The sequence below is a fragment of the Citrobacter braakii genome (genome assembly GCF_009648935.1).
GTDB lineage: Bacteria > Pseudomonadota > Gammaproteobacteria > Enterobacterales > Enterobacteriaceae > Citrobacter > Citrobacter braakii.
Genome location: NZ_CP045771.1, coordinates 3456160 through 3513032 on the forward strand (window position 1 = coordinate 3456160; position 56873 = coordinate 3513032).

General features: G+C 51.5%; 60 protein-coding genes (2 of these 60 only partly in view). 32 read left to right on the forward strand and 28 right to left on the reverse strand.

Annotated features, from left to right (window positions below; all coding sequences use genetic code 11):
* Window positions 1-1165, forward strand: the 3' portion of a protein-coding gene (locus tag GFC06_RS16115) for a sugar transporter (protein WP_153690372.1). It extends 32 nt beyond the left edge of the window; only the last 1165 of its 1197 coding nucleotides appear in the window; the start codon falls outside the window, past its left edge; its stop codon occupies window positions 1163-1165.
* A gap of 35 nt (window positions 1166-1200) precedes the next feature.
* On the opposite strand, the gene GFC06_RS16120 is transcribed toward GFC06_RS16115, so the two are convergent.
* Window positions 1201-1866: a MarC family NAAT transporter gene (locus GFC06_RS16120; RefSeq protein WP_016153073.1), complete on the reverse strand. Its 666-nt coding sequence runs from the start codon at window positions 1864-1866 to the stop codon at window positions 1201-1203.
* 257 nt (window positions 1867-2123) lie between these two features.
* Between GFC06_RS16120 and marR the strand changes: the two genes are divergently transcribed.
* Genes marR through marB form a run of 3 tightly spaced genes read left to right on the forward strand, consistent with a single transcriptional unit; the run spans window position 2124 to window position 3209 of the window.
* Window positions 2124-2558 (forward strand): multiple antibiotic resistance transcriptional regulator MarR, encoded by a 435-nt coding sequence (marR, locus tag GFC06_RS16125; RefSeq protein ID WP_016156485.1) that lies wholly within the window; start codon window positions 2124-2126, stop codon window positions 2556-2558.
* An 18-nt stretch (window positions 2559-2576) separates the two neighbouring features.
* Entirely contained in the window at window positions 2577-2960 is a 384-nt protein-coding gene (marA, locus tag GFC06_RS16130; RefSeq protein ID WP_003032424.1) for an MDR efflux pump AcrAB transcriptional activator MarA, read from the forward strand.
* A gap of 30 nt (window positions 2961-2990) precedes the next feature.
* Window positions 2991-3209, forward strand: a complete 219-nt coding sequence (gene marB / locus GFC06_RS16135) for a multiple antibiotic resistance protein MarB (protein ID WP_016153071.1) — start codon at window positions 2991-2993, stop codon at window positions 3207-3209.
* A 30-nt stretch (window positions 3210-3239) separates the two neighbouring features.
* On the opposite strand, the gene eamA is transcribed toward marB, so the two are convergent.
* A complete protein-coding gene (gene eamA / locus GFC06_RS16140) occupies window positions 3240-4139 on the reverse strand; it encodes an O-acetylserine/cysteine exporter (RefSeq protein WP_019076776.1) in 900 nt (299 codons plus the stop codon).
* A gap of 198 nt (window positions 4140-4337) precedes the next feature.
* Here eamA and ydeE point away from each other — a divergent pair, with 198 nt between their 5' ends.
* Complete coding sequence (ydeE, locus tag GFC06_RS16145) at window positions 4338-5525, forward strand: efflux MFS transporter YdeE (RefSeq protein WP_047359042.1); 1188 nt, start codon at window positions 4338-4340, stop codon at window positions 5523-5525.
* A gap of 40 nt (window positions 5526-5565) precedes the next feature.
* Here the strand turns inward: ydeE and urtE are convergent, their stop codons facing one another.
* Genes urtE through urtA form a run of 5 tightly spaced genes read right to left on the reverse strand, consistent with a single transcriptional unit; the run spans window position 5566 to window position 11033 of the window.
* Window positions 5566-6264 carry an urea ABC transporter ATP-binding subunit UrtE gene (gene urtE, locus GFC06_RS16150; protein WP_131405910.1) on the reverse strand — a complete coding sequence of 233 codons (699 nt, stop codon included), beginning with the start codon at window positions 6262-6264 and terminating at the stop codon, window positions 5566-5568.
* Window positions 6265-6273: 9 nt separating this feature from the next.
* Window positions 6274-7071, reverse strand: coding sequence for an urea ABC transporter ATP-binding protein UrtD (gene urtD / locus GFC06_RS16155; RefSeq protein ID WP_153690373.1), 798 nt, complete (start codon window positions 7069-7071; stop codon window positions 6274-6276).
* On the reverse strand, window positions 7071-8144 hold the full coding sequence (gene urtC / locus GFC06_RS16160; protein WP_016153066.1) for an urea ABC transporter permease subunit UrtC: 1074 nt from the start codon (window positions 8142-8144) through the stop codon (window positions 7071-7073). Before urtC ends, urtD begins: the two co-directional genes overlap by 1 nt.
* Window positions 8144-9718 (reverse strand): urea ABC transporter permease subunit UrtB, encoded by a 1575-nt coding sequence (gene urtB, locus GFC06_RS16165; RefSeq protein ID WP_153690374.1) that lies wholly within the window; start codon window positions 9716-9718, stop codon window positions 8144-8146. The genes urtC and urtB overlap by 1 nt, the downstream gene beginning before the upstream one ends.
* A gap of 43 nt (window positions 9719-9761) precedes the next feature.
* Entirely contained in the window at window positions 9762-11033 is a 1272-nt protein-coding gene (gene urtA, locus GFC06_RS16170; protein WP_016156478.1) for an urea ABC transporter substrate-binding protein, read from the reverse strand.
* Between the two features lie 486 nt (window positions 11034-11519).
* Between urtA and mgtS the strand changes: the two genes are divergently transcribed.
* On the forward strand, window positions 11520-11615 hold the full coding sequence (mgtS, locus tag GFC06_RS16175; protein WP_003032406.1) for a protein MgtS: 96 nt from the start codon (window positions 11520-11522) through the stop codon (window positions 11613-11615).
* A gap of 399 nt (window positions 11616-12014) precedes the next feature.
* Entirely contained in the window at window positions 12015-12188 is a 174-nt protein-coding gene (locus GFC06_RS23560; protein WP_213083734.1) for a YnfU family zinc-binding protein, read from the forward strand.
* A gap of 166 nt (window positions 12189-12354) precedes the next feature.
* Here GFC06_RS23560 and dcp read toward each other — a convergent pair whose 3' ends face one another.
* Window positions 12355-14400: a peptidyl-dipeptidase Dcp gene (dcp, locus tag GFC06_RS16180; RefSeq protein WP_049281789.1), complete on the reverse strand. Its 2046-nt coding sequence runs from the start codon at window positions 14398-14400 to the stop codon at window positions 12355-12357.
* A gap of 137 nt (window positions 14401-14537) precedes the next feature.
* Here dcp and ydfG point away from each other — a divergent pair, with 137 nt between their 5' ends.
* The 3 genes from ydfG (at window position 14538) to ydfZ (ending at window position 16450) form a co-directional block, all read left to right on the forward strand.
* On the forward strand, window positions 14538-15284 hold the full coding sequence (ydfG, locus tag GFC06_RS16185) for a bifunctional NADP-dependent 3-hydroxy acid dehydrogenase/3-hydroxypropionate dehydrogenase YdfG (RefSeq protein ID WP_016153061.1): 747 nt from the start codon (window positions 14538-14540) through the stop codon (window positions 15282-15284).
* A gap of 86 nt (window positions 15285-15370) precedes the next feature.
* Complete coding sequence (locus tag GFC06_RS16190; protein ID WP_016153060.1) at window positions 15371-16057, forward strand: GntR family transcriptional regulator; 687 nt, start codon at window positions 15371-15373, stop codon at window positions 16055-16057.
* A 189-nt stretch (window positions 16058-16246) separates the two neighbouring features.
* Window positions 16247-16450, forward strand: a complete 204-nt coding sequence (gene ydfZ / locus GFC06_RS16195) for a putative selenium delivery protein YdfZ (protein WP_003032393.1) — start codon at window positions 16247-16249, stop codon at window positions 16448-16450.
* 74 nt (window positions 16451-16524) lie between these two features.
* Here ydfZ and GFC06_RS16200 read toward each other — a convergent pair whose 3' ends face one another.
* The 4 genes from GFC06_RS16200 to GFC06_RS16215 all read right to left on the reverse strand — a co-directional run bounded on the left by GFC06_RS16200 (window position 16525) and on the right by GFC06_RS16215 (window position 21194).
* A complete protein-coding gene (locus GFC06_RS16200) occupies window positions 16525-17991 on the reverse strand; it encodes a mannitol dehydrogenase family protein (RefSeq protein ID WP_153690375.1) in 1467 nt (488 codons plus the stop codon).
* A gap of 159 nt (window positions 17992-18150) precedes the next feature.
* A complete protein-coding gene (locus tag GFC06_RS16205) occupies window positions 18151-19485 on the reverse strand; it encodes an MFS transporter (RefSeq protein ID WP_049041486.1) in 1335 nt (444 codons plus the stop codon).
* 60 nt (window positions 19486-19545) lie between these two features.
* A complete protein-coding gene (gene rspA, locus GFC06_RS16210; RefSeq protein WP_016153056.1) occupies window positions 19546-20760 on the reverse strand; it encodes a starvation-sensing protein RspA in 1215 nt (404 codons plus the stop codon).
* A 107-nt stretch (window positions 20761-20867) separates the two neighbouring features.
* Window positions 20868-21194, reverse strand: a complete 327-nt coding sequence (locus GFC06_RS16215; protein WP_016153055.1) for a YnfA family protein — start codon at window positions 21192-21194, stop codon at window positions 20868-20870.
* Between the two features lie 153 nt (window positions 21195-21347).
* Here GFC06_RS16215 and GFC06_RS16220 point away from each other — a divergent pair, with 153 nt between their 5' ends.
* Both GFC06_RS16220 and speG read left to right on the forward strand, forming a co-directional pair.
* Entirely contained in the window at window positions 21348-21689 is a 342-nt protein-coding gene (locus GFC06_RS16220) for a DUF1283 family protein (RefSeq protein ID WP_016153054.1), read from the forward strand.
* A gap of 35 nt (window positions 21690-21724) precedes the next feature.
* Window positions 21725-22285, forward strand: a complete 561-nt coding sequence (gene speG, locus GFC06_RS16225) for a spermidine N1-acetyltransferase (protein WP_006684613.1) — start codon at window positions 21725-21727, stop codon at window positions 22283-22285.
* A gap of 7 nt (window positions 22286-22292) precedes the next feature.
* On the opposite strand, the gene GFC06_RS16230 is transcribed toward speG, so the two are convergent.
* Window positions 22293-23003: a YnfC family lipoprotein gene (locus GFC06_RS16230; protein WP_029139534.1), complete on the reverse strand. Its 711-nt coding sequence runs from the start codon at window positions 23001-23003 to the stop codon at window positions 22293-22295.
* Window positions 23004-23105: 102 nt separating this feature from the next.
* Between GFC06_RS16230 and GFC06_RS16235 the strand changes: the two genes are divergently transcribed.
* The 6 genes from GFC06_RS16235 (at window position 23106) to clcB (ending at window position 29533) form a co-directional block, all read left to right on the forward strand.
* On the forward strand, window positions 23106-23414 hold the full coding sequence (locus GFC06_RS16235; protein ID WP_103766286.1) for a DUF1161 domain-containing protein: 309 nt from the start codon (window positions 23106-23108) through the stop codon (window positions 23412-23414).
* Window positions 23415-23562: 148 nt separating this feature from the next.
* The gene (ynfF, locus tag GFC06_RS16240; RefSeq protein WP_153690376.1) at window positions 23563-25989 is read left to right on the forward strand and encodes a selenate/tellurate reductase subunit YnfF; all 2427 of its coding nucleotides are present in this window, start codon (window positions 23563-23565) and stop codon (window positions 25987-25989) included.
* Window positions 25990-25999: 10 nt separating this feature from the next.
* Window positions 26000-26617 (forward strand): DMSO/selenate family reductase complex B subunit, encoded by a 618-nt coding sequence (locus GFC06_RS16245; protein WP_153690377.1) that lies wholly within the window; start codon window positions 26000-26002, stop codon window positions 26615-26617.
* Window position 26618: 1 nt separating this feature from the next.
* Window positions 26619-27473: a dimethyl sulfoxide reductase anchor subunit family protein gene (locus GFC06_RS16250; RefSeq protein ID WP_047417536.1), complete on the forward strand. Its 855-nt coding sequence runs from the start codon at window positions 26619-26621 to the stop codon at window positions 27471-27473.
* A gap of 42 nt (window positions 27474-27515) precedes the next feature.
* On the forward strand, window positions 27516-28130 hold the full coding sequence (dmsD, locus tag GFC06_RS16255; RefSeq protein WP_016153048.1) for a Tat proofreading chaperone DmsD: 615 nt from the start codon (window positions 27516-27518) through the stop codon (window positions 28128-28130).
* A 119-nt stretch (window positions 28131-28249) separates the two neighbouring features.
* Window positions 28250-29533 (forward strand): voltage-gated ClC-type chloride channel ClcB, encoded by a 1284-nt coding sequence (clcB, locus tag GFC06_RS16260; RefSeq protein WP_153690378.1) that lies wholly within the window; start codon window positions 28250-28252, stop codon window positions 29531-29533.
* Here the strand turns inward: clcB and bioD are convergent.
* From bioD to GFC06_RS16275, 3 genes are all read right to left on the reverse strand, one after another.
* Window positions 29495-30190 carry a dethiobiotin synthase gene (bioD, locus tag GFC06_RS16265; RefSeq protein ID WP_016153046.1) on the reverse strand — a complete coding sequence of 232 codons (696 nt, stop codon included), beginning with the start codon at window positions 30188-30190 and terminating at the stop codon, window positions 29495-29497. The two genes, clcB and bioD, sit on opposite strands and share 39 nt — an antisense overlap.
* Window positions 30191-30315: 125 nt before the next feature.
* Window positions 30316-31536 carry a sugar metabolism global transcriptional regulator Mlc gene (gene mlc, locus GFC06_RS16270; protein ID WP_016153045.1) on the reverse strand — a complete coding sequence of 407 codons (1221 nt, stop codon included), beginning with the start codon at window positions 31534-31536 and terminating at the stop codon, window positions 30316-30318.
* Window positions 31537-31654: 118 nt separating this feature from the next.
* The gene (locus GFC06_RS16275) at window positions 31655-32563 is read right to left on the reverse strand and encodes a LysR family transcriptional regulator (protein ID WP_047500483.1); all 909 of its coding nucleotides are present in this window, start codon (window positions 32561-32563) and stop codon (window positions 31655-31657) included.
* 107 nt (window positions 32564-32670) lie between these two features.
* On the opposite strand from GFC06_RS16275, the gene GFC06_RS16280 reads away from it, so the two are divergent.
* Window positions 32671-33924 (forward strand): MFS transporter, encoded by a 1254-nt coding sequence (locus tag GFC06_RS16280; RefSeq protein ID WP_047500485.1) that lies wholly within the window; start codon window positions 32671-32673, stop codon window positions 33922-33924.
* Between the two features lie 33 nt (window positions 33925-33957).
* Here the strand turns inward: GFC06_RS16280 and GFC06_RS16285 are convergent, their stop codons facing one another.
* From GFC06_RS16285 to GFC06_RS16295, 3 genes are all read right to left on the reverse strand, one after another.
* Window positions 33958-34644, reverse strand: a complete 687-nt coding sequence (locus GFC06_RS16285; protein ID WP_047500488.1) for a CPBP family intramembrane glutamic endopeptidase — start codon at window positions 34642-34644, stop codon at window positions 33958-33960.
* Window positions 34645-34796: 152 nt separating this feature from the next.
* Window positions 34797-36287 carry a sensor histidine kinase gene (locus GFC06_RS16290; RefSeq protein ID WP_153690379.1) on the reverse strand — a complete coding sequence of 497 codons (1491 nt, stop codon included), beginning with the start codon at window positions 36285-36287 and terminating at the stop codon, window positions 34797-34799.
* Complete coding sequence (locus tag GFC06_RS16295; protein WP_153690747.1) at window positions 36284-37006, reverse strand: response regulator transcription factor; 723 nt, start codon at window positions 37004-37006, stop codon at window positions 36284-36286. Before GFC06_RS16295 ends, GFC06_RS16290 begins: the two co-directional genes overlap by 4 nt.
* A gap of 189 nt (window positions 37007-37195) precedes the next feature.
* Here GFC06_RS16295 and msrP point away from each other — a divergent pair, with 189 nt between their 5' ends.
* The 6 genes from msrP (at window position 37196) to GFC06_RS16320 (ending at window position 41986) form a co-directional block, all read left to right on the forward strand.
* Entirely contained in the window at window positions 37196-38200 is a 1005-nt protein-coding gene (msrP, locus tag GFC06_RS16300; RefSeq protein WP_153690380.1) for a protein-methionine-sulfoxide reductase catalytic subunit MsrP, read from the forward strand.
* Window positions 38201-38827 carry a protein-methionine-sulfoxide reductase heme-binding subunit MsrQ gene (gene msrQ, locus GFC06_RS16305; protein WP_153690381.1) on the forward strand — a complete coding sequence of 209 codons (627 nt, stop codon included), beginning with the start codon at window positions 38201-38203 and terminating at the stop codon, window positions 38825-38827. It abuts the gene before it with no gap.
* 46 nt (window positions 38828-38873) lie between these two features.
* On the forward strand, window positions 38874-40361 hold the full coding sequence (locus GFC06_RS16310) for a carboxypeptidase M32 (RefSeq protein ID WP_153690382.1): 1488 nt from the start codon (window positions 38874-38876) through the stop codon (window positions 40359-40361).
* A gap of 137 nt (window positions 40362-40498) precedes the next feature.
* Window positions 40499-40894, forward strand: coding sequence for an acid resistance repetitive basic protein Asr (gene asr, locus GFC06_RS16315; protein WP_003028934.1), 396 nt, complete (start codon window positions 40499-40501; stop codon window positions 40892-40894).
* Between the two features lie 86 nt (window positions 40895-40980).
* A complete protein-coding gene (gene ydgU / locus GFC06_RS23620) occupies window positions 40981-41064 on the forward strand; it encodes a small membrane protein YdgU (protein ID WP_049259791.1) in 84 nt (27 codons plus the stop codon).
* A gap of 100 nt (window positions 41065-41164) precedes the next feature.
* On the forward strand, window positions 41165-41986 hold the full coding sequence (locus GFC06_RS16320) for a trypsin-like serine peptidase (RefSeq protein WP_016153036.1): 822 nt from the start codon (window positions 41165-41167) through the stop codon (window positions 41984-41986).
* Between the two features lie 34 nt (window positions 41987-42020).
* Here the strand turns inward: GFC06_RS16320 and mdtI are convergent, their stop codons facing one another.
* The 3 genes from mdtI to GFC06_RS23625 all read right to left on the reverse strand — a co-directional run bounded on the left by mdtI (window position 42021) and on the right by GFC06_RS23625 (window position 42980).
* Entirely contained in the window at window positions 42021-42350 is a 330-nt protein-coding gene (mdtI, locus tag GFC06_RS16325; RefSeq protein WP_016153035.1) for a multidrug/spermidine efflux SMR transporter subunit MdtI, read from the reverse strand.
* Window positions 42337-42702 carry a multidrug/spermidine efflux SMR transporter subunit MdtJ gene (gene mdtJ / locus GFC06_RS16330; RefSeq protein ID WP_161623250.1) on the reverse strand — a complete coding sequence of 122 codons (366 nt, stop codon included), beginning with the start codon at window positions 42700-42702 and terminating at the stop codon, window positions 42337-42339. The genes mdtI and mdtJ overlap by 14 nt, the downstream gene beginning before the upstream one ends.
* A 107-nt stretch (window positions 42703-42809) precedes the next feature.
* The gene (locus GFC06_RS23625; RefSeq protein WP_085951052.1) at window positions 42810-42980 is read right to left on the reverse strand and encodes a protein YdgV; all 171 of its coding nucleotides are present in this window, start codon (window positions 42978-42980) and stop codon (window positions 42810-42812) included.
* Window positions 42981-43118: 138 nt separating this feature from the next.
* On the opposite strand from GFC06_RS23625, the gene GFC06_RS16340 reads away from it, so the two are divergent.
* On the forward strand, window positions 43119-44153 hold the full coding sequence (locus tag GFC06_RS16340) for an AI-2E family transporter (RefSeq protein WP_153690383.1): 1035 nt from the start codon (window positions 43119-43121) through the stop codon (window positions 44151-44153).
* A gap of 841 nt (window positions 44154-44994) precedes the next feature.
* On the opposite strand, the gene pntB is transcribed toward GFC06_RS16340, so the two are convergent.
* Window positions 44995-46383, reverse strand: coding sequence for a Re/Si-specific NAD(P)(+) transhydrogenase subunit beta (gene pntB, locus GFC06_RS16345; protein ID WP_016153031.1), 1389 nt, complete (start codon window positions 46381-46383; stop codon window positions 44995-44997).
* Window positions 46384-46393: 10 nt separating this feature from the next.
* Window positions 46394-47923: a Re/Si-specific NAD(P)(+) transhydrogenase subunit alpha gene (gene pntA / locus GFC06_RS16350; protein WP_029139532.1), complete on the reverse strand. Its 1530-nt coding sequence runs from the start codon at window positions 47921-47923 to the stop codon at window positions 46394-46396.
* Window positions 47924-48448: 525 nt separating this feature from the next.
* Between pntA and ydgH the strand changes: the two genes are divergently transcribed.
* The 3 genes from ydgH to folM all read left to right on the forward strand — a co-directional run bounded on the left by ydgH (window position 48449) and on the right by folM (window position 51779).
* Window positions 48449-49393 (forward strand): DUF1471 family protein YdgH, encoded by a 945-nt coding sequence (gene ydgH, locus GFC06_RS16355; RefSeq protein WP_016156455.1) that lies wholly within the window; start codon window positions 48449-48451, stop codon window positions 49391-49393.
* A gap of 244 nt (window positions 49394-49637) precedes the next feature.
* A complete protein-coding gene (locus GFC06_RS16360) occupies window positions 49638-51020 on the forward strand; it encodes an amino acid permease (RefSeq protein ID WP_016153028.1) in 1383 nt (460 codons plus the stop codon).
* 36 nt (window positions 51021-51056) lie between these two features.
* The gene (gene folM, locus GFC06_RS16365) at window positions 51057-51779 is read left to right on the forward strand and encodes a dihydromonapterin reductase (RefSeq protein ID WP_153690384.1); all 723 of its coding nucleotides are present in this window, start codon (window positions 51057-51059) and stop codon (window positions 51777-51779) included.
* On the opposite strand, the gene GFC06_RS16370 is transcribed toward folM, so the two are convergent.
* Window positions 51776-52111: a GlpM family protein gene (locus GFC06_RS16370; protein ID WP_016153026.1), complete on the reverse strand. Its 336-nt coding sequence runs from the start codon at window positions 52109-52111 to the stop codon at window positions 51776-51778. The two genes, folM and GFC06_RS16370, sit on opposite strands and share 4 nt — an antisense overlap.
* A gap of 117 nt (window positions 52112-52228) precedes the next feature.
* On the opposite strand from GFC06_RS16370, the gene rstA reads away from it, so the two are divergent.
* Window positions 52229-52972, forward strand: coding sequence for a two-component system response regulator RstA (gene rstA / locus GFC06_RS16375; RefSeq protein WP_153690385.1), 744 nt, complete (start codon window positions 52229-52231; stop codon window positions 52970-52972).
* 148 nt (window positions 52973-53120) lie between these two features.
* On the opposite strand, the gene GFC06_RS16380 is transcribed toward rstA, so the two are convergent.
* Together GFC06_RS16380 and GFC06_RS16385 are read right to left on the reverse strand one after the other, a co-directional pair.
* Entirely contained in the window at window positions 53121-54149 is a 1029-nt protein-coding gene (locus GFC06_RS16380; RefSeq protein WP_103766275.1) for a HoxN/HupN/NixA family nickel/cobalt transporter, read from the reverse strand.
* Between the two features lie 120 nt (window positions 54150-54269).
* Window positions 54270-55109, reverse strand: a complete 840-nt coding sequence (locus GFC06_RS16385) for an aminoglycoside phosphotransferase family protein (protein WP_141875165.1) — start codon at window positions 55107-55109, stop codon at window positions 54270-54272.
* Window positions 55110-55299: 190 nt separating this feature from the next.
* Between GFC06_RS16385 and GFC06_RS16390 the strand changes: the two genes are divergently transcribed.
* A complete protein-coding gene (locus GFC06_RS16390) occupies window positions 55300-56091 on the forward strand; it encodes an MBL fold hydrolase (RefSeq protein ID WP_019076747.1) in 792 nt (263 codons plus the stop codon).
* Between the two features lie 22 nt (window positions 56092-56113).
* Here GFC06_RS16390 and GFC06_RS16395 read toward each other — a convergent pair whose 3' ends face one another.
* The gene (locus tag GFC06_RS16395; RefSeq protein WP_049041453.1) at window positions 56114-56458 is read right to left on the reverse strand and encodes a DUF1294 domain-containing protein; all 345 of its coding nucleotides are present in this window, start codon (window positions 56456-56458) and stop codon (window positions 56114-56116) included.
* 65 nt (window positions 56459-56523) lie between these two features.
* Between GFC06_RS16395 and rstB the strand changes: the two genes are divergently transcribed.
* On the forward strand, window positions 56524-56873 hold the start of the coding sequence (gene rstB / locus GFC06_RS16400) for a two-component system sensor histidine kinase RstB (RefSeq protein WP_149381838.1). 952 nt of this gene lie beyond the right edge of the window; only the first 350 of its 1302 coding nucleotides appear in the window; the start codon lies at window positions 56524-56526; the stop codon falls past the right edge of the window.

Below are 56873 nucleotides of genomic sequence, written 5' to 3' on the forward strand. Positions count from 1 at the left end.
GTGGCTTCGGGTAGTTACGCTTGCCATTGCCGGTTTTATTTTCAATACCACTGAGTTTGTCCCTGTCGGTTTGTTATCCGACATCGCACAAAGTTTTAATATGCAGACCGCTCAGGTCGGGATCATGCTGACGATCTACGCCTGGGTTGTCGCCCTGATGTCGCTGCCTTTCATGCTGCTTACCAGCCAGGTAGAACGCCGCAAACTTCTGATCTGCCTGTTTGTCGTTTTTATCGCCAGCCACGTTCTCTCTTTCCTGGCATGGAATTTTACCGTGCTGGTGATCAGCCGTATTGGTATTGCTTTTGCCCACGCTATTTTCTGGTCGATCACCGCATCGCTGGCGATTCGCCTGGCTCCTGCCGGGAAACGCGCGCAGGCTCTCAGCCTGATTGCGACCGGCACCGCGCTGGCGATGGTGTTGGGCCTGCCTATCGGGCGCATCGTTGGTCAGTATTTTGGCTGGCGTACCACCTTCTTCGCCATCGGTATGGGGGCGTTAGTTACCCTACTTTGCTTGATTAAGCTCCTGCCAAAATTACCCAGTGAGCATTCCGGTTCATTAAAAAGCCTGCCGGTTTTATTCCGCCGTCCGGCATTGATGAGCCTGTATCTGCTGACGGTGATTGTGGTCACCGCGCATTACACGGCCTACAGCTATATCGAACCGTTTGTACAGACCATCGCCGGGCTGAGCGCAAACTTTGCCACCGTGCTGCTGCTGGTTCTGGGTGGCGCGGGTATTGTCGGTAGCGTCATTTTTGGCAAGCTGGGTAACCAACATGCTTCCGTATTGATTAGTAGCGCCATTGCCCTGCTGACGGTGTGCCTGGTGCTGTTACTGCCCGCAGCGGACAGCGAAATGCATCTGGCCGTCCTGAGTATATTCTGGGGCATCGCCATTATGTTGATAGGCCTGGGTATGCAGGTCAAAGTGCTGGCGCTGGCCCCGGATGCCACCGACGTCGCAATGGCCCTTTTCTCAGGTATCTTTAATATTGGGATAGGCGCTGGCGCGCTGGTGGGAAATCAGGTGAGTCTGCACTGGTCAATGTCTACGATTGGTTACGTAGGTGCAGTGCCTGCGGTTGTGGCGTTCATATGGTCGGTGATTATCTTCCGTAAATGGCCAGTATCACTGGAAGAGCAGCCTCAGCATTCATAAAAACGTGCCCGGTAGACAATACCGGGCACGTTGTTTTAAGCGTAAGTTTTAATGATTTCCAGCACGCCGTTAATAATAAACTGCACGCCCATACATACCAGCAGGAAGCCCATCAGTCGGGAGATCGCCTCAATACCGCCTTTGCCGACCAGGCGCATAATTCCGCCAGAACTGCGCAAACAGCCCCACAGGATAACCCCGACCACGGCAAAAATAATCGGCGGTGCGACCATTATCACCCAGTCCGGAAACTCAGCCCCATGACGCACGGTGGACGCCGAGCTGATGATCATTGCAATCGTACCCGGACCCGCGGTGCTTGGCATGGCCAGCGGAACAAATGCAATATTCGCCGTCGGTTCATCTTCCAGTTCTTCTGATTTGCTTCTCGCTTCCGGAGAGTCATGTGCCTTCTGCTGTGGAAACAACATTCGAAAGCCGATAAACGCAACGATTAACCCACCCGCGATACGTAACCCGGGAATCGAAATCCCGAAGGTATTCATCACCAATTGTCCGGCATAATACGCCACCATCATGATGGCAAACACGTAAACGGACGCCATGAGTGACTGACGGTTACGCTCTGCGCTGTTCATGTTGCCGGCAAGGCCGAGGAACAACGCCACGGTGGTTAACGGGTTTGCCAACGGTAACAGGACTACCAGCCCCAGTCCTATTGCTTTAAACAAGTCCATCATAATGTCATCTTTCCTGTGCGTTAATCGTCAACGGCAAGTATACGGTGAAATCCGGGAGATAAGCCATTTTCGCGGTGTAAGGATTCATTTTTCACCCGCACGTATAAACCATAATTTTCAAACCGTTAAAATTCCACTCGCCAGAAATTGAGTCTGATTATTTAGCAAAACGTGGCATTTGCTGACCCATTCATTTGACTTATATTTGCCTAAGCAATAATATCAGCCGTGACTAACTACTTGCCAGGGCAACCATTGTGAAAAGCACCAGTGATCTGTTTAACGAAATCATCCCACTGGGTCGTTTGATCTACATGGTTAATCAGAAAAAAGATCGTTTGCTAAACGACTATCTGTCTCCGCTGGATATCACGGCATCACAGTTCAAGGTGCTCTGCTCCATCCGTTGCGCGGTGTGTATTACCCCTGTCGAATTGAAAAAAGTGCTGTCTGTCGATCTCGGCGCCCTGACGCGGATGCTGGACAGGCTGGCCTGTAAAGGCTGGATAGAAAGGCTTCCGAATCCACATGACAAGCGAGGCGTGCTGGTGAAACTCACCGAGCATGGCGCGGCAATTTGCGAGCAGTGTCATCAATTAGTAGGGCAAGACCTGCACCAGGAACTAACAAAAAACTTAACGGCGGATGAAGTGACCACGCTTGAGCATTTGCTGAAGAAAATCCTGCCGTAAACAGAAAGAGGTATGACGATGTCCAGACGCAATACTGACACAATCACTATTCATAGCATTTTGGACTGGATCGAAAATAACCTTGAATCGCCGCTCTCGCTGGAAAAGGTGTCAGAGCGTTCAGGTTACTCCAAATGGCACCTGCAACGGATGTTTAAAAAAGAAACCGGTCATTCACTGGGTCAATACATCCGTAGCCGTAAAATGACTGAAATAGCGCAAAAATTAAAAGAGAGTAACGAGCCGATCCTTTATCTGGCGGAGCGTTACGGTTTTGAGTCCCAGCAAACGCTGACCCGGACATTCAAAAACTATTTTGATGTTCCGCCGCATAAATACCGTATGACGAATATGCACGGCGAATCACGCTATTTGCTGCCACTCAATCAATGTAATTGCTAATCGCCAGTTAACGACGTAACCGAGGAAATCATGAAACTTCTGTCTTATGCGATGCTGGCCCTGCTGTATGTTGTTTCGGGCCAGAGCATGGCGGAACAGACCGCGCAACCTGCCACACAAAACAGTCGTGACGCGATGATTATGCCGCCTGCGCACGATCGGTCCCCGTTCGATTTTAATCATATGGGTGCAGGCAGCGACAAATCCGACGAATTAGGTGTGCCTTATTACAATATGCGCAACCTGTAATTTTTTTGCCCCGTCACTGCGGGGCTTTTTTTACCCTCTCGCCTGCGCAGTCTTACGCAACCGAAAGCCAAACACATTGATGTACAATCCTGCCATGATCAGCAGCGCACCGAGCAGTTGTAATCCGGTAAGCGTTTCATCCAGCAGCACGGCTGCACTCGCCAGTCCAACAACCGGCACCAACAGCGACAACGGCGCGACACGCCAGGTTTCATAACGCCCGAGTAAAGATCCCCAGATGCCATAACCCACAATGGTCGCCACGAACGCCAGATAAACCAGTGACAGAATGGTGGTCATATCTATCGTCACCAGACTTTGGATAATTTGCGTTGGGCCATCGAGAAGTATTGAGGCGAGGAAGAATGGGACAACAGGAATCAACGCACTCCATACCACCAACGACATCACCGCCGGGCGTGACGTATGCTGCATGATTTTTTTATTAAAGATATTACCGCTGGCCCAGCTTAGCGCCGCCGCCAGCGTCAGCATAAAACCGAGCATGCCAACATGCTGTCCGTTCAGACTGGCCTCAATCAGCACCAGCACGCCAAATATGGCCAGCGCAATTCCTACCCGTTGTTTACCTTGCAGACGTTCACCAAAGGCGAATGCCCCCAGAATGATGGTGAAAAACGCCTGAGCCTGTAATACCAAAGAAGCTAACCCGGCAGGCATACCGAATTTGATGGCGCTAAAGAGAAACGCAAACTGCCCAAAACTGATGGTCAGCCCATAGCCGAGCAGCAGTGAAAGCGGAATTTTCGGCCGGGCAACAAAAAAAATCGCCGGAAATGCCACCAGTAAAAAACGCAACCCTGCCAGCATTAACGGTGGCATATTGTGCAGCCCCACTTTGATGACGACAAAGTTCAGCCCCCAAACCACAACGACCAGTAACGCTAATAACCCGTCTTTACGCGACATACCACCGCCCCTGCGAATATTAAATTTTTGTAAACAAATTAAAGTAACGGAAATCGTTGTGCCGTAACAGATCATTAATTCAGGTAGGCCACACAGGGCATTTTCGGACAACTTATTGAGTGTACATCACACTTTTAGCATGCTATTTGTTTCTGATATCTAAAAAAAACATAACAACATGCATTGTCGGGCAGGAAAATGAATATCTCTCTGAGAAGGTCCACTCTCGCGTTACTCGCGTCATCATTGTTATTAACGATTGGGCGTGGCGCCACGCTGCCCTTTATGACGATCTACCTCAGCCGACAGTACAATCTGAGCGTCGACCTGATCGGTTATGCGATGACGGTCGCACTGACCATTGGCGTCGTGTTCAGCCTTGGCTTTGGTATTCTGGCCGACAAGTTTGATAAAAAACGCTATATGCTGCTGGCTATCTGCGGCTTTGCCTCTGGCTTTATTGCTATTCCACTGGTGCATAACGTAGTGGTAGTGGTTTTGCTCTTTGCCCTGATCAACTGCGCCTACTCCGTCTTCGCCACGGTGCTGAAAGCCTGGTTTGCCGATAATCTCTCGGCGACCAACAAAACTAAAATTTTCTCGCTTAACTATACCGTGCTGAACATCGGCTGGACCGTAGGCCCACCGCTGGGTACGCTACTGGTGATGCAAAGCATTAACCTGCCGTTCTGGCTCGCTGCTGCATGTTCAGCACTCCCTCTGGTATTTATCCAGACCTGGGTAAAACGTTCACCAGCAGCATCAGAAGGTTTGAACGCGGCAGTTTGGTCCCCCTCGGTACTGCTGCGCGACAGAGCATTATTCTGGTTTACGCTGTCAGCATTTTTGGCGTCATTCGTTGGTGGTGCCTTCGCGTCCTGTATTTCGCAATACGTTATGGTGGTTGCAGACGGAGATTTTGCCGAGAAAGTGGTGGCAGTCGTCCTGCCTGTTAACGCCGCCATTGTGGTATCACTGCAATATGCCCTCGGGCGCAGGCTCACCGCCACTAATATCCGCCCGCTAATGACTGTAGGCACGCTGTTCTTTGTGGTCGGTCTGGTTGGCTTCACCTTCTCCGGCAACAACCTGGTGTTATGGGGCATTTCTGCGGCCTTTTTCACTATCGGCGAAGTCATTTACGCACCGGGTGAATACATGCTCATCGACAACATCGCGCCTGCAGGAATGAAAGCCAGCTATTTTTCCGCCCAGTCGTTAGGCTGGTTGGGCGCAGCGGTAAACCCATTAGTCAGCGGCGTCATTTTAACCACATTGCCGCCGTGGTCGCTGTTTGTGGCGCTGATGGTGGCGATCGTTCTTGCCTGGGCGCTAATGATAAAAGGCATGCGCGCCAAACCCTGGGGCCAGACGGCGGTCTGCTAATGATGATCGCGACAGAGCCAAAGCCGCTCTGTCGCGAATCTCAAATGGCGACCAGCCCTCGAACGCCTTCGGATTCCATATTTTTACCGTCACCGCTTTGAATAATGCTGCCTCGCGACATGAGTAAGTATTTGTCGGCCAGTTGCTGCGCAAAATCATAGAACTGCTCCACCAGCAAAATGGCCATGTCACCCCGGTGCGCCAGTTGAGAAATCACCTGCCCAATTTCTTTAATCACTGACGGCTGGATCCCCTCCGTGGGCTCATCGAGGATCAACAACTGCGGGCGACTGGCCAGTGCTCGTCCAATCGCCAGTTGCTGTTGTTGCCCGCCGGACAAATCTCCGCCCCGCCGATGTTTCATCTCCTGTAGCACTGGAAAGAGCGCATAGATATCATCCGGCACTCGTCTGGCCTCCTGTGCTGAAAAACGGGAAAGGCCGAGCAGCAGGTTCTCTTCTACCGTCAGTCGCGGGAAAATATCGCGACCCTGTGGTACATACGCCACACCGGCCCTGACCCGCTGATGCGGCTTCCAGTGAGTGACATTTTTCTCCTGCCAGAGCACACTCCCACTGCGGGCAGGAATAAGCCCCATCAGGCACTTAAGAAGCGTCGTTTTCCCCACGCCGTTACGCCCCAGCAGACATGTCACCTCGCCGATATGCGCCTCAAAGTTCACACCTCGCAGAATATGGCTGCCACCATAATATTGATTCAGTTCTTTCACCTGCAACATCTGTGCTCCTTAACGCCCGAGATAAACTTCAATAACCTGCTCGTTGGCCTGCACTTCGCGCAGACTTCCCTGAGCCAGAACGCGTCCCTGGTGTAAGACCGTGACGCGATCGGCAATGGTTTCGACAAATCCCATATCGTGCTCAACAACCATCAGCGAGTGCTTCCCGGCAAGCTTACGAAACAGCTCCGCAGTGTATTCCGTCTCCGCATCCGTCATGCCCGCCGCGGGTTCATCCAGCAGCAGTAAATGCGGCTCCTGTACCAACAGCATGCCAATTTCGAGAAACTGTTTTTGCCCGTGAGAAAGCAGCCCGGCGCGGCGGGCCCGCTCGTTGCCCAGCCGCAACAGCACCAGTATTTCATCTATACGATCCCGTTGTTCGCCGGTGAGGCGCGCCCGTAAAGAGCCCCAGACAGATTTATCGCTTTTCAGCGCCAGCTCCAGATTCTCCTCCACCGTTAACGCTTCAAATACCGTGGGTTTCTGAAATTTCCGCCCAATCCCCTGACGTGCAATGGCGATGGGGTCCAGCGTTGTTAAATCGGTCGACTGATCGTATATCGCCCGACCACTTTGCGGCCTGGTTTTACCGGTAATAACATCCATTAGCGTCGTTTTTCCGGCACCGTTGGGACCAATGATGCAACGCAGCTCCCCAACGCCAATATTGAGCGTGAGATCCGTTAACGCCTGGAAGCCATCGAAGTTAACGTTAATTTTTTCCAACTGGAGCACCGGGTCCGTTTGGTTGCGAAACCGATCGCCTGGCATCTGGCGAGTAAAAAGCCCTTCATCTGGCTGCATTATTTGTCTCCCTTGCGAAACAGACCCATCACACCACGAGGTAAAAACAGCGTAACGCCAATAAAGATCAGGCCAAGAAACAGCTGCCAGTATTCCGGCATAATGACGGTAAACAGGCTTTTAGCGCCGTTCACCAGTACGGCGCCAAATACCGGGCCAATCAGGGTTCCACGCCCGCCGAGGGCAACCCAAATCGCCGCTTCTATCGAGTTGGTCGGCGACATTTCGCTGGGGTTAATGATTCCCACCTGCGGAACATACAACGCCCCCGCCAGGCCGCACAGCACGGCGGAAAGCGTCCACACCAGCAGCTTGAAACCTTTCGGATCGTAACCACAGAACATCAGTCGGTTCTCGGCGTCGCGCACGGCAGTGAGAATTCGACCAAACTTACTGCGGGCCAGCGCCAGTCCCAGCCATATTGCCAGCACCAGCAGCATGACCGTCGCCAGAAACAGCGCGATACGGGTTGAGGTCGCGGTCACCGGAAATCCCAGAATGGTGGTAAAGCCGGTAAAACCGTTATTTCCCCCAAAGCCGGTTTCGTTGCGGAAAAACAGTAACATTCCGGCGAAAGTCAGGGCCTGAGTCATGATGGAGAAATAGACCCCTTTGATTTTTGAACGGAAGGCAAACCAGCCAAATACCAGCGCCAGCAGGCCCGGCACCAGCACAACCAGCAACATCGCCCAGATAAAATGCTGCGTTCCCCACCAAAACCAGGGCAGCTCGGTCCACGACAGAAACGACATAAAGGCCGGTAATCCTTCGCCGGAAGCCTGGCGCATCAGGTACATTCCCATCGCATATCCCCCCAGCGCAAAGAAAATACCGTGGCCCAGCGAGAGCATTCCCGCATAGCCCCACACCAGATCCAGCGCCACCGCCACAATGGCATAGCAGAGAATTTTCCCGGCCAGAGTCAATGTCCACACCGATATGGCCAGCGGATGATCCGCAGGTAACAGCGCCAGAAACGGCAGAATAATCAGCGCCAGCAGTAAACCCAGCCCCAGGACGCGTGTCGCGCGTGGCGCTTTACGCGCCAGCGTTAATGTCATTGGCATCGTCATCAGTCAATAACCCTCCCTTTCAACGCGAACAGCCCCTGAGGACGTTTCTGAATAAACAAAATAATCAGCACCAGAATCATAATCTTACCGAGAACCGCTCCCACCTGAGGCTCAAGAATTTTGTTGAAGATCCCAAGCCCAAACGCAGCGGCTACACTCCCCGCGAGTTGTCCCACGCCGCCCAGCACCACCACCAGAAACGAATCGATAATGTAGCTTTGCCCCAGCTCCGGTCCTACGTTGCCTAACTGCGAGAGCGCTACGCCCCCCAGTCCGGCAATCCCTGAACCAAGACCAAAGGCCAGCATATCCACTCGTCCGGTAGGTACGCCGCAGCAGGCCGCCATATTGCGATTTTGCGTCACCGCACGTACGCGCAGTCCGAGACGGGTTTTATTCAACAACAGCCAGGTGAAGAACAGCACCAGAATGGCAAAGCCAAACACCACAATTCGGTTCCACGGCAAAATCAGATTGGCATAAACCTGAATGCCCCCGGAAAGCCATTCCGGATTAGCGACTTCAAGGTTTTGCGCGCCGAAGGACATACGCACCAACTGGATAAGCATCAGGCTGATCCCCCACGTTGCCAGCAGGGTTTCGAGCGGACGCCCGTATAAATGGCGGATCACTCCGCGCTCAAGTAGCATTCCAACCCCAGCGGTAAGCAAAAAGGCGACCGGAAGCGCAATAACCGGATACCAGGCCAACCATTGCGGGAAAAACTGGCCCATCAGCTGTTGCACCATCCAGGTACCGTAAGCGCCGAGCATTAACATCTCACCATGCGCCATATTAATGACGCCAAGTAAGCCGTAGGTTATCGCCAGACCCAATGCCGCCAGCAGCAAAATGGAGCCCAGCGACAATCCCATAAATGCCTGTCCAAGAAGATCGCCAACCTTCATGCGATGCGCGATGGAATTCAGGCTTTCGTCAGCGGCAGCACGAACGCGGGCATCAGGTTCATGTTCAGCATGGGTGAATGGCTGCAGGCGTGCCTGGGTTTCAGGATCGTTCGACGCCCCTAGCAGTTCGATTGCCTGACGTCTGATCTCAGGCGAGGTGCTGGTCAGTTGCAGGTTTGCCAGTGCAATAGCCAGTAAAGATTTCACGTCAGCATCGGGCTCCTGGGCCAGTCGTTGCTGCAAAAACGGCAGCATCCCCGGCTGGGCCTCACGCTGTAATGTACGCGCTGCCCCGCCCCTTTTCGTGACACTGTCACTTAATAGCTGGTGGACGGCCAAGGTTCCGGCAACCAGATTACGCAGGCGGTTAGTCAGGCGGATTTTTTTTAGCTCGCCGTTCGGACCTGCCGCCATTCCTAGCGGTTGTACGTGCGAGCCGTTCATGATAAACGCGTTTTTCGCGTTATCTGTCAGCAGGTTCTCATCACTCAGCGCTTTGAGCACCGGCAAGCGTTGAACGTCGGGTTTTACCGACCATTGTTCAAGTAAGGCGGCCTGCTGAGTCCGGTTGGCGGCAGTAAAGGTATCGGCATCTGCGGCCTGCGCTATCCACGGCAAAAGCCACGTCAGCAACAACACACCACGAATAAAGCGCATGGCTTTCATGAGCATTCTCCAAAGCGTTGCCCTCCCGCAGGAGGGCGTAAGATCAGTTGCTGGCGGTTTTAACGGGCTGTTCAGATTTTTTATCATTACCAGCGATATATGGACTCCACGGCTGGGCGCGAACCGGCGCTTCGGTTTGCCACACCACGTTAAACTGGCCGTTGCCTTCAATCTCGCCAATCATGACGGGTTTATGCAGGTGATGGTTGGTCGCATCCATGGTCAGGGTAAATCCTGATGGTGCCGCGAATGATTGTCCTGCCATAGCCGCCCTGACTTTATCCACATCGGTAGTTCCGGCTTTTTCTACTGCCTGCGCCCACATATGCAGGCCAACATAAGTGGCTTCCATAGGGTCGTTGGTCACCACCGAATCAGCATTCGGTAGCTTATGCGCTTTGGCATACGCCCGGTAATCTGCGACAAACTTCTTGTTGGCCGCATTATCTACGGACTCAAAGTAGTTCCACGCAGCCAGGTTGCCCACCAGCGGTTTAGTATCGATACCGCGCAACTCCTCCTCCCCCACAGAGAATGCCACCACCGGTACATCCGTGGCTTTCAGGCCCTGGTTCGCTAACTCTTTATAGAATGGAACGTTAGAATCCCCGTTGATGGTCGATACCACCGCCGTTTTTCCCCCTGCGGCGAATTTTTTAATACTGGCAACAATGGTCTGGTAATCGCTGTGTCCGAATGGGGTATACACCTCTTCGATGTCTTTATCGGCCACGCCTTTCGAATGCAAAAAGGCGCGTAAAATTTTGTTAGTCGTACGCGGATAGACATAGTCCGTACCCAGCAGGTAGAAGCGCTTAGCGCTGCCGCCGTCCTCACTCATCAGATACTCAACCGCCGGGATCGCCTGCTGATTAGGCGCAGCGCCGGTATAGAAGACGTTAGGCGACATCTCCTCACCTTCATATTGCACCGGGTAAAACAGCAGACCGTTCAATTCTTCAAATACCGGTAAAACCGATTTACGCGAAACCGATGTCCAGCAGCCGAAAACCGCCGCTACCTTGTCCTGACTCAGTAACTGACGTGCTTTTTCAGCAAATAACGGCCAGTTCGAAGCCGGGTCAACCACCACCGGTTCCAGCTTTTTGCCCAATACACCGCCCTGCGCATTGATTTCATTAATAGTCATCAACGCCACATCTTTCAGCGGCGTTTCGGAAATAGCCATGGTGCCGGATAACGAATGCATGATGCCAACCTTAATAGTGTCGGCCGCCTGAACACTAAAACTCATTCCCATTGCGACAACAGAGGCGGAAAGCGCAAAAGCTTTTAAAAATGTACGACGCTGCATAGTTTCACTCCTGAAATTAGTCTTGTTGAAAGCTCCGGTGCAGCCGGGCAGACAAAACGGTGCAAATTAAGGGTATTCAGAAGTGATAAGGCAAAAACGATGCCAGATATTAAAACATCATATAAAATCAATGAATTAGAATTTTAGGCACAAAAATCAGTATTAGTTTTTGCCGCCAGAAGGATTAATCGCGTGAAACATTGAACCACAATGAGACAACTCTGCATTATAAACGTGCAACAATCTGTGTCTGTCACACACGGTCATAACGGCGTGCCCCGGTATAAAAACATGGTTATTTGTTCGCAGATAACCGTGCCTTGTCACTATTATTTATTTTTCCCGACGTAATCACGTCAAAATTTTACTTTTCCGCCGAAATAATCACACAGTTCAGTCTTTGTTTAAGATTGAATTGCTACTATAGTCATAAGCGAGGTGAACTTAAGGTAAGAGAGGAAACTCACAAATAAAGGAGCATTTACTATGCTGGGTAATATGAATATTTTTATGGCTGTTCTGGGAATTATTTTATTTTCCGGTTTCCTGGCCGCGTATTTTAGCCACAGATGGGATGATTGATGAACGGAGATAGTCCTGAACCGACCCGGCCCCTTGCTGCGTAGCTGCACAAGGGGCCATTTTTTTACCTGAATTCCCCCTCCCGGCACCTTTTCCCTGATGTACAGATAAAAAAAACCGCCGGATAAACCAGCGGTAAATGCTTGCATGGATAGATTTGTGTTTTGCTTTTATACGCTACCTGGCAATTCCCTGCGAAGATAACGGATAGTTGGCTAATCTATCATCGACAACCCCAATGAACGTTAAACGAAACGTAACTACTTTCTATAAGACATGTTGGCCGCTCATAAGATTCTTGCAAACCGTACAGTAATCCATGTCATCGCAATGGTTATAAAATGAGCTATTTATTGCTTCATAGTGTATGGTAAGCACCCCATCACAAGGACAATCAATATGTCGATACTCAAAGATATTAAGATGCGTACTTTACGACCAGTGAAAAGTACCTGTCCTCACTGCTGCCGCCAGTCAATGCACAGCCTGTCGAGAATAAAAAACAACATAACGTTAGTCTGCCCCAACTGCGGCAATACCTACCTTCCTTCCCAAAGCAAACCAGTCAAGTAACGTAAGGACAGGAAAACAATGCCGACCTTTCACCAGCAGCACTCCCTACCCGAGCGTCTCTATGAGATGCAAGGCATCAATACCCAACAACGATTCATTTTGCTGAAGAAAAAATCCAGCTAACAACCGGGCACCACGCCCGGTTCAATTTTCTGGCTGACTAGTCTTAAGCGCTCAAGCCACGATGTTCTAGCATGGGTTCCATACGCGGTTCACGCCCGCTCCACTGGCGATAAAGTTCAGTTAAATCAGTGCTGTTTCCGCGGGACAAAATTGCTTCGCGGAATTTCTGTCCGTTTTCACGGGTTAATCCGCCCTGCTCTACGAACCACTGATAGCCGTCATCGGCCAGCATTTGCGTCCACAGATAGGCATAATAACCTGCGGCATAACCGCCACCGAAGATATGGGCAAAATAACTGCTGCGATAACGCGGCGGCACAGCCTTGAGATCCAAACCTTCCGCCGCCAGCGCCTGCTGTTCAAATTGATCGACCGGATGAGATGACTCGCTCAACTCCAGAGAGTGCCAGCGCATATCCAGCAATGCAGCGCTGAGCAGTTCGGTCATGTCGTAACCTTTGTTAAACAGACTGGCCCGCTGCATTTTATCCCGCAATGCCTGCGGCATTTGCTCCCCGGTATCAACATGTCGGGCAAAACGGGCAAAGACCTGAGGATGGCTCGCCCAGTGTTCGTTGATCTGTGAAGGAAACTCGACAAAATCACGCGGAGTGTTGGTTCCAGAAAGCGTGGCATAACGCTGAGTGGCGAACAGACCGTGCAATGTATGTCCAAATTCATGAAATAGCGTAATAACATCATCCCACAGCAGCAATGCAGGCTGATCCTGCGCAGGTTTTTGATAATTACAGACGTTGTAAATAACCGGTCTGGTTTCGTTAAGCAGCGATTGCTCGACAAAATTGCCCATCCAGGCTCCGCCGCTTTTTGATTCCCGGGCAAAGAAATCACCGTAAAATAGCGCCAATCCTACGCCATCATGATCGAATATTTCCCATACCCGAACATCCGGGTGATAAACCGGAATATCGAATCGTTCAACGAATTTGATGCCAAAGAGTTGATTGGCCGTCCAGAAAACGCCCTCGTTCAGCACCGAATCCAGGGCAAAGTAAGGTTTGAGCTGTGCCTCATCAAGGTCATATTTCTCACGACGGACCTGCTCGGCATAAAACGACCAGTCCCAGGCCTCGGCGCTAAACGACTCGTGTTCTTGAAAGATAACGTTCTGGATTTCAGCCTGCTCATCCAACGCCCGCGCCCGCGCGGCTGGAACAATAGATCGCATAAATGTCAGTGCCGCTTCCGGCGTTTTTGCCATCTGGTCGGCAATTTTCCAGGCTGCGTAATTGGCAAAACCAAGCAGTTGCGCCTGCTGCATCCGGATTGCTACCAGTCGCTGAATAATAGCTCGCGTATCGTTGGCATCATCATTTTCAGCCCGCGTCCATGCGCGGGTGAACAGTTTTTCGCGGGTCTGACGATCGCGTAAAACCGCAAGCGCCGGTTGCTGTGTTGTGTTTAATAGCGGGATAACCCAACGCGCTTCAAGCCCTTTCGCCCTTGCAGCTTCGGCGGCAACGGCAATTTCTTCTGTGCTCAGCCCCTCCAGATGCCGGATATCATCCACCACCATAGCACCTGACGTGTTGGCTGCCAGCAACCGTTGATTGAACTGGCTGGTCAGCGTGGCTGACTCCGTATTGAGCGCTTTAAGTTTGGCTTTATCGGTCTCGTTCAGACGGGCGCCGGCCAGTACAAAACGCTGATACACGACCTCCAGCAGACGTATTGATTCGCTATCCAGACTTAACGTACCACGCCGTTGCCAGACAGCTTCGACACGGGCGAAAAGCGCGCCATTGAGATAAATATCATTGGCAAGGTTCGCCAGCTCTGCGGAAAACTCTTCGTCAAGGCGCTGTAGTTCATCGTTGGTGTGCGCCGCCGTCATCGCGAAGAAAACGCTGGTCACACGCGTGAGCAGCCCCCCGCTTTGTTCAAGCGCCAGCAACGTATTAGCAAAATCAGGAACCTGTGAGTTTTGCACAATAGCGTCGATCTCGGCGCGTTTTTGCCGCACGCCTTCATCAAACGCTGGACGATAATGCTGCACGTCGATCTGATCAAACTGCGGTGCCTGATACGGCAATGTGCTGTGGTGTAAAAATGGATTCGTTAACGACATCTTTCACTCCTGAAAACGATTTGTTTACCAGAGTAGACTTCCCGGGAATCGACCGCAATCGCGTTAAGCAGGAATAGCTCTGAACGGAAATGACGTGCTATGGTAGTACTACATAAAAAGCGTTGAGGAACAGTGAGATGATCGTTTTAGTAACCGGAGCAACCGCAGGTTTTGGTGAGTGCATTACGCGTCGTTTTATTGAGAATGGGCATAAAGTTATTGCCACCGGACGCCGCCAGGAGCGCCTGCAGGAACTCAAAGATGAGCTGGGTGACCGCCTCTATACCGCGCAACTGGACGTACGTAATCGTGCATCAATTGAAGAGATGCTGAACGCCTTACCCGCTGAATGGCGCGATATTGATGTTCTGGTCAACAACGCGGGTCTGGCGCTGGGCCTTGAGCCAGCCCACAAGGCCAGCGTTGAAGACTGGGAAAATATGATCGACACCAACAACAAAGGCCTGGTTTATATGACCCGTGCCGTTCTGCCAGGCATGGTTGAGCGCAACCGCGGTCATATTATCAATATCGGTTCTACCGCGGGCAGTTGGCCATACGCTGGTGGGAACGTCTACGGTGCGACCAAAGCGTTTGTTCGCCAGTTTAGCCTGAATTTACGTACTGACTTACACGGCACTGCGATTCGCGTTACCGACATTGAACCGGGTCTGGTTGGCGGTACGGAATTCTCTAACGTACGTTTCAAAGGCGATGACGCTAAAGCTGAAAAAGCCTACGAAAATACCACCGCCCTGACCCCGCAAGATGTTACAGAAGCGGTATGGTGGGTGGCGTCCTTACCCGCTCATGTCAACATTAACACCCTTGAAATGATGCCTGTCACACAGTCTTTTGCCGGACTGAGTATTCATCGGAGCTAATTTCTCTGCCCGGCCTTGCGCCGGGTATAGATAGCCTGAAATAAGTGATAAGATCTCCGGGTTAACTCTCTAAAAAGTAAGAATGAATGACCGTAGAAACGCAGCTCAACCCTACACAACCGGTAAATCAACAGATTTACCGTATTCTTCGTCGTGATATCGTGCACTGTCTGATTGCGCCCGGTACGCCGCTGTCGGAGAAAGAGGTTTCCGTACGCTTTAATGTGTCACGCCAGCCGGTACGAGAAGCATTCATCAAACTGGCAGAGAACGGTCTGATTCAGATCCGCCCGCAGCGTGGCAGCTACGTAAACAAAATTTCGCTGTCGCAGGTGCAAAACGGCTGTTTTGTTCGCCAGGCAATTGAATGTGCCGTGGTCCGCCGCGCCGCATCACTGATCACCGATAAACAGTGCTATCAGCTCGAACAAAATCTGCATCAGCAACGCATCGCGATTGATCGAAAACAAATCAATGATTTCTTCCAGCTTGATGACGAATTTCATCAGAAACTGGCTTTAATCGCCGAGTGCCAGCTCGCCTGGGACACCGTTGAGAATATTAAGGCCACGATTGACCGCGTTCGTTATATGAGCCTGGATCATATCTCTCCGCCTGAAATGCTGCTGCGTCAGCATCACGATATTTTTACCGCACTTGAGAAACATGATGGCGATGCCGTTGAGCGCGCAATGATGCTGCATCTCCAGGAAATTGGTGAGTCCGTTCAGCTAATCCGTCAGGAAAATAGCGACTGGTTCAGCGAAGATTAATATTACGCTCACCTCACACCGAGGTGAGTTCCTCCTGCGTTTCCCCTCTCCCGCACATCTGCATAAAAAAAGCTGTGATTTTGATCGAAAACAAAAAAAATCATTAACGAGAAGCGTATTTATATTGCGCCCGTTACGTGGGACTAGAGCCCACGGGCTTTGACGGTAAGTTGGAAAGGAGAAAACACCATGAAAACATACGATCGTAACCGTAACGCAATCACCACTGGCAGCCGCGTCATGATTAGCGACACCGGACTTACAGGCCGCATTACAGCGATAGATACCGATGGCCTGACCGCTGAGCAAATTCGCCGCGGGAAAACAGTGGAAATCGAAGGGTGTGAAGGTAAATATGCCCCCCTCGAACTGATTCGTTTGGGCATGAACTAATTGGTGTGAATGCCAGAAAACAATGCGCCATCTGGCCTGTTTATAGCCAGATGGCGACTTAAATGATGTTCTCGTTACTTCAGTTTTGCAGCATACTTCGCAACGGTTGCTTTCGCCCCTTCAGCCAGTAAAGCAAGATAGGCTTGTGTGACCTGATTCTTGAACAATTCTACCTGCGGCAGTTCACGACCAAAAATAGCATCGATCGCCAGCAGCGCCTGGACACGATCTTCGCCCTCGTTACTGCTATGCACCGCTTTCTGGATCACCGGTAACAGCGGATCGCTGATTTCAATCGCCTGGCCCTGATCATCCACACCGCCGACGTAACGCATCCAGCCAGCCACGCCCAGCGCCAGCAGTTCAAAGTGGCTACCGTGCACAATGTGCCAGCGAATGGAGTCCAGCATACGCTGCGGCAGTTTTTGACTGCCGTCCATCGCGATCTGCCAGGTGCGATGACGCAGTGCCGGGTTGCTGTAGCGCTCAATTAACAGATCGGCATAGTGCGGAAGATCCACTCCTTTCACTTTTAACGTGGGCGCTTGTTCCTGCAACATCAGCGCGCGCGCGGCGAGGCGATAATTTTCATCGCCCATGCAATCGTTAATGTGCTGATATCCCGCCAGATACCCCAGATAAGCAAGGAAAGAGTGGCTGCCGTTGAGCATACGCAGTTTCATCTCTTCAAACGGAATGACATCAGCAACCAGCTCCGCTCCCGCCTTCTCCCATTCAGGGCGACCAGCGACAAAGTTATCTTCAATAACCCACTGACGGAACGGTTCACATGCTACGCCTGCCGGGTCGCGTACGCCGGTAATGTGTTCAATTTTGTCCAGCGTATCCTGGGTAACAGCAGGGACAATGCGGTCAACCATTGTCGACGGGAATGTGACATGTTGTTCGATCCACGCAGCCAGTTCCGCATCCACCGCCCGGGCATACGCGGTGACAACATTGCGCATTACATGACCGTTTTCCGGCATGTTGTCGCAGGACATCACGGTAAAAGCGGGTAACCCCGCAGCTTTGCGGCGTGCAAGCGCCTCAACCACAACGCCTGGCGCAGTTTTTGGCTGTTTTGGATTTTGTAGATCGGCAGCAATCATCGGGTTGTCTAACATCAATTGACCGGTCGCCGGAGAATGGCAATACCCTTTCTCGGTAATGGTCAGAGAAACAATCGCAACCTGCGGTTCACTCATCGCAGCCAGTACGCTTTCCAGCCCATCAACCTGCGCATGCAGCGCATTTTTCACCACGCCCACGACTCTTGCAGTCCAAGCATCTGCGGACATTTCTGCAACGGTATACAGGTTATCTTGCTGTTTCAGATCGGCAATCTGCTGCTCGCCGCCAATCAGGTTCACTTCGCAATAGCCCCAGTCACTGCCGTGATCTGCAGCGAGAATGTCAGCGTAAACCCCCTGATGTGCGCGGTGAAATGCGCCAAACCCCAGATGGACAATACGCGGGACCAGTTTTGTACGATCGTAGTCGGGAAGTGCAGCCTTTGCCGTTAAGAGCTTGTTTTGCATGGTATAACCTACTTATCAATGAAATCAGGATTGATTCAGAGTAACGCCTGTATGGTTGTATGTTTTGATTTGCATTAAGCTTTTTATGATTGGTATGACATCACTTAAAGCTGTGTACCATAAAAGGTAAATTTGGCGGCATATTGCCGCCAAAGGATATTAATGTTTCTGCCACTGCTGGTATTCACGTTTAAGCCTTTGCGGTGCAGTTTCCGGCATCATCAGCAAACCAATAACTGAGATGACGCCAAGTACAATCACATAGGTTGCGAGTCCATAATAATGTCCACCAGTTACTTGCAGAATTTTTACTGCTACTAAACCAAGAATCCCACTACCAATTAGCGATCCCAACTGCCAAATTAATGCTATTCCGCTACAGCGAATATGAGTCGGGAAAAGCTCTGGGAAATAAGATGCCTGAGGTGCATAACACATACTATGCCCAACGCTCAGTACCAGGATCATTACTATTTGCGTAAGCCAAAAGCTATCCTGATTGATTGCAAGGAAGAAAGGAATAATCATAACAACCTGGAGCAATGCGCCGATAATATAAACTGGTTTACGCCCAATTTTATCGCATAGCGAGCCCATCATCGGTATTGCAATTATTTCTATAATCACCGCAACAATCATTGTCTCCATCAAGATATTTGCATCGAGATTGTTTGCCTTACCGTATGCAAGGACAATCACTGTAAACATTGCAAATGTGCAAGCCTCAATCAGCTTCGCACATACTCCCTTAACGACAATTCCCGGAAAATCACGGATAACTTCAACTAATGGACGTGATTCTTCTGCTTTTGTCTCCCTAATCTGAGCAAAGACTGGTGATTCATCAATTTTTAAGCGGATAAATAACCCAACAATAACCAGCAACAGACTTAACAGGAACGGTATACGCCACCCGTAATCCATCATTGCCTCTGGAGAAAGTGTGGCATTTAACAACGCAAAGAGTGCTAACGGCAGAAGAAAACCAACTGGGGCACCGATTTGAACCCAACTCGAAAAAAATCCACGATGTTTGGGCTCAGAATATTCAGCAGTCATCAATACTGCACCGGCTTGTTCTCCTCCAACACCAAAGCCCTGTAATACACGAATAAATATAAGTAAAGCTGGAGCCCATACACCTATTTTTTCATATGTAGGTAACAACCCAATACAGAATGTCCCTAAGCCAACGATTAATATAGTAATAACCAGTGCTTTTTTGCGCCCGACCTTATCGCCAATATGCCCAAAGACAATTCCTCCTAATGGTCTAGCTAGGAAACCAACGGCATAGGTTGCAAAAGCAGCCAGCGTACTAATTAACGGATCGTCACTTGGGAAAAATAAATGACCAAAAAAGAGTACGGCTGCTGTCCCATATGCAAAGAAGTCATAGTATTCGGCAGCAGTACCAATTGCGGAGGCTGAAGCCACTCTGCGAATAATGGGTTTATTATCTACGTTATTTTTAATATCGACTGAACTAACCATAAGTTTTACCTTCTGTAGGGTATTGAGTTAATCAACATCTTTCGTACGTAAAATTTATATTTACCAGTTCCACAACGTGCCATCTTCCAGACGAGCAACAGGCAGATATGCAGGGTCATACGGGTATTTCGCCGCCAGCTTTTCATCAAACTCGATCCCAAGACCTGGTTTGTCTCCAGGATGCATATAGCCGTTATCAAAGGTCCAGTTGTGCGGGAACACTTCCAACATTTGCTCGGAATACCCCATATATTCCTGTACGCCGAAGTTCGGCACCCACAGATCAAAGTGCAACGCAGCGGCCATGCATACTGGGGACAGATCGGAAGGTCCATGCGAACCAGTACGTACCTGATACAGCGACGCGAAATCGGCAATTCGACGCATGCCAGTGATACCGCCCGCATGGGTGATGGTGGTGCGGATATAGTCGATCAATTGTTCTTCAATAAGCTGTTTGCAGTCCCAGATGCTGTTGAAAACTTCCCCTACCGCAATCGGCGTGACCGTATGCTGGCGGATCAGGCGGAAGCATTCCTGGTTTTCAGCCGGGGTTGGGTCTTCCATCCAGAACAGACGGTATTGCTCAATGCTTTTGCCGAAACGGGCCGCTTCAATTGGCGTCAGACGGTGGTGCATATCGTGCAGAAGATGTTCGTTGAAACCAAACTTGTCGCGCACGGCTTCAAACAGTGTTGGTGTGAAATCGAGATATTTCTCCGTTGACCATAACTGCTCTTCTGGCCACTGCCCTTTGGTAGCGGGTTCGTAGGCCAGTCCTTTGCCTTTAGACATACCGTAAGTGGTTTTCATACCCGGCACGCCGCACTGCACGCGAATTGCTTTAAAGCCCATCTCTTTATGGCGCGCATAATCTTCGAGTACGTCATCAACGGTATGGCCTGTGGTGTGACAGTAAACCATAACGCCTTCACGAGATGCACCGCCGAGCAACTGGTACAACGGCATATTCGCCGCTTTCGCTTTGATGTCCCACAATGCCATATCCACCGCGGAAATCGCCGACATGGTGACCGGACCACGACGCCAGTACGCGCCTTTGTAGAAAAACTGCCAGATATCCTCAATTCGGTGCGCATCGCGACCAATCAGCTGCGGACAAACATGATCTTTCAGATAGGACGCTACGGATAACTCGCGTCCGTTTAACGTCGCATCTCCCAGCCCAGTGATCCCATCGTCTGTCGTAATTTTCAACGTGACAAAATTACGCCCCGGACAGGTGACAAACACTTCAGCCCCAACAATCTTCATCTCTTATTCCTTGCATTTGTTCTTGTGATGCAGGAAATTTACCCAACTGAGCTACTACCATACAAGTATGAAGATCAAAAAAGCGCTGATTGATCACAAAAAAGGCGCTATGCGCGCCCCCATCCAGCCACAATAATCAGCATGCCGCACAATGCCACCAGCGCGCCTGACCAGTCGTACAGGCTAAGTTTTACGCCGTCAACAATACGTAGCCAAAGCAACGCTGTCACCACGTAAACTCCACCATAGGCCGCGTACACACGCCCGCTTGCTGCCGGATGCAGCGTCAGTAACCAGACGAATAAGGCCAGTGACATCCCGGCGGGTATCAGCAGCCAAGCCGTAGCCCCTCGCTTAAGCCAGAGCCAGGGTAAAAAGCAGCCAATGATTTCGCATAACGCGGTGATGAAAAAAAGGAATGTGGTCTTAAGCATTGATGTTATTCAGTTACCTTCGGTTTAACCATGATACGACAGAATGTCGTTAGCGTATCCATCTCCGCTGAGTGGGTATGCCCGCAAGCCGGAATAGTGTAGAATTTAACCCTGTTTTATTGTTTTTCCCCTTTCCCATAAAAGGAATTCGCCATGAATATTACACTGACCAAACGCCTGTGCCTGACGGCTATGCTGACGCTGGCTGCGGCTGTGTACACCTCTTCCGCATTTGCTGAAACCAGTAAACTGATCATTGAATCCGGGGACAGTGCGCAAAGTCGTCAACAGGCAGCAATGGAAAAGGAACAATGGAACGATACGCGTCAGCTACGCCAGAAGGTCAACAAGCGTGCAGAGAAAGAGTGGGACAAAACCGACGCAGCTTTCGATAGCCGTGATAAATGCGAACAGAGCGCTAATATTAATGCGTACTGGGAGCCCAACACCCTGCGCTGCCTCGACCGCCGCACTGGCCGCACCGTTGCCCCATAATGATTGCACTTTGAAAGATATTGAAAGGATACGATATGACTAGCGCCCTCAGTGTTAAGCTGCGCCCGCTGGAGCGTGAAGATTTACGATTTGTCCATCAGCTTGATAACAACGCCAGCGTAATGCGTTACTGGTTTGAAGAGCCTTACGAAGCATTTGTTGAGCTGTCAGATCTGTATGACAAGCATATCCACGACCAAAGTGAACGTCGCTTTGTTGTGGAATGCGACGGTGAAAAAGCCGGACTGGTGGAGCTGGTTGAAATTAACCATGTGCACCGCCGGGCAGAATTCCAGATCATTATTTCGCCGGAGTATCAGGGCAAAGGCTTGGCTTCCCGGGCTGCTAAGCTGGCGATGGATTACGGCTTTACCGTACTTAACTTATATAAGCTGTATCTGATCGTTGATAAAGAGAACGAAAAAGCCATCCACATCTACCGTAAACTCGGCTTTATGGTCGAAGGCGAGCTGATTCATGAATTCTTTATCAACGGTCAATACCGCAACACTATCCGCATGTGTATCTTCCAGCAGCAGTATCTGGCAGAACATAAAACGTCAGGTCCCAACCTGCTGCAACCTACCGCTCAATAAAGACTGACTAATAGTAATCGATGGTGTTTTCAATCGAGTAATGGTGTTCAACTGCCGGCTTCACGCTCTCGTCAACGATAACAAGCTGGCAGTTGACCGGATTAGCATAGTCATCATACTTGCACGTTTGTTTTACATTACCTAACGGATGGTTATTGAGCAGACTTACCGCGGTGTAATCCAGCTTCTTTAACGGGTCAACCGACGGTTTGGCATCAACCTGCAAGGTATTGTCCTTATTGACGGTGGTTTTACCCAGCGGGTAGCCTTCCGCATCATAGCGATATTGCACCTTCATCTCTTTTCCCGTGGCGGAAACGACAAAACCGTTATCGTCGGTATCCCATACCACGCCCGCCGCAGGCAGTTCTGCTAACTGACATTTACCCTGTAAGCGGATCCGTTTTTCCAGCGTTTTGGCGTCCCGGTAATAGTTAGCATCCAGGACCAACGCCATGCCGGTATTGCTTTCAATATCATGCAATTCAAGCGTATCGAAGCACCCTTCCTGTGAGAGCGTACCGACAACGCGCTTGGTGACTTCACCTTTGTCATTAAGCAGCGTCTGGCTGAAATCTTTTACTGGCCCGCGCAGCGGATCGAAATCAAATTCATTGGAAAAACTGGCCATTTCCGGCGTAAAGGAATCCAGGCCTTTGGCGTTATCACACCCGGCCAGCACGACGCACAGGAAACCTAACAAGATCTTTTTCTTCACATTTTTCACCGGGATAAGAAGATAATTCTCAATCATATTAGCAAATACAGTTATTTACACCAGAAATGCTAATCTTAGTCCAGGTCGATCATAAAGGAGCTGATGATGAAATACATAACAGGAATTGCCGCGCTCTTACTGGCCGTCGCGTCCCCGCAGGTTTTGGCGGCACCGGCGTCATGTGAACGCGTGAAAAGCGATATCGAACAGCGGATCATTAATAATGGCGTTGCTGAATCCAGCTTTACGCTGAACATTGTTCCCAACGATCAGGCCGATCAACCTGATTCACTGGTCGTGGGACATTGTGCAAACGATACGCACAAAATTCTCTATACCCGAACCAACAGTGGCAATGCCCCAGCCAATAGCACCCCTGCCCAGGACGGGCACGCCGCCGAACCGCAATAAATCACGCCCTCCGTGCGCGGAGGGTCACTCCTGTTTGATATGCATTAAGATGACATACCCATAAGTGGGTAAACTCAAACCATTATTAGCATGCTATTAATTTCGTTATAGAAATTAATATATAGCGATAACTATAATGGGGTGAGTAATGTCAAAAACTGAGCAATACGGAGGCATTAGCCGCAGGACGTTAGTGAAATCCTCGGCAATGGGTTCGCTGGCGCTTGCCGCGGGTGGGCTGTCGTTACCTTTCGGAATGCGCACTGCCGCCGCAGCGGTACAGCAGGCGATACAACCCGTTGAAGAGAAGGTTGTCTGGAGTTCTTGTACCGTTAACTGTGGTAGTCGTTGTCTTTTACGTCTGCACGTTAAGGATGACTCCGTCTATTGGGTAGAGTCGGACACAACGGGCGATGATACCTACGGTAATCATCAGGTACGTGCCTGCTTGCGTGGCCGATCGATCCGTCGCCGTATGAATCACCCTGACCGCCTAAAATATCCAATGAAACGTGTAGGCAAGCGTGGAGAAGGAAAATTTGAAAGGATCACCTGGGATGAAGCACTGGACACCATTAGTGGTAATTTGAAGCGGATCCTGCAGGATTACGGTAACGAAGCGGTTCACGTGCTGTACGGTACAGGTGTAGATGGTGGGAATATTACTAACTCCAACGTCCCCTACCGCCTGATGAATTCTTGCGGCGGCTATTTGAGCCGCTACGGTAGTTATAGTACCGCGCAAATCAGCGCCGCAATGGGTTATATGTTTGGTGCTAACGACGGCAACAGTCCTGACGACATCGCCAATACAAAACTGGTCGTCATGTTTGGCAATAACCCTGCCGAAACCCGTATGAGCGGCGGCGGTGTAACCTGGTATGTTGAGCAAGCCCGCGAACGTTCTAACGCACGAATGATCGTTATCGATCCTCGATATAACGATACTGCCGCTGGTCGTGAGGATGAATGGCTGCCTATCCGACCAGGAACTGACGCTGCATTGGCTGCGGCGATCGCCTGGGTACTGATCACCGAAGATCTGATTGATAAACCTTTTCTTGATAAATACTGTGTCGGCTTCGATGAAACCACTCTTCCCGCCAGTGCACCGCGGAATGCACACTATAAAGCCTATATTTTAGGCGATGGACCAGACGGGATAGCCAAAACACCGGACTGGGCTTCCCACATTACCAGCATTCCGGCTGAGAAAATTATCCAGTTAGCGCGTGAAATCGGCGCAGCGAAACCCGCTTATATCTGCCAGGGTTGGGGACCGCAGCGTCACTCCAACGGTGAACAAACCGCTCGCGCGATTGCGATGCTCTCCGTTTTAACCGGCAATGTGGGGATAAACGGTGGTAACTCAGGGATGCGCGAAGGGACCTGGGATCTGGGCGTGGAATGGTTCTCCATGCTAGAAAACCCGGTTAAAACGCAGATATCAGTCTTTACCTGGACGGATGCTATTGATCATGGTGCAGAGATGACCGCGACCAAGGACGGTGTTCGCGGTAAAGATAAGCTGGACGTGCCTATCAAGTTTATCTGGTGTTATGCCAGCAATACGCTCATCAACCAGCATTGCAATATCGCGCATACCCATGATGTCTTACAGGATGACAGCAAGTGCGAAATGATCGTCGGTATTGAGCATTTTATGACTGCCTCCGCAAAATACTGCGACATTCTGCTACCTGACCTGATGCCAACTGAACAAGAAGATCTCATCTCACACGAGTCTGCCGGGAACATGGGCTATGTCATCCTTGGTCAACCTGCGACATCGCCAAAATTTGAACGTAAACCCATTTACTGGATGTTAAGTGAAGTCGCCAAACGTCTAGGTCCGGATGTATATCAAAAATTCACCGAGGGTCGTACGCAGCATGAATGGGTGAAATACCTGCATGCCAAGACCAAAGAGCGTAACCCGGAAATGCCGGATTACGACGAAATGAAAACGACAGGTATTTTCAAGAAAAAATGCCCCGAAGAACACTATGTTGCTTTCCGTTCTTTCAGAGAAGATCCTGGGGCTAACCCATTGAAAACGCCATCAGGGAAAATTGAGATTTACTCTGAACGGCTAGCAACCATTGCAGAAACATGGGAACTCAAAGACGATGAGATTGTTCATCCTCTTCCAGCTTATGCACCAGGCTTTGACGGTTGGGACGATCCTAAGCGCAAAACGTATCCATTGCAGCTCACGGGTTTCCACTATAAGGCGAGAACCCACTCCAGCTACGGCAATATCGATGTTTTACAGCAGGCTTGCCCGCAGGAGATCTGGATAAACCCCGTCGATGCCAGGACGCGCGGCATCCGTAATGGCGACACAGTTAGGGTGTTTAATAATATCGGCCAGATGCTGATCAGCGCGAAAGTCACACCGCGTATTTTGCCCGGCGTCACTGCCATCGGACAAGGAGCCTGGCTCAATGCCGATATGTTCGGCGACCAGATCGATCATGGTGGTTCCATAAATATTCTCACGTCGCATCGACCTTCTCCATTAGCGAAGGGGAATCCATCCCACAGTAATCTCGTTCAGGTTGAAAAGGCATAAGGACTAACCCATGACAACTCAGTATGGATTTTTTATTGATTCCAGCCGTTGCACGGGGTGTAAAACCTGCGAGCTGGCCTGCAAAGATTACAAGGATCTCACTCCCGACGTCAGTTTCCGGCGTATTTACGAATACGCTGGAGGCGACTGGCTGGAAGATAACGGCGTCTGGCAACAGAATGTCTTCGCCTACTACCTCTCCATTGCCTGTAATCACTGCGAAGATCCGGCCTGCACCAAGGTTTGCCCCAGCGGCGCTATGCATAAGCGTGAAGATGGTTTTGTGGTGGTGGATGAAGACATATGCATAGGCTGTCGCTACTGCCACATGGCCTGCCCGTACGGCGCACCGCAGTACAATGCCGCCAAAGGTCATATGACCAAGTGCGATGGCTGTCATGACCGCGGGGCCGACGGCAAAAAGCCCATCTGCGTCGAGTCCTGTCCGCTGCGCGCGCTGGACTTTGGTCCAATTGATGAGCTGCGCAAAAAGCACGGTGAACTGGCGGCGGTCGCTCCGCTGCCAGGTGCGCACTTCACCAAACCGAGCATTGTGATCAAACCCAACGCCAATAGCCGCCCGACCGGGGATATCACGGGTTATCTGGCGAATCCGCAGGAGGTGTAACATGGGCAATGGATGGCATGAATGGCCGCTGGTCCTGTTTACGGTGCTGGGCCAGTGCGTGGCCGGGGCGCTGATAGTGAGTGGCTATGGCTGGCTGACCGCTAAAGACGAGGTGGCAAAACAACGTATCGTGCGCAGCATGTTTTTTCTGTGGCTGGTGATGGGCATCGCCTTTCTCGCCTCGGTAATGCACCTGGGTTCGCCACTGCGTGCCTTTAACTCGCTGAACAGAGTTGGCGCATCTGCGCTGAGTAACGAAATCGCCAGTGGTTCACTGTTTTTCGCCGTCGGTGGCCTGTGGTGGCTGGTGGCGTTTCTCGGTAAAATGCCCGCAGCGTTAGGTAAAATCTGGCTGCTGGTGGGCATGCTGCTGGGTCTGGTATTTGTGCTGGCGATGACCAGCGTCTACCAGATAGACACTGTCCCGACCTGGTATAACGGCTACACTACGGTGGCATTTTTTATGACGATGTTGCTAAGCGGACCGCTGTTTGCCGCCCTGCTACTGCGTGCTGCGGGTGTTTCCTCTGGCACCGCCAGATTCGCCTACGTGAGCGTTTTGGCCCTACTGGTGATCGTGGCGGTTATTGTTCTGCAGGGACTGTCGCTCGGCGGGATCCACAGTTCGGTACAATCCGCCAGCGCGCTGGTTCCCGACTACGGAAGCTTGCAGGTCTGGCGCATCATTCTGCTGGCCGCCGGTCTGGGCTGCTGGATATGCCCGCTGATACGTCGTAAAGCACCGTCCGTCGGCGGCCTGGCGCTGGGCTTAGTGTTAGTCCTCGCCGGTGAAATCATTGGCCGCGGATTGTTTTACGGTTTACATATGACAGTCGGAATGGCTGTTGCAGGTTAACTTTCGGGTGCGGGGCAACCCGCACTGTTCAGGATTGTTTGCATGACCCATTTTTCGCAAGGTGACAACTTTTCTACCGCGGCGCGCGTTCTCGGCGCACTGTTTTACTATGCGCCAGATAGCGCGGAAGCCTCTGCATTAGTCAGCGCGTTAAGAGCCGATGGCTGGCAGGCGCAGTGGCCGCTCGATCAGGCAATGCTTTTTCCGCTGGCTGCACGGCTACAAGCCGAGGTCGATGAGCCTCTCCCGCAGGCCTGGCAACGCCTGTTTGTCGGTCCATATGCGCTACCCTCTCCGCCCTGGGGATCTGTCTGGCTGGATCGTGAAAACGTGTTGTTTGGCGACTCTACGCTGGCACTCCGTCAGTGGATGCGGGACAACGGCATCCAGTTTGCCATGCAGCAAAATGAGCCAGAAGATCACTTTGGTTCACTGCTGTTGCTGACGGCCTGGCTTGCTGAAAATGAACGCCACACCGAGTGCGAACAGCTGCTGGCCTGGCATCTGTTCCCGTGGTCATCCCGCTTCCTTGATGTGTTTATCGAAAAAGCTGACCACCCGTTTTACCAGGCGCTGGGGGAGTTGGCCCGTCTGACGCTGGCGCAATGGCAGTCGCAGTTACTGATCCCGATAGCCGATAAGCCACTTTTTCGTTAGTTTCACCACAGGCAGGATGTGTCCTGCCTGTGTAGCATCCTGTTGCGCACGCCGAGCTTTTGCTTCTGTTGCCAAATAGCCGCAAAATAAAGCGTCTGAAATTTCCTGTCTGGCCACTCATGCATCATTTACATGCTTATCCTGACCTGCGCGCCATGTTCCGCCGCCTGCTGATTGCTGCGCTGATTGGTATCCTTGCTGCGTTGGCCGTCGCAGGATTTCGCCACGCCATGCTCCTTCTTGAATGGTTGTTCCTGAGCAATGACACAGGGAGTCTGGTCAACGCGGCAACAAACCTTTCCCCTGTAAGACGCATGCTGACACCTGCGTTAGGAGGGCTGGCGGCGGGTTTGCTGCTTTGGGGATGGCAAACGTTCAACCGGTTACGCCCGCAGGCTCCCACTGATTACATGGAAGCCTTGCAAACTAACGGACAATTTGACGTCAGTGCAAGCCTGGTGAAATCGCTGGCCTCGTTACTGGTCGTCTCCAGCGGGAGCGCCATCGGGCGCGAAGGTGCCATGATTTTACTGGCAGCGCTGGCAGCCTCCAGCTTTGCTCAACGCTTCACCACGCGCACAGAATGGAAGTTATGGATTGCCTGCGGAGCCGCTGCGGGTATGGCCGGAGCGTATCATGCCCCACTGGCGGGCAGTCTATTTATTGCTGAAGTGTTGTTTGGCACCTTGATCCTCGCGTCACTGGGACCGGTGGTGGTATCCGCCGTCGTCGCCTTGCTCACCACCAATATGCTGAGCGCCAGCAATGCGCTGCTGTATGCCGTGCACTTCACACGGGAACTGCATGCGCTGGAATACGTCATGATCATCAGCACCGGTCTGGCTGCCGGCGTTTGCGGACCGCTATTCATGTGGCTGATGACCGCCAGCCATAATGGGTTTTTGCGCTTAAAACTCTCGCCCCCGTGGCAACTGGCGCTCGGCGGGCTGATCGTTGGCCTGCTGTCATTGCTCACGCCTGCGGTCTGGGGTAACGGCTACAGCGTGGTGCAGTCATATTTACTCTCCCCACCGCTGCTGGCCGTGGTGAGCGGGATCTTCATCTGCAAATTACTGGCGGTGCTTGCCAGCAGTGGTTCCGGTGCGCCTGGCGGTGTGTTTACGCCAACGCTGTTTGTCGGTCTTTCGGTGGGTATGCTGCTGGGACGAGTGTGGGGATTATGGCTTCCGGGTCCGGATGAGATTGCCATTCTGCTGGGATTAACGGGGATGGCCACGCTGCTGGCAGCGACCACGCATGCGCCAATAATGTCGACACTGATGGTTTGTGAAATGACCGGGGAGTATCGTCTGCTCCCCGGATTGCTGATTGCCTGTGTGGTGGCGTCTGTGCTGTCGCGAACGTTACGCCAGGACTCTATCTACCGACAACACGCTGCCTAGCATTGACAGACGGATGTACTGAGACAGCTCGCGCTGCTCTGCACGAGGTAGATAAGGCAGTTCACCGATCAGCGGTGCGGGTAATTTTTTGCCCAGCACATCAATGATTTCCGCATAATGTGCCAGCCCCGGGTTGATTCGGTTCGCGACCCAGCCAATCAAAGGCAGTCCGTCGCTGGCAATCGCCTGCGCGGTGAGAATGGCATGATTAATACAGCCTTCCTGGATACCCACCACCATCAGCACCGGCAGTTGTTCCTGCACCACCCATTCAGATAACGGACGCAGATCGTTCATCAGGCTCCGCCAGCCTCCGGTGCCTTCCACGACAACGTGATCCACTTTTTCGCTGAGGCTTGCGAGGCCGTTGGATAACAGGGTGTAATTGACCGGACCACTATGCGCTACGCTGCTTTCATCCTCACTCAACGCAATCGGGTTGACCGCCTCGTAGGGCAATTCGATAGTAGACACGCTTTGCAGCACCAGCGCATCTTTGTTGCGCAGACCTTCAGGTGTCTCTTTGCTTCCTTTGGCAACGGGTTTGTAGCCCGCAACGCTTTTACCCCCTGACGCTAACGCTTGTAGTAATGCGCGGGAAACCACGGTCTTCCCAACAGAAGTGTCTGTACCTGTAATAAAGAAACGCTTCAGCATCACTAACTCCACCGTTATGCTTTGAAAATATAAGTCAGGAAAATAATACAGTGGAGAAAGTCTAAGGTATGACGACGAGAATCGGCTTGAGATAGCGCAATTTTTCGTACAACAGTTAAAAAATGTTAACCCTGTAATAGACGAATCAACAAAGAACCGTTATACATCGCGTCCTTCACGAGCGCCGCCCCTGCCATCGTCCCTTGATTGGTGAACTGCGTACTTTCGACGACAATATGCTGACTGTAGGCCGGGAGCGCTTGCTGACGAATGCTGTCAGCAATAGTGGGAAACAAAATATCCGCCGCTTTACTGAGCGGAGAACCAATCAATATCTTTTGCGGGTTGAACAAATTCACCATGATGGCAAGAATCCGTCCGACATGGGTCCCGACGCCGCTAATGATATCTTTCGCCAATAAATCCCCCTGCATCGCCGCCAGACACAGCGCGTCTACCGTTAACGGTTGGCCGTGTAGAGAAGAACTCATCGACTGCTTCAACCGTACCTGTGCCAGTTCGAGCACGCTGTCGACGCTGGCGATCGTTTCCAGGCAACCATGGTTGCCGCAATAGCAGCGTTTGCCGTAGGGGTCCACCTGGGTATGACCAATTTCCACCAGGCTACTGCTGCCGGCATGCAGTAGATGACCGTCGGTGATTACCCCGGCCCCCACGTTATGATCGATCACCACCTGAATGACGTCGCGCGCGCCGCGCGATGCGCCAAAAAGCGCCTCGGCCATAGTCCAGGCGCTGATATCATGCTGAATATAGACCGGCACGCCGGTATGATTTTCAAGCGCTTCACCCAGCGGCATCTCTTTGACATCGTCGTAGAATGGCATGCGATGAACGATACCGTTTTCAGTATCAATAATGCCGGGTAAGGTAATGGCGATGGAGGTTAAGCGCTCCAGCTTTTGCTGGTGGCGGATGAAAAACTGATCGACCTGGGTAATAACGCGTTCCAGCAATGGTGTTTCACTGACCAGCGCCATTTCAAGACAATCTTCAACCACCAGTTTGCTGCTCAGATCGCGCAGCGCCAGAAAGATCTCGCCGCGACTGATACGAATGGATAAATAGTGCCAGGCTTCCGTTTCCACAACCAGCCCAACGGCCGGACGTCCACGGCTGCCCGCTTCCTTGATTTCCAACTCTTGCACCAGGTGCGCTTCGAGCATTTCGCGGACAATTTTAGTAATACTGGCAGGTGCCAATTGTGCCAGGCGAGAGAGATCAATACGCGATACCGGACCCAGCTGATCAATCAGGCGATAAACCGCGCCCGCATTGGTCTGCTTAATTTGATCGATATGCCCAGGCTGACTATCAGCAACCACCACTTACTCCCTTTATTTTCGCGCTCCGAAATAATCTGCGGGCTATGGTGAAGCACTTCAATGGCTTCCGTCAACTTTTTACTTAGCCTTGTGATTTACTGCACATTTTCGCCCATTTTTAAACTAAATTAATCGCCTGAACGGCCGCCAGCAGTTGCTCGCGAAAGCGTTGCGCGGCGTGACTTTGCTCATGATGTTTTGGCCACACTAGCCACATTTCCGAAACGGCATCTTCTTCCGCTATCGGGATCCAACACATTTCATACAATTGCACCCGTTTAAAGGAAGCGGGAAGAATGGAAACGCCTAATCCTGCGGCCACCAGCCCGATGATAGTCATCGCCTCACCAACCTCCTGAGTGATAGTCGGCTTCAGTCCATAGCGACGCATGAGGCCAAGAATATCGTCATACAACCCCGTCCCCACATGCGGATCAAAAAAGACAAATGGCTCATTGGCCAACTCCGCCAATGTGACCACCGGCTTTTGCGCCAATGGATGCGTGCGCGGGATCATCGCCATCAGCGGCTCATGCAGAATGATTTCACGCTCCAGCGTTTCCGGAAGCTGCGTGTTGCGCAGAAGTCCCAAATCCAGCGTTCCTTCATTGAGCGGGGCAATTTGCTCGCGCGTGTTCATTTCACGGGTTTGCATATGTACAGCGGGGTAGCTCTGGCGAAATAGGGATAACGTATCTGAAACCGCTTTGATAAACGGTGCCGATGACGTAAAGCCGATACGCAATTCCCCCGCTTCTCCCAGATGCAGACGCTCAGCCCTTGCAGCGGCCTCATTAACCAGCCCCAGGATCTGCCGACTGTCTGCCAGAAACTGCTTTCCGGCAGAGGTCAGCGCCACGCTGCGGTTAGTGCGCGCCAGAAGTCGGGCGCCGACCTGCTGCTCGAGGATCTGGATTTGCTGGCTCAGCGGCGGTTGCGAAATATTCAGCCGTGCCGCCGCCCGGCCAAAATGCAATTCTTCGGCAACCGCTACAAAGTAACGTAAATGACGCAGCTCGATATTCATATTTTTAAGATATCATTTGAGATTATTAATATATTAGACAGAATAATGTGATTTTCATACTCTTAATGCTAGTCATGTAGAGGTAATTGATTGAGCAAGGATTACAAGTGAGCCGTACAACCACTGTCGATACCGCGCCGACAAGCGATGTTGATGAACAGAGAGTTACCCCGCCGGATAGTTTTATCAAACGCGGAACATCCCCATTTATGCGCGTCACGCTGGCGCTGTTTTCTGCCGGACTGGCGACATTTGCTCTCCTCTATTGCGTGCAACCCATACTGCCAGTGCTCTCGCACGAGTTTGGGGTCTCTCCCGCCAGCAGCAGTATTTCGCTTTCCATCTCAACGGCGATGCTCGCGATCGGTTTACTGTTTACCGGTCCACTTTCCGATGCGATAGGCCGCAAGCCGGTGATGGTTACCGCCCTGCTGCTCGCATCCTGTTGTACGTTGCTTTCGACGATGATGACCAGCTGGCACGGTATTTTAATCATGCGTGCGCTGATAGGTCTTTCGCTCAGCGGCGTGGCGGCAGTGGGAATGACCTATCTGAGCGAGGAAATACATCCCAGCTTCGTCGCCTTCTCAATGGGCTTATATATCAGCGGTAACTCGATTGGTGGTATGAGTGGCCGTTTGATAAGCGGCGTGTTTACCGACTTTTTTAACTGGCGTATCGCGCTGGCGGCGATCGGTTGTTTTGCCCTCGCCTCCGCGCTGATGTTCTGGAAAATCTTGCCGGAATCTCGTCATTTCAGACCCACATCGCTGCGACCGAAAACGCTGTTTATCAACTTTCGTTTACACTGGCGCGACAGAGGGTTGCCGCTGCTGTTTGCGGAAGGTTTTTTACTGATGGGGTCGTTTGTCACGCTGTTTAATTACATCGGCTACCGTCTGATGCTCTCGCCGTGGGAACTCAGCCAGGCGGTTGTCGGTCTGTTGTCCGTAGCCTATCTGACCGGGACCTGGAGCTCACCGAAAGCGGGGTCGATGACCACCCGCTATGGACGTGGTCCGGTAATGCTCTTTTCAACCGGCGTGATGCTGATTGGACTGTTGATGACCCTGTTCACGTCGCTGTGGCTGATCTTCGCCGGGATGCTGCTCTTTTCAGCCGGGTTCTTTGCCGCGCACTCCGTGGCAAGCAGTTGGATTGGACCACGGGCAAAACGCGCTAAAGGCCAGGCATCTTCCCTGTATCTGTTCAGCTATTATCTGGGTTCCAGTATTGCCGGTACGCTGGGTGGCGTATTCTGGCACAGCTACGGCTGGAACGGCGTGGGCGGATTTATCGCTCTGATGCTGGTGCTGGCGTTGCTGGTCGGTGCACGTCTGCACCATCGTCTGCACGTATAATCCACGTTGCCCGGGTTCCGGGCATCGCCTTCATCAACCATGCTGTAACGTCTGAGCCCCCATTTGCAGGGCAATAACCGTCCCGTTCATCGCTATATGCAGAATAACCGGCATCAGCAGGCCGTTGCTTTTCAGTCTGGCGATGATCAAAACCTGCGACACAAGAAACAGCATCAGCAACGTGCGCAGATCCACATACTGCGTATGCATGATGGCAAAAATGACCGATACCACCACCGACGACAGCCAGGTTTTATTATTGAACCAATACTGGAATGCGTTGAATAAACAGCCCCTGAAAACAATCTCTTCATACACTGGCGCAATAAATATCAGGGTCAGAGTAGATAACCACAGCGCGTAGCTGTTTAGGGATATCTGGCTGGTCACCCACGCTTCGGTTTGTCTGAGGCCCAGAAACCATGGCAGGATAAGCTGAATAAACAGCAGCGCCACGAACAAAATGGCAAACCACCTGGCGTTGAAAATTCCCTTTCCCAGCCCCTCTCTTTTTCTGAAGAAGAAGTAATACAGCGGGACCAGCACAACAAATTCCAGCGCAAACAGCAGCGGAAAAAGTAGCCCTTTGGCAAGCAGAACCTGGCTGGCGGGGAAAAACAACGGAATAAACGTGAGGCCAAACATCAGCAAAAACATGGTAAAACAGCCAGCAACCGCTTTGGTCCTGACGATATACAGGTTGTCGGCATCCTGTGACATACGATCTCCTTGCGCTTATCAAAGATAACTTGATGAATTATCAATACATGATAAAAATTCTCATTATCACTGACAACCTACCAACATTTACGCAATGCCCACGGTTTACAACGCGTATAGCGTTACAGACTCTTTTCAGCGGAACATTCTCATCAGCCACTCAGTGGGGATTCCGCCAGCGGCAACGAAAAACGGAAACAGGCCCCTGCCGTCGAATTAATCAGGCGGATATCTCCCCCATGCAGTTCGAGCATTCTGCGCACGATCAGTAAGCCCAGACCACCACGCTCAGCCCGCTGCTCACGGGGTAGTAACGCCGTCGGGCGCTGAAATAATACTTCGCGAACAGCCTCTTCGACGCCAGGCCCGCTGTCCTGCACTTCTGCTAACAAGCGGTCTTCATCACGCCAGACTTTTAGCCACACTTCGCCCCCGTCAGGCGTATGACGGATAGCGTTATCCAGCAAATTCGTGACGATTCTTTCCATCATCGATAAATCGGCATTCACCAGCGGTAACGGACCAATTACGTCAAGGTGCAACTGCAAATGACGCGTGGCAACGGGTAGATCAAATTTCTGCGCCACATCCTGGATCAGCTCGCCAATAGCAAAACGTTCACGCTGCGGTTTTATGCCGCCATGCTCAAGTCTCGCCAGCTCAAAAAGCTGTTGTGACAGATGGCGAACCTTATGCCCCTGGCGCAGTGCAATACTAAGATAATGCCGGTTTTCCTCCGGCGTCATCGTATCGGCTTTCAGCGACAGCATTTCCAGATACCCCAGCAGTGAAGTGAGCGGCGTACGTAAATCGTGCGAAATATTGGCGATAAACTCTCTGCGCTGACGATCGCTGTCAGCTAATAAATCCCATTGTTGGGCAATTTTCTGTGCTAACTCAATAAATGCATTGTTCAGCAACGCAATTTCATTCGCCGGAGCTAAATCGGGCTTTTTCTGCGCTAGCTGTTTGATGACGCTAATGCTGTCCTGCTCCAGATTAACCACCTGTCCGGTCAGCCTTTTCACCGGATTCGTCACCCATCTCCACACCAGGTACCCCGCGATTGCACCGGCTAATAAAACCAGTATTAACGTCCCGGTCACGGTGTTCCAAAGCGTTTTTTGCCAGGCGGTATTCGCCAGCATATTGAGATCTTCGCCCTGGAGAATAATGTACAAATAGCCATGCAGCTTGCCGTTAAATAAAACTGGCGCAGCGCTGAATACCTTTTGCTGGCTGCTGCGCGGATCATTGCCATAGACGGGCAGCTCGTCCGAATTAAGGAAAACCTGGATCGGCTGTACGCTAATGTTCTGGCGCTGAATATGCCCAGGCGGAGCGGCATCAGCAAGTATCTCGCCTGACGGTGAAACCAGATACAGCTCCACGCTAGGGTTGAGCGTCATCAGGTGATTGAACAGTCCTTTTAAGGTCTGCCGATTAACCTGCCCGCTGGCATCAATAAGCGACTCACTTTTGACAATCTTGCTCGCCAATTCCAGCGAGAGCCTTTGCACCATGGCGTCGCCATACTGTTTACTGCTGCGGATCTGGACAACGCTGACCGCAACCGCGCAAATCAACATAATAGCGGTAAAGACCAGGGTCAGACGCTGGCTCAGCGACAATCGATAAATCATGGTTGATGCTCCGCGTTAACCGCAGCAAGCTTATAGCCCCGTCCCCAAACGGTAAGAATAATTTCCGGCTCCGCAGCATCTTTTTCAATTTTGGTGCGCAGGCGATTAATATGACTGTTCACCGTATGCTCATATCCTTCGTGCTGGTAGCCCCACACCTGGTCTAACAACGCCTGACGCGAAAAGACCTCCCCGGGATGGCGGGCGAAAAAATAGAGCAGATCGAATTCACGCGGCGTTAAATCGAGGGATTTACCCTGCAGGCGGACTTCCCGGGCTAATGGATCAATCTCCACACCATGGACGGTGATAATCCCCGCCTCCACACGCAGGTTCTGACTCATCGCCTCCTGACGGCGAAACAACGCCTTCACCCGGGCCATCAATTCCAGCACCGAGAAAGGTTTGGCTAAATAATCATCGGCGCCCATTTCCAGCCCCAGTACGCGGTGAGTTTCACTGGTGCGAGCGCTGATAATAATGACAGGTAGATAGAAGCTCATTTGCCGAATGCGACGACAAATTTCCAGACCGTCCACGCCCGGCAGCATTAAATCGAGGATAACGGCATCCCAGACATGCTTCTCCAGTAGCTCGACCGCACGTGCCCCATCAGCCTCATGAATAATTTCGTACCCCTCATCCTTCAGGCTAAGTTGCAAAAGTGAGGCGATATCGCTGTCATCTTCCACCAAAAATATCTTTTTCGCGCCTGCCATCAGTGTCATCCCCCTCTCGTCATGCTGAAAGCTTACCTCAGGCAAGGGGCGGAAGTTATCACAAAATTTTTAACTTTTCGTGAGGAATCAGGGATACGCATGCGTCCAGTATGTCGTTATAGATAGGTCAGGCATCAACAGGGAAACGTCGATTTGTTTTCCTTAACATGAAAATAAAAAGGAAAAGTTATGCAGAAAAAACATCCACTTCGGGAAGCTGATGTTACCGCCGAGTCCGTTTTTTTTATGCAACGACGACAGATCCTCAAAGCTCTTGGGATAGGCGCGGCGGCGGCTTCGTTCTCTTCCCCGACACAGGCCGGTCTGCTGAATTGGTTTAAAGGCAACGATCGCCCGTCTGCACCAGCGGGCAAACCGCTCGAGTTCACAAAACCCGAGATCTGGCAAAACAATCTGCCCTTGACGCCGGAAGGCAAGGTAACGGGCTACAACAATTTCTACGAATTTGGTCTGGATAAAGCCGATCCTGCCGCGAATGCCGGTAGCCTGAAAACCGATCCCTGGACGTTAACCATCAGCGGTGAAGTGAACAAACCTTTAACGTTGGATCATGATGCGCTGACGACTCGTTTTCCATTAGAAGAGCGTATTTACCGGATGCGCTGCGTTGAGGCGTGGTCGATGGTTGTACCGTGGGTCGGCTTTCCTTTGCATAAATTATTGGCGCTGGTTGAACCCACCAGCCACGCCAAATACGTCGCCTTTGAAACACGCTACGCGCCTGATGAAATGCCCGGCCAGAAAGATCGCTTCATTGGTGGCGGGTTGAAGTATCCCTATGTTGAAGGTTTACGTCTGGACGAGGCCATGCACCCGCTTACCCTTCTGACCGTGGGCGTGTATGGCAAAGCGTTGCCGCCGCAAAACGGGGCGCCAATACGCCTGACCGTACCCTGGAAGTACGGCTTCAAGGGCATTAAATCGATAGTCAGTATTAAGCTGACGCGTGAACAGCCGCCGACGACCTGGAATATGTCGGCACCTAACGAATACGGTTTTTACGCCAACGTCAATCCGCAAGTCGATCACCCCCGCTGGTCTCAGGCCACAGAGCGTTTTATCGGTTCGGGTGGCATTCTCGATGTACAGCGACAGCCCACGTTGCCTTTTAATGGTTATGTCGATGAGGTGGCTTCTTTATATCAGGGCATGGATCTACGGGAGTATTTTTAAGTGAGGTTAACCGCAAAACAGATAACCGGCCTGAAAGTACTGCTGCATCTCGCCGGTTTATTACCCCTGCTATGGCTCTTCTGGGCCGCACAGCATGGTGAGTTGGGGGCCGACCCGGGTAAAGATATCCAGCACTTTACGGGCATCACCGCGCTGAAGTTTCTGCTTGCTACCCTGCTGGTGTCACCGCTTGCCCGCTACGCAAAGCAGCCGTTGTTGTATCGCACCCGTCGATTATTAGGGTTATGGTGTTTTGCATGGGCCTCGCTGCATATGACCAGCTATGCGCTGCTGGAGTTGGGTATACAAAATCTGGGATTATTGGGACGTGAACTGGTTTCACGCCCATGGCTAACGTTGGGCATGACTGGTTGGATAATCTTATTCCTGCTGACGCTGACCTCCACGCAAGCCGCGCAGCGTAAAATGGGCAAACGCTGGCAAACGTTGCACAACTACGTCTACCTGGCGGCCGTTTTGCTTCCGCTGCATTATCTGTGGTCGGTAAAAGTGTTATCACCGCTCCCCATTATTTATGCCCTCTGTTTTCTCGTGCTACTGGCTTTTCGCTATAAAAAGCTGTTACGCAAAGTCGGGTTCAAAGGTGTGTTTATGAAAAGTGAATGAATCACGGTAAACTTCTCATCACACCTAAACAGAACGAGAACAAAAAATGAGTAACAATGATAATTACCATCAGCTCACCCGCACGTTCCAGCGGCTCTCTCGCTTCTCCCACCTCTCGGCAATCGCCAGTTGGGACATGTTTACCATGATGCCATCTGGCGGCAGCAAAGCTCGCGGCGAAGCACTGGCCGAGCTGAGCGTGCTTGAGCACCAGTTGTTAACCGACCCGAAGGTGGCAACGTGGATCGCCGCAGCCCAACAGGAAGACCTTAACGATGTTGAGCAGGCCAACCTGCGCGAAATGTCGCGACTGCATCATCAGGCATCCTTACTACCTGAATCGTTGGTAGAAGCGAAATCACTCGCGGGTAGCCGCTGCGAGCATGCCTGGCGCAGCCAGCGACCAGCGAATGACTGGGAGGGATTTTCCGAAAACCTGAAAGAGGTCGTGAAGCACAGTCGTGAAGAAGCCCGGCTGCGTGCCGAAGCCACAGGTTGTTCGCCTTATGACGCGCTACTGGACATTTTCGAACCAGGGATGACCAGTGCCCAATTGGATGTCCTGTTTGCAGACGTTAAGAGCTGGTTACCGGATCTGCTCAACAAGGTGGTGGCAAAGCAGTCTCAGCAGTCGCTCATCGCCCCGGTTGGTCCTTTCCCAACCGCAATCCAGCGAGAGTTAGGCCTTGAAACGATGGCGCAGTTGGGATTCGATTTTACGGCTGGTCGACTGGATATCAGTGCGCACCCCTTCTGTGGTGGCGTACCTGAAGATGTGCGTATCACCACCCGCTATGATGAAAACGAATTACTTAGCGCGCTGTTTGGCGTGATCCATGAAACCGGTCACGCCCGCTATGAGCAAAATCTGCCGCGCAGTTGGTCAGGGCAACCTATCGCCCTGGCTCGCTCAACCGCCATTCATGAGTCCCAGAGTCTGTTCTTTGAGATGCAACTGGGGCGTAGTAAAGCATTTCTGACGCGGTTAATTCCTGCTGTGACGCGCCACTTTGGCGATCAGGCTGCGTTTGAAGAAAGCAATTTCATCGCCTGGAACCAGCAGGTTAAACCCGGTTTTATCCGTGTCGATGCCGACGAGGTGAGCTATCCTGCTCACGTTATCCTGCGTTATGAAATCGAACGCGCGCTCATTAATGGCGATATTGAAGTGGATGATATCCCGGCATTGTGGAATGAGAAAATGCAGTCCTGGCTGGGGCTGTCAACCATCGGCAACTATCGTAACGGTTGTATGCAGGATATTCACTGGACCGATGGCGGCTTTGGCTACTTCCCTTCCTATACTTTAGGCGCCATGTATGCGGCGCAGTTATTCAGTGCCGCTAAGCGCGCATTGCCTGATTTAGAGCAGTCTATTGCGCAAGGTGAGTTTGGTGCCCTGTTTGACTGGTTACGTCAGAATATCTGGCAGCATGGCAGCCGTTTTACCACTGAACAGCTTATTACCCAGGCCACCGGAGAGCCGCTCAGCAGCCGTTATTTCCGCGCTCACCTGGAAGCCCGCTATTTGTAATCTCATACCGTGAGTCATTGTACATATCGTTACACGCCGAAACCAATGACTCACGGAAGCCCTGTGATTACAGCGATATAGTTATTTCAACGGCCCCGCAGTGGGGTTGAATGAAAAACCAAATCGAGGGTATGAGAATGAAAAAAGTATTAGCTCTGGTTGTTGCCGCTGCTATGGGTCTGTCTTCTGCTGCATTTGCTGCTGAAACAACTGCTACCACCGCTCCGGCTGCTGCAGCAACCACCAAAGCAGCTCCGGCAAAAACCACTCATCATAAAAAACAGCACAAAGCAGCACCGCAGAAAGCGCAGGCTGCCAAGAAACACGCTAAAAAATCCACCACAAAACCGGCTGTAGAACAGAAAGCGCCAGAGCAGAAAGCACAGGCAGCTAAAAAACACACCAAAAAAGCAGCGACCAAACCCGCTGCAGAACAAAAAGCACCAGAGCAGAAAGCTCAGGCAGCTAAAAAACACACCAAAAAAGCCGTAAAACACGACACCGCTAAACCCGCTGCTCAACCAGCTGCATAACACATTTGTAGTTACTATGGCGTCCCCCACGCCATAGCATACGGCGCTAAATCGACCTGATTTAGCGCCGCCTTTTGGAGGGTAAAATGGTGTCACATTACCGCTTTGAGTTCATTCTTATTACCCTGATAATTTGCGCCCTCATTGCCATGCATTTTTATCTTTCCTGAGTGTAGTTATCTGATTTTACTCCCACTTTCCCGCCGTCCCGTCTATAGTATTAACTGAGGGTTTGCTGTTAAAAATCATAATTCCCCACCAGAGTGTGATATGCATAAAACCATTGCTGTGTTACTGGGTTCAATTTGTTTACTTCCTGTCGTTGCGCATGCGGACCAGCCTGCAACGGCCAGCGCTGAAGCAGAAAACGTAAAAACGCTGTTTTTTGGTCATGACGATCGCATAAAAGTGACTGACCCAACGCAATCTCCATGGGACGCTATCGGGCAACTGGAAACCGCCAGCGGTAACCTGTGTACCGCCACGCTCATTTCACCACGACTGGCACTGACTGCCGGACACTGCTTACTCACCCCCCCGAAAGGCAAGCCGGATAAAGCCGTGGCATTACGCTTCGTGTCGAAAAAGGGTGTCTGGCGCTACGAGATCCACGGCATTGAAGGACGGGTAGATCCCTCGCTCGGAAAACGTTTAAAAGCCGATGGCGATGGCTGGATTGTGCCGCCTTCCGCGGCCCCGTGGGATTTTGGTCTGGTGGTGCTGCGTTACCCACCTTCTGGCATCACACCGCTGCCATTATTTGAAGGTGATAAAGCGGCATTAACCGCGGCGCTGAAAACCGCAGATCGTAAAGTTACGCAGTCGGGTTACCCGGAAGATCATCTCGATGACTTGTACACGCATCAGGATTGCGTGGTGACCGGTTGGGCGCAGAATACCGTCTTGTCGCACCAGTGCGATACACTCCCGGGCGACAGCGGTTCACCATTGATGTTGAAGACAGATACTGGCTGGCAGTTGATTGGTGTACAAAGCTCCGCTCCGGCGGCGAAAGATCGCTGGCGGGCCGATAATCGCGCCATATCCGTGACCGGTTTTCGCGATAAGCTGGATGAGTTGGCGAAGGAATAACCTATGCTGCCCGTAGTAACGGGCAGCACTGAGATCAGGCAAGTTTAATCATTACCATTCCGGCAAGCAGCAGCGCCAAACCGATCCAGCCTTTATGATTCAGGCGCTGACCAAACAATACCCAACCTGCCGCTAACGTCGCGGCAATCCCGAAGCCGCCCCACAAGGCGTAGGCAACAGAAAGGTCGATACCTTTTACCGCCTGGGACAGCGCGCTAAAGGCCGCTAACACGGCTGCCAGCGACAGCACGCCATAAGTCTTGCGGCGAAACCCATCTGAAAATTTCAAAAAAACGTTAGCGACGATTTCGAGCACAATGGCTATGCCAAGCCATGCGCCGTGAACCCACTCAAACTGCTGCATGGCTCACCTCTCTGCCCGCCTTTGTCGGTTTTCGTGTACCGGATTTAATCAGCACAATACCTAACACCAGCGAGACCAGTCCAGCCACCTTCATCGTGGACAAGGTTTCGTCAAATAACAGCACGCTGAACAGCGTAATAAATAAAATACCGATACCTTCCCATAAGGCATAGGCCACACCAAGGGCAATTTTTTTAACGGCAAAACTGAGAAAAATATACGATAAGGCAATCATTACCAGCATTAAAATAAAGCCCGAATTACCATGGCCGACGCTTGCCCATTTCATTGACAGCGTACCAGTAATTTCAGCCGCGATGGCCAGACCTAATAATATCCAGTAAAACATAATGCTTCTCCTGCTTGAGAATATAGTCCTTTGGGCCTACTGCATGCAGTAAACCAAAAAATAAAATTAGTTAGCTCAGCGCACAGCGCCAGCTCAGGCAGAAGAAGGGACTAAAGCGCGTTGCGCCAGTGTTGCTCACCCGCAAGCAAGAAAGTGGAGGAGGTACGAAGAAGTGAAGGTAAACGCAAAAACATCCTGAACATATTGTCCATAATATTACAATTATCCGCAGTGTTGCTTCTCATCATCGCGGATGATAATTGTCCTCGGTAGTTAAACACAGATGATTTGTACCATAGCTTCAATGCGAACTCAAAGTCTTTTCACTTCTTTACCTGCCCCATTTGATTTTTGTTATAACGGCTCGACGCAAATCACATTATTATTCAGATTCAAAAATGAAAAATGCAGGAATACACATGGCGAAACCGATCATCACGCTTAACGGCCTAAAAATAGTCATTATGCTGGGCATGCTGGTTATCATCCTGAGCGGCATCCGTGTTGCCGCAGATATCATCGTCCCATTTATTCTGGCGTTATTTATTGCCGTCGTGCTTAACCCCGTGGTGCAGCGGATGGTCAAACTTCGCATACCGCGCGTAATAGCGGTATCATTGCTCATTGTTATTATTGTGATGCTAATGGTGTTGCTATTAGCGTATTTAGGTACTTCCTTAAATGAGCTTGCGCGAACGCTGCCGCAGTATCGCTCTTCACTGGTTATCCCACTCAAAAACCTTGAGCCGTGGTTACAGCGCGCAGGGATCGGCGTTTCCGTGGATGAACTCGTCAAATATATCGACCCGAACGCGGCAATGACGCTGGTGACCAATTTACTGGCGCAGTTGTCTAATGCCATGTCATCGATATTTTTACTGCTGTTGACGGTGGTTTTTATGCTGCAGGAAGTACCGCAGTTACCCAACAAACTCAAACAAATGATGAGTCGTCCCATTGAGGGAATGGCGGCGATTCAACGCGCCATCGACAGCGTATCCCACTATCTGGTGCTCAAAACGGCGATCAGCATTGTGACCGGGCTGGTAGCCTGGGGCATGCTCGCCGCACTCGACGTGCGTTTCGCTTTTGTCTGGGGACTGCTGGCGTTTGCGCTCAACTATATTCCTAATATCGGTTCGGTGCTGGCCGCCATTCCCCCTATTGCTCAGGTGCTGGTATTTAGCGGCCTTTATGACGCCCTGGTGGTTTTCGCAGGTTATCTGGTCATTAACCTGGTGTTCGGGAATATCCTCGAACCGCGGATCATGGGGCGTGGACTTGGGTTGTCTACGCTGGTGGTGTTTCTGTCGTTAATCTTCTGGGGCTGGTTACTGGGGCCTGTCGGGATGCTGCTTTCTGTACCGCTGACCATCATCGTGAAAATCGCGCTTGAACAAACCAACGGTGGTCAAAGCATTGCAGTGTTGCTGAGCGATCTCAATAAAGAATGAATATACACGGCGTTTTACGGTGATTAGACGGTTAAAACCGTATGGGTTTATGAGTGGTAATCATGAATAGCGAAGTATTAAAAAATAACGGCCTCCGCAGAGGTTATGCCCGTCAGTTAATCATTATGGAGAACATGTGATTTTGGCTCAGGGTTCCGTTCACCTCAGTGGTATCAATTCTATGAGGCTCAGATACCCGTGAACGCGCAAGGGAGGCTCACCGCCGCCTCCCTTGCAACCCAGGCTCCCGGCGGGAAAATCGTCGCTGCGCGATTCATTCGTCTTATGCCGTCTGCCTGTCGGGTCGGGGCCGAGCCTGCGTCCCTGCAGGCCGTCCCCTCTGCCCGCATCCCTGCGGGCAGACCCGGTCAGCCGTCAACGCCTCATCGATTTTCAGCCGGACCGGGGTCATCGCTGCAACGCACTGACTTCCAGTTAACTCTGTTTTGCTGTTCAGATAAAAAACGCAGGTGGTCAGGTGTGGGCTGGTCCGGCTGAAAATTGCCGACGTGTTTCCGGAAGGCCGGGAGAACCCGCAGGGATGCGGGTTCAGGGCGCGTTTTGCAGGGACGCTACCTCGCGCCCGGCCCGTTAGCCTGAAGGAATAAGCGGAGGGTATTGCGCAGCAACAATTTTCCCGCCGGGAGCCGGGATTGTTAAGGGTACGGCGATAGTACCCTTAACACGTTCACAGGTCGTATTGCCTCAGAGAAGTGACAAACATAAGGTGAACGTAGCAATATACCGGAGGCAACAGATTCATTACCTCCGTATGTGCCACTCATCCTCGTTAACTGACAAGCATTACCTCCGCAGAGGCCGTCTTAGTTTGCGCTGACGATTACAGCGCTTTCAGGATCGCATCCACGCTGGCTTTGGCATCGCCAAACAGCATATGGGTGTTTTCTTTAAAGAACAGCGGGTTCTGCACGCCAGCATAGCCGGTGTTCATAGAACGTTTGAACACGATAACGTTCTGCGCTTTCCATACTTCCAGCACCGGCATACCGGCGATTGGGCTACGCGGATCGTCCTGCGCCGCCGGATTTACCGTATCGTTGGCGCCAATCACCAGCACGGTATCGGTATCGGCGAAATCATCATTGATTTCATCCATTTCCAGCACGATGTCATAGGGTACTTTGGCTTCCGCCAGCAGCACGTTCATATGACCTGGCAAGCGCCCTGCTACCGGGTGAATACCAAAGCGTACCTTGATACCGCGCGCGCGCAGTTTCTCGGTGATTTCAGCGACCGGATATTGCGCCTGTGCCACGGCCATGCCATAGCCCGGGGTGATTATCACGGAGTGCGAGTTCTTCAGCATTTCTGCCGTGTCTTCCGCATTAATCTCACGATGCTCACCGACTTCTTCATCAGACCCCGTAGAAGAACCATCAGAACCAAAGCCACCGGCAATCACGCTGATAAACGAACGGTTCATCGCCTTACACATGATGTAAGACAGGATCGCACCGGAAGAACCGACCAGCGCACCGGTGACGATCAGCAGATCGTTGCTGAGCATAAAGCCCGCCGCCGCCGCCGCCCATCCTGAATAGGAGTTAAGCATTGAAACGACGACCGGCATATCCGCACCGCCGATGGACGCCACCAGATGCCAGCCAAAGGCTAACGCAATAATGGTCATCACCAGCAGCGCCAGAACCTGCAGGCCCACGCTTTCGGTACGAACAAACACCACCAGCAACAGGAAAGAAACAACCAGCGCCGCCAGGTTCATTTTGTGACGATTCGGCAACATCAGCGGTTTAGAGGAGATCTTACCGCGCAGTTTGCCAAACGCCACCACGGAACCGGTAAAGGTCACCGCACCGATGAAGATACCAAGGAACACTTCCGTCAGGTGAATGTTCACCAGAATCGGTTCCAGGCCCGTGTCGTGATACAGGTAGCTGTTGAAACCCACCAGTACCGCCGCCAGACCGACGAAGCTGTGCAGAATCGCCACCAGCTCCGGCATCTCGGTCATCTCGACTTTCTTCGCCAGACGAATACCAATCGCGCCGCCGATGATCATCGCCACCAGGATCCACGCAACGTTGCCGGTCTCCGGGCCAAAAATCGTGGCAATCAGCGCAATCGCCATCCCGGCGATACCGTAGTTGTTACCCTGTTGAGAGGTTTCGTGTTTCGAAAGCCCCGCCAGGCTGAAAATAAACAGGATCGCGGCAACAATGTATGCAGCTGTAACTAATCCTCCAGACATATGTTACCCCTTAGTTTTTCCGGAACATTTTCAGCATGCGCTGAGTCACGGTGAAGCCACCGAAAATATTAATGCTGGCAATAAGCACCGCGATAAAGCTCAGGAAACTCACCCAGCCACCCTGGCCTATTTGCAATAACGCCCCGACAACGATGATCCCGGAGATAGCGTTTGTCACGGACATCAGCGGAGTGTGTAATGCGTGCGACACATTCCAGACCACGTAGTAACCCACTACACAGGAAAGCGCGAACACCGTAAAGTGACCCAGGAACTCTTTCGGCGCGACATCAGCAAGCCAGCCAAACAGTATGACGACCAGTGCCATCAACGCATATTTGCGCCACGGTGAGGCCGGTTTTTTCTCTTCTTTCGGCGCGGGCGCGGCTTTTGGCGCAGCCTGCGGCTGAGCTGAAACCTGGATAGGCGGCGCAGGCCAGGTGATTTCACCCTCGCGAACCACCGTAACACCACGTACGACCACGTCGTCAAAATCGACGGTGATATTGCCGTCTTTCTCTTTGCACAACAGCTTGAGCAGGTTAACGAGGTTCGTGCCATAAAGCTGGGAAGACTGCGTCGGCAGTCGGCCTGGCAGGTCGGTATAACCGATAACCTTCACCCCGTTCTCGGTGGTGGTCACCTGGTTGGGCACGGTATATTCGCAGTTACCGCCGTTTTGCGCGGCGAGATCGACAATCACGCTGCCCGCCTTCATCGAATCGACCATTTCACGGGTGATCAGTTTCGGTGCAGGTTTGCCCGGAATCAACGCGGTGGTAACGATAATATCAACGTCTTTCGCCTGCGCGGCGAAGAGCGCCATTTCGGCTTTGATGAACGCTTCGGACATCACCTTGGCGTAACCGTCGCCGCTGCCGGCCTCTTCTTTAAAGTCCAGTTCGAGGAACTCAGCGCCCATACTCTGAACTTGTTCTTTCACTTCCGGACGGGTGTCAAAAGCACGAACGATAGCGCCCAGGCTGTTTGCCGCACCGATAGCTGCCAGACCTGCCACACCCGCACCAATCACCATGACCTTGGCAGGTGGAACCTTGCCCGCGGCGGTGATCTGGCCGGTGAAGAAGCGGCCAAATTCATGAGCGGCTTCAACAATGGCACGATACCCGGCGATATTCGCCATCGAGCTTAAGGCATCCAGCGACTGCGCGCGCGAAATACGCGGCACGGAGTCCATCGCCATAACCGTCACGTTGCGCTCTGCCAGCTTTTGCAATAGCTCAGGGTTTTGCGCGGGCCAAAGAAAACTCACCAGCGTCGTGCCCGGGTTGAGCAACGGGATTTCCGCCTCTTCCGGCGCGTTGACCTTCAGGATGATCTCTGACTGCCAGACGGCATTTCCGTCAACAATTTCTGCGCCTGCTTGTACAAACGCCTTATCGTCAAAACTTGCCAGTTGACCTGCACCGCTTTCAACCGCGACGCTGAAACCCAACTTAAGCAGCTGCTCAACCGTCTTCGGCGTAGCTGCGACGCGGGTTTCATTGGTTAACCGTTCTCTTGGTATGCCAATTCGCATAATGTTCCCTTCCATCTGTATTTGTGATGATGGTTTATCAATGTTCGCACGAGGCATGCGCGCACTCTCGAAAGAGGTCAGTGTTACCCCAATAAAATAAAACAGTAACAAACTCTGTATAACCTACTGAAAATGACGCCTGTGATCTAGCGCCAAAAAACAGTATTTATTATGAAATTCGCGAAATAGAGATGAATCGGACCGCTGGCAGATAAAATACCCTAAAAATAGTCCACAAAGGCCGATAATTCGCTCAAGCGAAGCGGCAAAACATGATTACGTGCCTGCCAAAAACAATTGATTAACATTAAATTAACTTATGAAATTCAACTGCTTTATCAGTTTTGGTCGCCAAACGCCGAAATTTTCGACATATCACAAAATGTTATCTGTGTTGTTACGTCACGTGGCACGATGAGTGAAAATTGACGCAGACACTGACACAATTTAAATGCAATAATCAGCGACGTTTCTAGTCAATAACAATACCAGTACCTGGTTTGCGCAAGGCGAAGGATTATTTTTATGAAGCTTAAGAACACTCTCCTGGCGTCCGCACTTATTTCTGCGACTGCTTTTTCTGTAAATGCAGCGACAGAATTGACGCCGGAGCAAGCGGCTGCCCTGAAACCCTATGACCGCATTGTGGTTACCGGTCGTTTTAATGCTATCGGTGACGCGGTGACCGCCGTATCACGCCGTGCAGATAAAGACGGTGCAGCCTCCTTTTATGTTGTTGATACCTCAGATTTTGGCAGCGGCGGTAACTGGCGCGTTGTAGCCGACATCTATAAAGCCGATGCTGAAAAAGCGGAAGCGTCCAAAAACCGTGTCATTAACGGCGTGATGGAATTACCGAAAGATCAAGCCGTTCTGATAGAACCATTCGATACCGTTACGGTGCAGGGTTTCTACCGCAGCCAGCCTGAAGTGAACGATGCCATCACCAAAGCAGCGAAAGAGAAAGGCGCTTACTCCTTCTACATCGTGCGCCAGGTCGATGCCAACCAGGGTGGTAACCAGCGTATTACCGCATTCATCTATAAGGCTGATGCGAAAAAACGCGTAGTACAAAGCCCTGATGCGATCCCAGCAGATTCAGATGCCGGACGTGCCGCATTAGCCGCCGGTGGCGAAGCCGCGAAGAAAGTTGAGATCCCAGGCGTTGCGACTACCGCGTCTCCGAGCGCTGAAGTCGGTCGTTTCTTCGAAACGCAATCCACCAAAGGTGGGCGTTACACTGTCACGCTGCCGGATGGAACCAAAGTTGAAGAACTGAACAAAGCAACCGCCGCTATGATGGTGCCGTTCGACAGCATCAAGTTCACCGGTAACTATGGCAACATGACTGAAATCTCTTACCAGGTTGCCAAACGCGCAGCGAAGAAAGGCGCTAAGTATTATCACATCACCCGCCAGTGGTCTGAACGTGGTAATAACATGACCATCAGCGCTGACCTGTATAAGTAATACTCAATACCTTATCAGGTCTACAGCCTTGTAGACCTGATAATTTCCCGCCATTCTCCCCTCGGGCGAAACAAAAACAGCAGTATTAAGACTACTTTTCACACTATTAGTCACAAATCTCTCTATCCCCATTGCATGCGTTCTCTTCTCTCCGTAAAATCCCGCGCCTTAGTGGCTTTCACCATTTTTATGCGGTTTGCCAAAATAATTATTCTCTCACTCTCGTTTTTGTCACTGGATACAAATGGAAAAGAAATTGGGTCTGAGCGCACTCACCGCGCTGGTTTTAAGCTCAATGCTCGGCGCTGGTGTTTTCAGCCTGCCACAAAATATGGCGGCGGTAGCAAGCCCGGCTGCATTACTGATTGGTTGGGCGATTACCGGTGCGGGTATCCTTTTGCTCGCCTTTGCCATGCTGATTCTGACGCGTATCCGTCCTGAACTGGATGGCGGCATATTTACCTATGCACGTGAAGGTTTCGGTGAGCTGATTGGCTTCTGCTCCGCGTGGGGATATTGGCTGTGTGCTGTTATCGCTAACGTTTCGTATCTGGTGATTGTTTTCTCTGCGCTCAGCTTCTTTACCGACACGCCGGAGTTACGTCTGTTTGGCGATGGTAATACCTGGCAGTCGATTGTTGGCGCATCGGTGCTGTTGTGGGTGGTCCATTTTCTGGTGCTGCGTGGTGTGCAAACGGCAGCCAGTATTAACCTGGTGGCGACGCTGGCGAAATTACTGCCGCTTGGTCTGTTTATCGTGCTGGCGTTTATGCTGTTTAAGCTCGACACCTTTACCCTCGATTTTACCGGCGTAGCGTTGGGCGTTCCCGTCTGGGAGCAGGTAAAAAACACCATGCTCATCACCCTGTGGGTTTTCATCGGTGTGGAAGGCGCGGTGGTGGTTTCAGCTCGTGCCAGAAACAAACGCGATGTCGGACGCGCTACGCTGCTGGCGGTACTCGCCGCGCTGGGCGTTTATCTGCTTGTCACCCTGCTGTCTCTGGGCGTTGTCGCACGTCCCGAACTGGCGGAGATCCGCAACCCGTCAATGGCCGGTCTGATGGTGAAAATGATGGGGCCATGGGGTGAAATTATTATTGCCGCAGGCCTGATTGTCTCCGTGTGCGGTGCTTATTTAAGCTGGACGATTATGGCGGCGGAAGTGCCGTTCCTCGCCTCCACGCACAAAGCGTTTCCACGCATTTTTGCGCGGCAGAACGCGCAAGGCGCGCCATCGGCGTCGCTGTGGCTGACCAACATCTGCGTACAGATTTGCCTGGTGCTGATCTGGCTCACAGGTTCCGACTACAATACGTTATTAACCATCGCCTCAGAAATGATTCTGGTGCCCTATTTACTGGTCGGCGCATTTCTGCTGAAAATTGCCACTCGTCCAATTCATAAGGCTGTCGGTATCGGAGCGAGTATTTATGGCATATGGTTATTGTATGCGTCAGGTCCGATGCACCTGCTGCTGTCTGTGGTGCTGTATGCGCCAGGGCTGCTGGTTTTCCTTTATGCCCGTAAAACACACGCGCATGAAAACGTATTAAAACGCCAGGAAATGGCGCTGATCGGCCTGCTGCTTGTTGCTGCTGTTCCGGCGACCTGGATGTTGATGGGGTAACATTGTCCCCATCGTTCGCGACACATGGAGATTACGATGGGTAAAAAACCCCCTTTGCCAATTCTTATCACCGGAGGAGGTCGACGTATCGGCCTCGCCGTCGCATGGCACTTTATTAATCAAAAACAGCCAGTTATCGTCAGCTACCGTACGCATTATCCGACTATTGATGGCCTGCGAGATGCGGGCGCGCTGTGTATCCAGGCTGATTTTTCCACCGATGAGGGCGTACTGGCCTTTGCGGATGAGGTCAAAGCACAGACGGATGGCCTGCGCGGTATTGTGCATAATGCCAGTGCCTGGCTTGCAGAAAAGCCCGGTGCGCCGTTAACCAAAGTGCTGTCAGCCATGATGCAGATTCACGTCAATACCCCCTACCTGCTCAACCACGCGCTGGAAGGATTGCTGCGCGGGCATGGACATGCGGCAAGCGATATTATCCATTTTACAGATTATGTCGTGGAGCGTGGCAGCGATAAGCACATCGCTTATGCAGCCAGCAAAGCGGCGCTGGACAACATGACCCGCTCGTTCGCGCGCAAACTGGCACCAGAAGTGAAAGTGAACGCGATTGCCCCCTCGCTAATCCTGTTTAACGAGGGTGACGATGCAGAGTATCGTCAGCAGGCATTGAACAAATCACTGATGAAAACAGCGCCGGGTGAAAAAGAGGTCATTGATTTAATTGACTATCTGTTGACCAGCTGTTTTGTCACCGGGCGTAGTTTTGCCCTTGATGGCGGGCGTCATCTGCGTTAGTGCAATTTAATCCAACAAAAAATAAGCAACCATGCGCTCAGGCCCCAGCACACCACTGAACCGCCGAGCGCAACGGGTAAGCGCATAAATCCGGTGAAATACCACAGCGAAACGAGGTAGACAAAATAGGGAATAATCGACCACATGCTGAAGACAATGGTTGTACGCAACGCTTCGATCCCACGTTCACTGGCCACGATATAGTGGGCAATCAACGCAAAGGTCGGGAACAACGGAATTAATCCGGCAATATAGTAGTTCTTTGTTTTCGCCAGCACACCAATCAACACCACCACCAGCGCACCGAGCGCCGCTTTTATAACGAGTCCCATCACTCTGCCTTAACACATCAATAACATCAGCCCCTAGCATAACGGAAGCGTTCTTGTTTAGAAAAGATTAATGGAAGGAAAAACCAGGGCGGTGTATGTTGGCGTTTTATATTCAAAATGAATGATATGAACACCATCGTATTTGTTGAAGATGATCCCGAAGTTGGCTCGCTGATTGCGGCCTATCTGGCCCGGCATGATATTGAGGTTATCGTTGAGCCTCGAGGTGATTTGGCCGAGGAGAAAATCCTGCAAGTTCAACCCGATTTGGTGTTATTAGATATCATGCTGCCGGGCAAAGATGGGATGACTATCTGCCGCGATTTGCGTGGACGCTGGCAGGGTCCTATTGTCCTGCTCACCTCGCTGGACAGCGATATGAACCATATTCTGGCGCTGGAAATGGGTGCCTGTGACTATATTCTGAAGACAACGCCGCCAGCAGTGCTGCTTGCTCGCCTGCGTCTGCATCTGCGCCAGAATGAACACTCAGTCCAGTCTAAAGGCATTCAGGCGGCAACCATCACGCCGCACACGACGCTGCGCTTTGGCACACTCACTATCGACCCTACCAATCGTTCCGTGCTGCTCGGCGGCGAGCAAGTCTCACTCTCCACCGCAGATTTTGAATTACTGTGGGAGCTGGCAACCCATGCCGGGCAAATTATGGACCGCGATGCGCTGCTGAAGAACCTGCGCGGCGTAAGTTATGACGGCATGGATCGCAGCGTTGATGTCGCGATTTCCCGGTTACGCAAAAAACTGCTCGATAACGCGACTGAACCCTATCGAATCAAAACGGTGCGCAACAAAGGTTATCTGTTCGCACCGCACGCCTGGGACGATGAGTCTCAAATGTAATCCCTCCGGGCCGACCATTATACGTTACACCGTCACTTTTAATATCACCCAGATTTGGGTGATGAAAATGGTGTGTATCGTCACCGTGAATTAGTCAGTCCTCAAGTAAGATCCAAGCCTTCCCTTTCACGGAAGGCTTTCTTTTGTGTCAACTAAACGTCAGCCCGTCGTATTTTTTCCAACGGTAATTTATTGCAGAAATAATCCAGCAGCCGATAAAGACGCCAATAATCGCAAACCCGACATTCCCCATATGGTCACTCAACTCGCTGACGGTATCCCACAACCCCCCCTGAAGCGAAAATGCGTCAGAGAGAAGCCCCAGCGCCTCCAGCCCGCCAATAAAAAGCGCAACAATTACCGAGGTCCCGGTGATGGTCATATTGTAATAGAGCTTACGCTGCGGCTTATTGAATGCCCATCCGTAGGCCTCAACCATCAGGATACTGTCGAGGCAGTCGATCAGCGCCATGCCGCAGGTAAACAGCGCCGGGAACACGAGGATTGACCACACCGACATGCCACTGGACGCGCTTGAAGCAGAAATTCCGAGCAGAGAAATTTCAGTAGCGGTATCAAAACCCAGGCCAAACAAAAAGCCGACAAAATACATATGCCAGTCTTTGCCTACCAGCCGAAACGCCGAGCGGAAAAGCCAGTTCAGCGGGCCTGAAACTGTCATATCCTCTGTGGTGCCATCGTAAGTACCGGTGCGTTTTAGATGACGAAAAGCCTTCCAGACATGACAGAATATAACGAGATTAATGGTAGCCAGAATCAGCAGAAATACGGCAGAAACCGTGGTACCTATCAGACCTCCGACATTCTGAAACCATGCCATGTGTTGCTTAAACACGCTGGTGGTCAACGCAATGCCAATGCTTGCCAGTACCACAATGGTGGAATGCCCCAGGGAAAACCAGGCTCCCGTCGTCAGGGCGCGTTTTTTCTGCTGCATAAGTTTGCGCGTAGCGCTATCTATCGCGGCGATATGATCGGCATCAACAGCATGGCGCAAACCATAGCACCATGCGATCAGACTAAGCGCCAGTAACGATGTGTTGTTGCTAAACACAGTGAAAGCCCACAGCCACGCCACGATGTTTGCCCCGATGAGTAAGACCATCAACAAAATAATGTTCGGGCGTTTTTTTAATAATAAAAACAATGCGTTCATTGCTCACAGCCTGTCAAATTTGCGCTAAAAAACACACTACACCGCCGTTCACTGATTGATTAATAAAACATTTACCAGGCTAATGATAACTCTAAATAATTACCAGCCCAGTGTCGTAGATCAAAATTGATTACCCCCAAAAGCGAGTTCCGCGCTCGCTAACTCTGCGATGCGCAGGGGTATCGTGGCGCAGTCTCCTTCTTGCAGAAACCAGGCAGACGACAACCCACACCAGGCAATAATCCACATCAGCAAACGCTGCCGTTCAATCCTCGCGATTTCAGACACAATATTTACCCGTTGTCTGAATTTTTCTGGCTCAATGGCGACAGGTTTGGTGGGGTCGGCAAGATCGGGATTAGTAAAAATATTGGCGTAATCAAAGCCACGCTCGCCCACCAGCCCTTTAGGATCGATAGCCAGCCATCCTTTCGTTCCGAAATCAAGAATATTGCCGTGGTGTAAGTCACCGTGCAATACGACTTCATTCTGGGGAGAGGAGAGCAATACGTTTGCCACCTCTGCACAATGCGTCAGGATGCCGCCATGCTTTTTCGCGGCAGGAGCCAGATCGCGAAACCAATAAAGTAGCGGTGTTAACGCAGGCGTTGACGCATTCCGGGGGAGATGGAGTCGACTGGCTGCATGGCAAATAATGCGACAGGCCTGCGCATCATTGCCAGACCAGGACATGTCCGCTAAAGACCCCGCCCCTGTTGCACGTTCTAACAGAATCGCCCCTGCTGCATGAGCAAGCACTTTCGCAGCACCATTCCCGTTCCACCAGACCATTAGTTCGCAGCCGTTCCGTTCACTGTCATCGTCGGTGAGTTTGAGTATGGCTTTCTGACCATCTTTGGTCACCACGGGCAAAAGCTGTGATGTGTGCGTCTCAAGCGGTTGGCCATCAGGAGTAAGTCCCCAACGGCTGAGCCAGGTGTTGAACAGACTATTTTCCAAACATTAACCTCATTTTTCGCCGGAAATGCCCCTCGACGGGGGCGGTGTAGACATTATTCCTGCTTTCTGCTGGTTGGGCCACAACGACTCACGCCCACAATACCTGGCTTATCGTGTAGAGCACTAAAGGGCACACCCTTGCGTATCGGTGTGCCATGCTGACTGTGTTTTTTCAATAGAGGAAGACACGATGATCACGTTATGCAAAGCCTGTGGAACATCCTATGAGGTTGCAGACGCCCTTCCTGAACATTGCGATATCTGCCAGGACGAACGTCAGTATGTCCCCGCGACCGGACAGGAATGGGTCGATTTTGCCGCACTTTGTGCTTCGCACACAAATAAGTGGCGGCAACATGACAGCACCCTCCTCAGCATCCGCACCGTTCCTGGTTTTGCAATTGATCAACGGGCGTTTATTCTGCGTACTCCGGAAGGCAATATTTTATGGGACTGCATTGCCACGCTCGACGACGCCACAAAAATGCTAATAACGTCCCTGGGCGGGCTTAAGGCCATCGCGATTTCGCATCCTCATTACTACACCACCATGCAAGACTGGGCTGACGAATTTAACGCTCCCATTTATCTCCATGCCAACGACCGCAAGTGGGTAATGCGCGACAGCCCGTGGATTAAATTTTGGGATGGCGACACCCTGGAACTAACACGCGACGTCAGTGTGATACGCCTCGGCGGACACTTTGCTGGCGGCTGCGTTCTGCACTGGGCGCGAGATGAAGGCGTGGTGCTTTCCGGCGATATCGTTCAGGTCACCCCTGGGGCGCATGCCGTCTCCTTTATGTGGAGCTACCCCAATATGTTGCCATTGCCAGCCGCAACGGTCAGCGACATTACCCACCGCCTGAGTACGGTGAAATTTAAGCAACTTTATGGCGCGTTTGAAGGGAAAGACATAACGAAAAATGCCGATGACATCGTGCAGCGCTCAGGTGAAAAGTACGTTTCCTGTCTCAAGTAAGCAGACTGCCTGTCACTGACGTTCACCAGGATGAAATGGGATAGAAATGATAGGCCGCTCCGATGACAGACACATTCACTATCACACTGATAATAAAGTAGGTTTTGAATGGCTGTTTTTGTGTTTTATGGCGAAAGAGTTGTTGAGCGGCTATCGCGCCACCCCACCCGCCAACAACGCCAAACAGCAGCAAAGTGGACTCCGGCACTCGGCGCCAGGCCCTGCGCGCTGCCATTTTATCCGCACCGTACATTGCCAACGTCAGTATGTTGGCGAGCAAAAACCATATAACAAAGGGATGCGAGGTGAAAATGCAGCCTAACGCTGCGAAAATGAGTAGTAAATAACAACAGCGATTGAAATTCATATTTTTATATCACAGCAATTTTGAGAGTATCGGTGAGCATTATATTATGTATTCGGTGATTTTTTATGAAGAAGCTGTTTGTACAGTTTTATCTCCTGCTGTTTGTCTGCTTTCTGGTGATGACCCTGCTGGTCGGCCTGGTCTATAAATTCACCGCAGAGCGCGCAGGCAGACAATCCCTCGACGATTTAATGAAAAGCTCGTTATACCTGATGCGCAGCGAGCTTCGCGAGATCCCGCCACGTGACTGGGGTAAAACGCTGAAGGAGATGGATTTGAACCTCTCCTTTGACCTGCGCGTTGAACCGTTAAATAAGTACACGCTGGACGTTCAAACAATGCAACGTTTGCGCGAAGGCGATATCGTGGCGCTTGACGATCAGTACACATTTATTCAACGGATCCCACGCAGCCA

Coding starts and splice junctions, on each gene's coding strand:
- GFC06_RS16120 (WP_016153073.1), bottom strand. CDS start 1,866: ATGATGGACTTGTTTAAAGCAATAGGACTGGGGCTGGTAGTCCTGTTA.
- marA (WP_003032424.1), top strand. CDS start 2,577: ATGTCCAGACGCAATACTGACACAATCACTATTCATAGCATTTTGGAC.
- marB (WP_016153071.1), top strand. CDS start 2,991: ATGAAACTTCTGTCTTATGCGATGCTGGCCCTGCTGTATGTTGTTTCG.
- eamA (WP_019076776.1), bottom strand. CDS start 4,139: ATGTCGCGTAAAGACGGGTTATTAGCGTTACTGGTCGTTGTGGTTTGG.
- ydeE (WP_047359042.1), top strand. CDS start 4,338: ATGAATATCTCTCTGAGAAGGTCCACTCTCGCGTTACTCGCGTCATCA.
- urtE (WP_131405910.1), bottom strand. CDS start 6,264: ATGTTGCAGGTGAAAGAACTGAATCAATATTATGGTGGCAGCCATATT.
- urtD (WP_153690373.1), bottom strand. CDS start 7,071: ATGCAGCCAGATGAAGGGCTTTTTACTCGCCAGATGCCAGGCGATCGG.
- urtC (WP_016153066.1), bottom strand. CDS start 8,144: ATGACGATGCCAATGACATTAACGCTGGCGCGTAAAGCGCCACGCGCG.
- urtB (WP_153690374.1), bottom strand. CDS start 9,718: ATGAAAGCCATGCGCTTTATTCGTGGTGTGTTGTTGCTGACGTGGCTT.
- urtA (WP_016156478.1), bottom strand. CDS start 11,033: ATGCAGCGTCGTACATTTTTAAAAGCTTTTGCGCTTTCCGCCTCTGTT.
- mgtS (WP_003032406.1), top strand. CDS start 11,520: ATGCTGGGTAATATGAATATTTTTATGGCTGTTCTGGGAATTATTTTA.
- GFC06_RS23560 (WP_213083734.1), top strand. CDS start 12,015: ATGTCGATACTCAAAGATATTAAGATGCGTACTTTACGACCAGTGAAA.
- dcp (WP_049281789.1), bottom strand. CDS start 14,400: ATGTCGTTAACGAATCCATTTTTACACCACAGCACATTGCCGTATCAG.
- ydfG (WP_016153061.1), top strand. CDS start 14,538: ATGATCGTTTTAGTAACCGGAGCAACCGCAGGTTTTGGTGAGTGCATT.
- GFC06_RS16190 (WP_016153060.1), top strand. CDS start 15,371: ATGACCGTAGAAACGCAGCTCAACCCTACACAACCGGTAAATCAACAG.
- ydfZ (WP_003032393.1), top strand. CDS start 16,247: ATGAAAACATACGATCGTAACCGTAACGCAATCACCACTGGCAGCCGC.
- GFC06_RS16200 (WP_153690375.1), bottom strand. CDS start 17,991: ATGCAAAACAAGCTCTTAACGGCAAAGGCTGCACTTCCCGACTACGAT.
- GFC06_RS16205 (WP_049041486.1), bottom strand. CDS start 19,485: ATGGTTAGTTCAGTCGATATTAAAAATAACGTAGATAATAAACCCATT.
- rspA (WP_016153056.1), bottom strand. CDS start 20,760: ATGAAGATTGTTGGGGCTGAAGTGTTTGTCACCTGTCCGGGGCGTAAT.
- GFC06_RS16215 (WP_016153055.1), bottom strand. CDS start 21,194: ATGCTTAAGACCACATTCCTTTTTTTCATCACCGCGTTATGCGAAATC.
- GFC06_RS16220 (WP_016153054.1), top strand. CDS start 21,348: ATGAATATTACACTGACCAAACGCCTGTGCCTGACGGCTATGCTGACG.
- speG (WP_006684613.1), top strand. CDS start 21,725: ATGACTAGCGCCCTCAGTGTTAAGCTGCGCCCGCTGGAGCGTGAAGAT.
- GFC06_RS16235 (WP_103766286.1), top strand. CDS start 23,106: ATGATGAAATACATAACAGGAATTGCCGCGCTCTTACTGGCCGTCGCG.
- ynfF (WP_153690376.1), top strand. CDS start 23,563: ATGTCAAAAACTGAGCAATACGGAGGCATTAGCCGCAGGACGTTAGTG.
- GFC06_RS16245 (WP_153690377.1), top strand. CDS start 26,000: ATGACAACTCAGTATGGATTTTTTATTGATTCCAGCCGTTGCACGGGG.
- GFC06_RS16250 (WP_047417536.1), top strand. CDS start 26,619: ATGGGCAATGGATGGCATGAATGGCCGCTGGTCCTGTTTACGGTGCTG.
- dmsD (WP_016153048.1), top strand. CDS start 27,516: ATGACCCATTTTTCGCAAGGTGACAACTTTTCTACCGCGGCGCGCGTT.
- clcB (WP_153690378.1), top strand. CDS start 28,250: ATGCATCATTTACATGCTTATCCTGACCTGCGCGCCATGTTCCGCCGC.
- bioD (WP_016153046.1), bottom strand. CDS start 30,190: ATGCTGAAGCGTTTCTTTATTACAGGTACAGACACTTCTGTTGGGAAG.
- GFC06_RS16275 (WP_047500483.1), bottom strand. CDS start 32,563: ATGAATATCGAGCTGCGTCATTTACGTTACTTTGTAGCGGTTGCCGAA.
- GFC06_RS16285 (WP_047500488.1), bottom strand. CDS start 34,644: ATGTCACAGGATGCCGACAACCTGTATATCGTCAGGACCAAAGCGGTT.
- GFC06_RS16290 (WP_153690379.1), bottom strand. CDS start 36,287: ATGATTTATCGATTGTCGCTGAGCCAGCGTCTGACCCTGGTCTTTACC.
- GFC06_RS16295 (WP_153690747.1), bottom strand. CDS start 37,006: ATGGCAGGCGCGAAAAAGATATTTTTGGTGGAAGATGACAGCGATATC.
- msrP (WP_153690380.1), top strand. CDS start 37,196: ATGCAGAAAAAACATCCACTTCGGGAAGCTGATGTTACCGCCGAGTCC.
- GFC06_RS16310 (WP_153690382.1), top strand. CDS start 38,874: ATGAGTAACAATGATAATTACCATCAGCTCACCCGCACGTTCCAGCGG.
- asr (WP_003028934.1), top strand. CDS start 40,499: ATGAAAAAAGTATTAGCTCTGGTTGTTGCCGCTGCTATGGGTCTGTCT.
- ydgU (WP_049259791.1), top strand. CDS start 40,981: ATGGTGTCACATTACCGCTTTGAGTTCATTCTTATTACCCTGATAATT.
- GFC06_RS16320 (WP_016153036.1), top strand. CDS start 41,165: ATGCATAAAACCATTGCTGTGTTACTGGGTTCAATTTGTTTACTTCCT.
- mdtI (WP_016153035.1), bottom strand. CDS start 42,350: ATGCAGCAGTTTGAGTGGGTTCACGGCGCATGGCTTGGCATAGCCATT.
- GFC06_RS16340 (WP_153690383.1), top strand. CDS start 43,119: ATGGCGAAACCGATCATCACGCTTAACGGCCTAAAAATAGTCATTATG.
- pntB (WP_016153031.1), bottom strand. CDS start 46,383: ATGTCTGGAGGATTAGTTACAGCTGCATACATTGTTGCCGCGATCCTG.
- pntA (WP_029139532.1), bottom strand. CDS start 47,923: ATGCGAATTGGCATACCAAGAGAACGGTTAACCAATGAAACCCGCGTC.
- ydgH (WP_016156455.1), top strand. CDS start 48,449: ATGAAGCTTAAGAACACTCTCCTGGCGTCCGCACTTATTTCTGCGACT.
- GFC06_RS16360 (WP_016153028.1), top strand. CDS start 49,638: ATGGAAAAGAAATTGGGTCTGAGCGCACTCACCGCGCTGGTTTTAAGC.
- folM (WP_153690384.1), top strand. CDS start 51,057: ATGGGTAAAAAACCCCCTTTGCCAATTCTTATCACCGGAGGAGGTCGA.
- GFC06_RS16370 (WP_016153026.1), bottom strand. CDS start 52,111: ATGGGACTCGTTATAAAAGCGGCGCTCGGTGCGCTGGTGGTGGTGTTG.
- rstA (WP_153690385.1), top strand. CDS start 52,229: ATGAATGATATGAACACCATCGTATTTGTTGAAGATGATCCCGAAGTT.
- GFC06_RS16380 (WP_103766275.1), bottom strand. CDS start 54,149: ATGAACGCATTGTTTTTATTATTAAAAAAACGCCCGAACATTATTTTG.
- GFC06_RS16390 (WP_019076747.1), top strand. CDS start 55,300: ATGATCACGTTATGCAAAGCCTGTGGAACATCCTATGAGGTTGCAGAC.
- GFC06_RS16395 (WP_049041453.1), bottom strand. CDS start 56,458: ATGAATTTCAATCGCTGTTGTTATTTACTACTCATTTTCGCAGCGTTA.